Origin of the sequence: Nostoc sp. JL33, assembly GCF_017114985.1 — a bacterium.
Classification (GTDB): Bacteria; Cyanobacteriota; Cyanobacteriia; order Cyanobacteriales; family Nostocaceae; genus Nostoc.
Window position 1 is genome coordinate 1 of record NZ_JABXKP010000077.1, and the last position, 57,671, is coordinate 57,671.

Below are 57,671 nucleotides of genomic sequence, written 5' to 3' on the forward strand. Positions count from 1 at the left end.
TCCCTCCTTATGGATTTAGGCTGAACGAATCGCACTCCCCACCTTCAATGTACTCATAAGGTGGGGATTGTGAGCGGGGGGTGTTCGCGAACAGCGTCACGAAGTGAGGATTGCATCCAGTATTGTTTTTTTTGCTTCAGCAAAAACAAATACTGGATGCATGACGAAGCACCAAAATTTTCTGGTAGAATTATTGGGTCTTGACCCTGCGGGTTCAAAATCGCTCTTTGAGGGAAACCCTCAAGACCGCGTTTTTCACCATCAATGCCATAAGCGAAAACCAAGCTAATAGGTATATGTTGCAGGAAGAAGATTTGGGTCTTGGGAACCAGGACTCCTGCCCTTGGAGGGAATGTCAGACTTTCTAGTACTACGGAGTTCTGGAGGCTGTTCCCGATGAATTGGGAAGCCCCGTCCGTCTTACGGCGGGGTAGTTCACCAGCCTTGTCTTGAATAAAATGGTGTGACATAATTGCATAGATTGCATCAGTCGTAAATTATGGGCAAACGTAATCCATTGCAGTCGTGTGATCAAAGCCTGACAGCAAAAAGACCACAGCTGCATATCCGATTAACCCTACAAGGTTGATCAGATATCTAGACAATGTGCAATTAGCGCCCGCTGTTATTCCTCTAGGGTTTTGCGAGTCTAGGGGATAGCGTGCGGGATAGCCTCAGTCTCAAGATAAGTAACCTCGAACGCTAAAAAGCTAGCTTTGGGTAGGCTACAGTAACTAGAAGACTATAAAGCACATCACAATTTTCGGAGATTTTACTAATCAAGCAAAACTCCACTTAAACAAATATTGCTTAAGTTTACTTGGAAGATTCCAGAGCGAATTCTTTTCCTGCCGTGTCTAGTACCTTTAAGGGAAGATATAGCAATAGCAAGTCATTTAACGTTTGGATTATACCTCCTCTAGTGTAGGAAATGCAAGTGATGAGAATAGATTTGCCAACATGATACTTACATGTTTAGCTTACCCTGAGCAAGTTGAAATTTAAATACTTTAGGGCTTTGTTAATCTAAATGTTCGGAAAAATCACCTAATAGGTGACTTTTCGCAAAAAAAATATATTTAAAACCCATTTATACATTAAATCTTTAAACAGCTAGGACAGCTAGCGTAGTATGAAGCGATTGATAACGGCGGGTATTGTTTGCTTAAAGCTGATACTAAGTTGTTTGAATTAGCAGTGAGGTTAAACACGTTAATATTGTGATCAAGGACACATGCTAGTAAATGACAAAAAAAGCTCAGTACGCTCGCTTTGGCATTTTTGGGCATTGACTTAATCAAGCTTAAGCAATAAAGCCTAATTAATGTATAAACTAACCTTAGCATTCCACACATTTTAGATAAAATTTATCGGTTCTATTAACTTCCCTTAAGTAGATTTTCTATTTATTTACTATAAATAAATACCTTTATTTCTGAATGAATAAACGGTGAAATAGCACACGCTTATCTATCACCGAATGCTGGCTGGTAATGTCGGAGGTTGTCGAATATAGTACTGTTGTTCACCCAAAGGCGGCGGGGAGTGAATTGACTGCTCGATAAAAGGATATCAGTATAGATTAGCGATCGCTGTTATTACTTGTTTTTATGTAACTCATCCCTAAGGAAGTAGTTTTTTCCGATATTTTTAGATATCTCTTGTTAGGAATTCTATATTTTTGGAAGTATTTGCAAAATTAAAAATCCCTAAACAGTCAATACTGAATTTGGTTTTGACCAAAATAAGTAATCACAGCGCCTAAATACACCGAGGAAAAAGCGATGTCTGCCTTGCCGCTCAATAGTCAGAATCTACCGTACCCTGACCCTCTGCACCCGATCATCGTTCACTTTGTGATTGCGATGGTGTTTTTTTCTTTCTTCTGCGATGTTGTCGGCTATTTTACCCGCAACGTGCGTTTATTTGAGGTAAGTTTCTGGAATATGTTTGTTGCGGCGATCGCCATTTTTCTAGCAGTGATATTTGGTCAGTTTGAAGCGGGTTTAGCAAACATTTACGGTTCTGTACAGCTAACGCTGAATTATCATACTATTTTGGGTTGGTCACTTGCGGCTATTGTGGTGGCGATCGCCGCTTGGCGTTTTGTGATTCGCAACCGCAGCCCACACAAAGTCCCACCAGCTTATCTGGGTGCCACAACGTTTTTAATTTGTCTGGTATTCTTGCAAGTGTATTTGGGGAGCAAGCTATTTTGGGTATACGGGCTGCATGTCGAGCCAGTCGTTGAAGCGATGAAGAAGGGAGTATCGCTATGAACTCGCAGCTCATTGAGCAGTTGGGATTGAAGTTGGGTGCTAACGGGCTACCCTACGAAATCCCAATGCATCCGCAACTGGTGCATCTGACACTGGGTTTATTCATCATTGCCGTCCTCTTTGATATAGCAGGCACATTCTTTCCTATAGAAAAACGGATTTTCAAATTTTTAGGTCTTCCTGCCATCCGTGCGGGTCTTTTCGATGTCGGGTGGTACAATCTGCTGGCGGCGGCAACGGTCACTTTTTTTACCGTTGCAGTGGGATTTTTTGAGCTACTGCTAGCAAACCCACCAGTCAATGAAAAAAGTGCTTGGGGTTTGAGCGCCCCTTTAACAATGCTTTTGCATGGTTTGGGTGGCGTGTTCCTGTTGGGGAGCATCGTCGCAATGGCTGTGTGGAGAGGCTTACAGCGCTATCGCTGGCGCAAAGATTCATCAAGGCAGGTGCAGTGGAGTTATTTATTACTAGGCATTGTGATACTAGGCATTTTATATGTCCACGGAACATTGGGAGCGCAATTGGGAGAAGAGTTTGGAATTCACGTTACTGCTGCAAAATTGCTCCAACAGGGCACAAATCCTGATTTGCTGCTTAAATAATCAAACCAGAAGCACTAAGCAATTCAAAATTCCAAATTCCAAATGTTCGCGTAGCGTCTGGTAGAGAAGAAATAGAATTGTAGCTATTAACCGGATGTAAATTAAAAGTGCAACACATGTTGAGTGCATATTGGACTTTGGACAAAAATTGCTATGTTTAGATTTTTAGAATATTTACTAATAGCTGGTTATATTGCAGTCCTGCTCGTTATCAGCCATTGGATTGGACAGCAAGCCGAATCCTGGATGCCTCTTCAAGCCACCGCAGAAGCAAAAAAAGTAGATGATTTATTTAGCTTCTTAGTTTCAATAGGAGCTTTCATCTTGCTTGGGCTGGTTGGCATGATGCTGTATTCGGTACTTTTCTTTCGTGCATCCAAGGATGACTACAGCGAAGGACACCCCTCTAGAGGCGATGTGAGGCTAGAAATTCTCTGGACAGCAACCCCGACTCTGCTGGTGTTGTGGATTGCTTTTCAAAGCTTCAATATTTATCAGCAATTAGACATCTTGGGTTTAGCACAAATCGTGCATTTGCATATGCCCTTAGAATCAGAACCAGCTGACGCCGCACTAGTTAGCGACGTTCCCAAACCGGCTTCTGAAACTATTGATGTTTTCGCTAAACAGTGGGAGTGGTCTTTCCGCTATCCAAATAATGTTACCAGTAACGAATTACACCTAAAAGTAGATCGTAGCACCCGCTTGAATCTGCACGCACAAGATGTAATCCACGGTTTCTACGTCCCTGAGTTCCGCTTAAAACAGGATATTATCCCCAAACGCGACATTGATATTGTGCTAACGCCTACTCGCACAGGAAAATATAAGCTGAAAGATTCTCAATTTAGTGGTACTTACTTTGCTTTGATGGAGGCAGATATATACGTTGAATCCCTGAAAGCGTATAACCAGTGGCTCGTCCAAGTGGCTAGCGAACCAACGACTGTTGTAAAAAATCAGGCAGTTGCCGAACATATCCAAGCACCAAAGACATTATTTAAAAGCGGCTGGTACACTGTCGCACCCACTCCAAGAGCCGTAGCGAATAAAAGGAAAGTAAGTAATGACACATGAATTCAGTGAAGCGATCGCCGAGGATAAACAGCCTATTGATGGCTGGCGGCAATATTTCAGCTTCAGCACCGACCATAAGGTTATCGGTGTTCAGTACATGGTGATGACGTTTATTTTCTTCCTGATTGGCGGGCTGTTGGCGATGATCATTCGTGCCGAACTGCTCACCCCGGAATCAAATCTGGTTGATCGCCCCCTTTACAACGGCTTGTTCACCATGCACGGGACAATCATGATTTTCCTGTGGATTATCCCCTTCAATGCCGGACTTTCTAACTACTTAGTGCCGTTAATGATTGGAGCGCGGGACATGGCGTTTCCTTTACTTAATGCGATCTCGTTTTGGATTCTGCCACCAGCAGGTATTTTGCTAATATCGAGCTTTTTGCTACCCAATGGGACTGCACAGACCGGTTGGTGGTCTTATCCACCAGTCAGCCTGCAATTTCCGCCCGGTCAACTAATTAACGGTGAATTCATTTGGATCGTCAGTCTAATATTGATTGGCATCTCCTCGATCATGGGGGCTGTGAATTTTGTGACTACCATCTTTTGGATGCGATCGCCAGGGATGACGTTTTTCCGAATGCCCGTATTTGTTTGGTCGGTTCTCAGCGCTCAGTTGTTGCAGCTAATTAACTTACCAGCCTTGACAGGTGCATTGATCCTGCTGTTGTTTGACCTCGCTTTCGGTACACAATTCTTCAAACCTGAAGAAGGTGGCGATCCCATCATTTACCAACATTTATTCTGGTTCTATTCTCACCCGGCAGTTTATATCATGGCACTACCAGCCTTCGGTATTATTGCGGAGATTCTGCCAGCCTTTTCCCGGAATCCCCTGTTTGGCTACCGGTCAGTTGCGATCGCCTCATTAGGTATCGCTGTTGTCAGCATCTTTGTTTGGGTGCATCACATGTTCACCAGTGCTACCCCTGGCTGGATGCGGATGACTTTTATGTTTACATCGATGCTGGTTTCCATACCGACTGGTGTGAAAGCATTTGCTTGGACTGCCACTATCTGGAAAAGCAAGCTGCATTTAGAAACACCAATGCTATTTGCGATGGGAGCAGCAGCGATGTTTATTTTCGGTGGCGTTACTGGTGTAATGCTGGCTGCAACGCCCTTTGATATTCACGTCAACAACACCTATTTTGTAGTAGGTCACTTCCATTACATCGTCTTCAACACCATCACGATGGCAATCTTCGCAGCCATTTATTTCTGGTTTCCCAAAATAACTGGAAGGATGTACGCTGAAGGTTGGGGCAAGCTGCATTTTTGGCTGACCTTTATCCCTGCCAATATTACCTTCTTCTCCATGCACCCGTTAGGTTTGCAAGGGATGTTGCGCCGAGTCTCTTCCTACGATCCACGGTATCAAGGATGGAATGTCATCGCTAGTCTAGCGGCATTCTTGCTGGGAGTATCTACTCTGCCCTTTATTGCCAATATTGTCGGTTCTTGGCTATACGGCCCAAGGGCGGTTGATAATCCTTGGCACGCTACTGGATTGGAATGGACAACCACTTCACCACCTTTGCGAGAGAACTTTGCAGAGATTCCAATTGTCACAAGACCCCCTTACGACTACGGCGATCCAAAATACTCAGTAATAGCAAATTCTGATAACGGTGAGTAAGGAGTTAGACCAATTTTAATTACGAATTACGAATTACGAATTACGAGTTACGAGTTATGCAACGTCGCCCCATTCATTTAGATGAAAGTCCGATCCGTTTTGAACAGTGGCGGCGACGCCTACCAAATTGGTTGCAGCGCTTCCTGCCAAGTGGCGGTGGGAGTCATGAAGATCATCATGGTAAAGGGATGTTCGGGTTTACCGTGTTCCTGCTGTCAGAGAGCATCATCTTCTTGAGTTTTATCCTTACATATGTTGCTCTGCGATTAACGGCATCTAACTGGCTACCATCTGGTGTTTCCGGGCCGAAATTGTCTACTTTTGTGATTATTAACACGGTGGTGCTGCTTTCCAGTAGCTTAGTAATTCAACCAGCAGAAAATGCCCTCAGACGTAATCAACTCAGTAAATTTCGCTGGCTGTGGCTGCTCACGATCGCAATGGGAACCTACTTCTTGATAGGTCTATTAATTGAGTGGAAAAATCTCGATTTCAAGTTGACTACAGGATTAGTTGGTTCCACATTTTATTTGCTAACAGGTTTCCACGGTCTACACGTTCTGGCTGGTGTTGTGCTTCAGATAATTATGCTGATTCGCTCATTCATTCCAGGCAATTATAATCAGACTCACTTCGGTACAAGTGCGACTACTCTATTTTGGCACTTTGTTGATCTAGTTTGGGTCTTCCTTTTCTCGCTTCTCTATCTTTGGCGGGCATAAAACTGTTCAGTTAACCAAGTATTTTCAGGAGTAACTTTATGAATTTATTCATCCAAGAAATACCAGCGTCAGAACGCGCCCCAAAAGCAGTTCAAGAAACTCCATCACCAGGTAAAGACCCACTAATTGCTCATAGTTTACAAAAAGAGCAATATATTGGCATTATTGGGCTAGCGATCGCCTTGGTTGCTGCTGTGGGATTTTTTAGTCAGAGAGTTGAATACGCTATTGGATTGGCTGTGATCCTCAGCGTTAGTTTGATTGCTTTGTTTTTATTCCTATAGTTCAGCTTTGATTAATTGAACATCCTGTCACAATATTTGGAAGTGATTTTATGAACAGCCCAGTTTATCAAACTGTAATTGTCGGTGGTGGCTTTGCAGGGCTATTTACAGCCTTGCACTTAGCTCACAAAAATTATCCTCGCTCTGTGATCTTGATTGATAAAGACGAACGCTTTTGCTTTAAGCCGTTACTCTATGAATATTTCGATGGCGAGATGGATGCCTTTCAAGTAGTACCACGTTTTTCAGAATTACTTAAAGGTAGTGGTGTCATCTTTGTTCAAGATACAGTGCAGTCGATAGACTTGCATCAAAAGGCAGTCAAATTAGCTTCAGGAAGCTCCTACAATTACAGTAACTTAGTATTAGCTTTGGGCAGCGTTACTGGCTATCATCAAGTTGAGGGAGCCAAAGAAAATGCCTTTCCTTTCTGGACGCAAGCAGATGCGATCGCTCTGGAGCGGCATTTACGTGATTGTTTACAACGAGCAGTGCAAACTGAAGATTTAGAACAACGCCGCAAACTGTTAACAGTAGTCGTAGTTGGTGGTGGTGCTTCTGGTGTAGAGATGGCAGCAACTTTAGCTGATTTTCTGCCACATTGGTATAGCGCTTTAGGAGGCAATCAAAGTGAAATTCGCGTGGTACTGCTCAATCACGGTAAACAAATCCTCAACGGTGATCTGAATGACCCATTACGTGAAATTGCCGAAAGGGAATTGAAAAAACGCGCTGTGCCAATTGAAATACTCACGGGAGCAGAAGCTACTGCTATTCATCCGAACGCAATTGAATATAAGCGCAATGATCAAATCGAGACATTAGCAACACATACTACAATCTGGACAGGTGGGACTTCCGCTCATCCAGTGATTAAAGATTTACCAATTCCCAAAGAACATCGGGATCATGGCGATCGCCTCCTAGTTACTCCTACCATGCAATTGCTCGACTTTCCAGAAGTTTTTGCAGGTGGTGACTGTGTGGCAGCTCAGGATAATTCGCTACCACCTACAGCTCAAGTCGCTTATCAGCAGGGAGCTAATATTGCCAGTAATTTGAAAGCATTAGCGTTGGGAGAAGACCCCAAACCTGCTAAGGTTAACATCCGTGGAACTCTCTTGAAATTGGGGATAAATGAGGCTGCTGCTAACTTATTCAATGTTTTTGAAGTTGCAGGCGAACCCGGACATTTAATTCGTCACGGCACTTATTTAACGCTATTGCCAACAGCAATTCATGATTTCAAAGCGACAACTGAATGGGTGGATGAGGAAATTTTTCATCACCACCTCGACCCTCAAGATGTAGGTAAAAAAGTGGTGCAAGCGGTGGAATTAGTTGGTGCTGGAGTTGTGGGCGTTTTAGTTGCCAGAAAATTATTGAAAATGTTAGGTGATGAACAGAAAAGGGACTAGTACCGCAGGGCGTAAGTCAAAAATCAAAAATCAAAAGTCAAAAGTATTATGGAATGGGCTTTTTAGTAATTTTAAATGGTTGCTCTATTTACGCCGTGGCGTACTAGTACCGCAGGGCGTAATTCAAAATTCTTGCATTCAAACAGGTATACAGCGATGGGATGTTGCTAATTACAGAAGTATTTTAGCAATCAAGAGTAAGGCATTGTGCGACACAATTCTAAATGAATTAGTCATGCTTTCGTCACAATTTTGCCATAGCTCTGTCAATATAACGTGTGATGCTAAAGCTCTGGGTTAAAAAATAGGCTCGCTCTATACTAAACCCACACATCAGAGTCTACCGAGAAGAATCACTATAAGGTACTAACCCTTATGAGGATGACTCTTCTAATCCAAATTGTAAGAATTCTCATAGTTAGAAGGAACAAAAAGATGAATTGGAAAATACTTGCTTTGCTCCCTGCCTTGACTTTAGCTACTGCTGTGCCTGCTTACTCTTTAACCAATAATAAAAGCCACAATCCGACTACTGCTTCCTACGTTGCTCAAAATACCCAGCCTGGCAACACTATGAAAAAGCCTAATGCTGTCCAAAAAGTTCATGCCAAGCATAGGTCTAATGGTACGGCAAACCATAGTAACGTACTGAGAGTAGGTAGCAGAGGAGAAGCAGTCAAAACTGTTCAAAATTCTTTAAAGCAGCAAGGATTCTATACTGCAAATGTGAATGGAGTCTTTGATAATAAGACACGTTCAGCCGTGATCAAATATCAGAAGTCTAAAGGGTTAAGAGCAGACGGAATAATTGGACACCGGACTTTGGCATCTATGAAATAAATCAGGAGTCAGAATACAGAATTCAGAATTGGTGAATACTCTATTCATAAAGGGATAGAGTTTTAATCAGGAGGAATATTTAATAGTAGTTTCGCCTACCAGGAGCGAAAGGGCGTAGCGGAATGAAGTACGGTTTTAACCAATATTCACACGCTCCAGATGAGCTAACGTTGCGCTATCATCCACTCGTACAGAATTCATACTGAATTCTGGCTCCTGAGTTCTGAATTCTGATTATAAAAATGACACAGATTAAGCCTGAAGTAAAGCGCACAGAAGAATTGCGCCAGTTATTGCAACAAGCCAGCTATGCTTATTACGTTTTAGATGCTCCAATTATGGAGGATGCAGTCTATGACCAGCTATATCGAGAATTGCAACAACTGGAAATTCAATATCCAGAATTGACGGCATCCGATAGTCCGACTCAGCGCGTAGGTGAGCTTAAGCATACGCAGTTTACCTCAGTGCGGCATAATATCCCCTTGTACAGTCTGGAGAATGCCTTTAATATCGATGAGTTGCAAGGGTGGGATCAGCGTTGGCGGCGACAAGTAGCTAAAATAGACTCAGTGGAATATGTCACTGAACTCAAAATTGATGGTTCTGCTTTGGCTCTTACCTATCAAGATGGCATTCTAGTTAGGGGGACAACTAGAGGTGATGGGGTGATGGGTGAAGATATCACCCAAAATGTGCGGACAATTCGCTCAATTCCCTTGCGTTTGAATTTTGAAGGGTTAGAAATTCTGGAAAGGGTGGAAGTGCGAGGCGAGGGGTTTTTGCCGTTGGAAGTATTTAAACAAATCAACGAGGAAAGGCAAAAAGCAGGTGAGCAATTATTTGCCAATCCCCGTAATGCCGCAGCTGGTACACTCAGACAACTAGACTCCCGCATTGTCGCTAAACGGCGGTTAGATTTTTTTGGCTACACTTTGCACATTCCTGGTAGAGATGACACCAGTATTGCCAATACCCAATGGGAAGCATTGGAGTTGTTAAAAAAGATGGGTTTTCGAGTCAACCCCAACCATAAACTCTGTACCTCGATCGCAGAAGTGGCAGAATATTATCAATACTGGGATACGGAACGGCTGAATTTACCCTACATGACTGATGGGGTAGTAGTGAAGCTGAATTCTTTTAAACTTCAGGAACAGCTAGGGTTTACACAAAAATTTCCTCGCTGGGCGATCGCTTTGAAATACGCAGCCGAAGAAGCACCTACCCGTGTGGAAAATATTGCCGTGAATGTGGGACGAACCGGGGCGTTAACACCGTTAGCCGAGATGCGCCCTGTGCAACTGGCGGGAACAACAGTTTCCCGCGCAACTTTACATAATAGCGATCGCATTGCTCAATTAGACATCCGCATTGGTGATACTGTCATTGTCCGCAAAGCTGGGGAAATTATCCCAGAAGTGGTGAGGGTATTAAAAGAACTCCGTCCCACTGACACCGAACCTTTTGTTATGCCCACCGATTGCCCAGTTTGTGGTCAACCTGTGGTGCGAGAATCAGGTGAGGCGGTGACTCGTTGCGTCAATGCTTCCTGTGCCGCGATTCTTAAAGGTTCCATTGAACATTGGGTAAGTCGTGATGCCTTGGATATTAAAGGCGTTGGGGAAAAATTGGTGTATCAACTCGTTGATAAAGGTTTGGTACATTCCGTTGCCGATTTATATGAGTTGACAGCAGAGAAATTATCTGCACTGGAAAGAATGGGGAAAAAGTCGGCAGAGAAATTGATCGATGCGATCGCTCAATCAAAAAATCAACCTTGGTCAAGGGTATTGTATGGTTTAGGCATCCGTCACGTTGGCAGTGTGAATGCCCAATTGTTGACTCAGAAATATTTCACTGTAGACCAGTTAGCTACAGCAAAGCAATCAGATATTGAAGGAATTTACGGTATCGGTGCTGAAATTGCCCAATCTGTCTATCAGTGGTTTCGGATTGATGCCAACCAAACTTTGATAGAACGCTTGCAAGCAGAAGGATTGCAATTAGCTGCCACAGAGTCAACAAAAACAGTTGGTGATGCTAATCAAAAGTTTGCAGGTAAAACTTTTGTAATTACCGGAACATTGCCAACCTTAAAGCGAGATGAGGCGAAGGCTTTGATTCAAAAAGCTGGGGGAAAAGTGACTGATTCAGTGAGTAAAAAAACAGATTATTTGGTGGTAGGAGAAGATGCAGGTTCCAAGTTAGAAAAAGCGCTCTCCTTGGGTATTACGCAGTTAAGCGAGGTGCAATTGTTGGAGATGGTTGAAGATTGAAACAAGTTAACAATTCACGCATTCACGCATTCTTGCATTAAAGACATTTTGCCTACGGCAGGCTCTACGCGAATGGGTCGGATGTAGGGCTTCTTTTTGTTTAGCTAAACCGACCGTTGTTTGGGCAGTCTAAAATATGGCAATTTTATACTACTGCAAATCTATCGATTTATCGTATAATACTTTTCAGATGCGATCGCTTCCTTTGGTATGTTGGTTGCACTTAATCGCTACATACCAAAGGAAACGGACGAGTGCGAACACCGCCCTATGGAGAATTCAGATGAGCAACAAACACATTGAAGTCAAACAGGTAGCCGGTTTCATCGGTGCCGAAATCAGCGGCGTAGACCTGTCGCGTCCTTTGCACGATGATGCAGTCAAAGAAATTCGTCAAGCACTATTGAAGTGGAAAGTCGTGTTCTTTCGCGGTCAGAACATCGATCATGCTGCACAGGTAGCGTTCACGGCTCGTTTCGGCGAAGTGACCTACGCACATCCGCACGAAGATGAGCCGATAGAAGGCTTCTCAGAAATCCTGCCGATTGACCGCAGCCGTTACGAGCGGCGCAATGGTCTACGGCGTTCCAGCTACGAGAGTCGCTGGCACACCGATGTGACAGCAGTTGTCAACCCGCCTGCGGCGTCGATTTTGCGTGCGGTTAACGTCCCCAGCATTGGTGGTGACACACAGTGGACTAATCTAGTCGCAGCCTACGAGGGTTTGTCTGCACCACTGAAAGCGCTGGCAGACACATTGAAAGCCGAACATCGCTTCAATGCGCGTTTGAATTTCCCCAGCAACAGCAAGATCGCCCAGCGCATCGCAGCCAATCCACTAGTTTCTCACCACCCAGTAGTCAGGGTTCATCCTGAGACAGGTGAACGCGCATTGTACGTGAACCCTGGCTTCACCTCGCACATTCTTGACGTGTCACGACAAGAGAGCGACCTTCTGCTTGAGTTGTTCTTCAACCAGATCACCAAGCCCGCCTACACCACCCGCTTCCGTTGGAACAACGGTGACATTGCCTTCTGGGACAACCGTGCCACCGCGCATTTGGCCCCTCAGGATCTGGATCATTTGGAAGTCGAGCGCGTCCTCTATCGCACCACCATTACGGGTGATGTTCCAGTCGGGGTTGATGGTTTCCGATCGCAAGTGGTTGAAGGTGAGGCGTTCAGTAGCGAATTACCAACCATCTTGAAGAACAAAGCCGAGAAATTGGAAGCAGAACCAGTGCTTTCCTAAACTACAGAGTGCTAGGCAATCCTAAATCATTTGTGAGACAGTAAAAGTCTGAAAAGCTTATAACTGCGTACTTTTAATCTCCGTATTTTCTCACAATTCAATTCGGATTGCTATAGGTAAGAGTTGCGGAATATGTTCTTAGCCCGTTTACCGCTATATTCATACTTCCATTGGTATCAGCATTTATGATTTTGCCAGTGGAAGTTTTGTTTTGTATATACCGTGCTTGATGTCTACAAGCCGCACAATCGTGACTTATAGTCATGAGTTAGGCGCTCTATATTAAGTGTGACTTTGTGTTAAAATTGATATTCAACACATTTAAGAAGTGATCTGATGTGCAGAAAGTTTATCAATGTCTGAACAAAAGCCCCTAAGTCCCTGGAATTACAAACCTTGGTGGTGTCAGCCCTGGTCTATAGTTCTCACAGGTGTAACACTGATTGGTGGTAGCTGGTTACTATTTAAAACTATCTGGCTAACAGTTCTCGTCTCCATCCCTGTAGTGACGTGGATGGGATTTTTTGTGTTGTTTTGGCCGCAACTAATGATTCGCAGTGGGATTTTGGAGTCATATAAAGACTAATTCGAGCCTGATCTGATACTGGAAATTGCTCCCGGTAGAGAAAATTATTCCACCGTGTTAATAGATTTAGCGTGCTGCGATCGCTCAAGCAGACGGTCACACAATGCAAGAATTAAAGAATTGAAGAAAAGAAAAGAGCAATCAAGTCATTAGCTCTGTTATTTAATTTTAGATTTTGGATTTTAAATTTATTCTCGCGTTTAAATTCGCTTGCTCTGGAACCTTTTTAAATTTTGGACTTTCCTGCGGAACGCCTACGCGTAGCTTGCTTCTCCGTTCGCGGAGCGTCTCGTAGAGAAGGAGTACGGCGTGAGCGCTCAGTCGAACGCTTTTGAATCTTCTCTTCTTAGGCTCCGCCAACAATTCCATTATCCAAAATTTAAAATTCGGTGAGAAGAAGCTAGCCTCTGGTAGAGAACATAGGGGAAGGAGAAGTTCCGAGGGTTGGAAGCCGGCACTCGGAACTTCTGTGCATCTATAGAAAATAGCGGTATCAGAAATCAATACAGTTCAGTTAAGCATTTTTTCCTTCTCTCTGTGTTCTCTGCGCCTCTGTGGTAGCCTGCGGCAAGCCCTTCTCCTGTCGGAGACGCTACGCGAACGGGTGACGCTCCTACGTCGCTAACGCTTCGCTAACAGCAGTCGCTCATGGGGGAAACCCCCTTCTCTACGAGACGCTCCGCGAACGCGGAGCGTTCCGTTGGCGCAGCCTCTCGCAGAGAAGGAAAGGCGCTAGCCTCTCCCTTTGGGAGAAGACCGCGCTGCTTCACCGCTCCGCGTCTACGTTAAAAAAATTGACTTTCACAAGGAGTTTTAGCCTTAACACCAAGCGTATTCTATCAGAAATGTCAAGTTGTGACGAAGAACTCTGACAGTATAATAAGCTTTGATAATTTTTCGCATATACTGATCATTTGCAACCTGACTTTGGGCAAAAGAGCTTGTAAGCATCTATATACTTAGGTAATTTGTACAGTGAAAGTTAGGGTGATATGAGCAACAGAGCAAACCAAAGGCATGAAGAAGATCATGCAATAGAATATTTCTGTTTATTCAACCGAATGTTCATTTTTGTTGCACAGATGTTTAGATCACGCAGCCTTGATGCTGAAAAGGTAGTCCAGTGGTTGTTGCGGTGGTTGTTGCAAAATTTCCAGCATACCAGACTTTCCTGGCTAAAGCTCAGACACTCATCTGTGAAAACGCAAGCTGTTCCTCTACCTGAAAATGAAGCAGAAAGGCTCAAAGCATTGGCGGACTACAATATTCTGGATACCCTACCCGAACAAGCATTTGATGACCTAACTGCTCTTGCTGCCTACATTTGTAAGACTCCAATTGCTTTAATTAGCTTAGTAGATACCGATCGCCAATGGTTTAAATCTCAGGTTGGACTAGAAGGTAGGGAAACACCCAGAGAGTTCGGTTTTTGTGCCCATACTATTCTTCAACCAGACGATATATTAGTGGTTCCCAACGCGCTCAAGGACGATCGCTTTAATAACAATCCCCTAGTCCAAGGTAATCCCAAAATTCGTTTTTATGCTGGTGCCCCACTAATTACACCCAATGGTTTTGCCATCGGAGCGTTGTGTGTGATCGATACCATTCCTCGTTTCCTAAGTTCCCAGCAGTTGGATGCACTGCGCCGCCTTACTCGGCAGGTGATCGCTCAGATGGAACTGATTCAGGAAGTTCGCAACCGCAAACAAGCAGAGATGGAAGTAAGGCACTTATCGCTGACCGATGAACTAACAGGTTTGCATAACCGACGTGGCTTCTTTTTGTTGGCTGAACAACAGTTAAAAATTATTCACTCCATGAAAGTTTTCTGCTGGGTGATCTTCATTGATTTAGATGGGCTAAAACTGATTAACGACACCCTTGGTCACGATATGGGAGATGCCTTGATTGTTGATGCTGCTCAATTACTCAAGCAAAGTTTTCCGAAGCCGGATATTGTTGCCCGCTTAGGTGGAGATGAGTTCATTGTTTTCATCTCCAGCTACTTTCAGGACGCTGATAGCATCCAAGGGTGTCTGCAAGCAAATATCGCCAACTTTAATCAACAGCAAAACCATAGTTATGAACTTTCGATGAGTATAGGGATAGAGCGTTACTCACCAGAAAGCAATATGTCACTAGAAGAACTAATCGCCAGGTCTGACGAATTAATGTACGCTCATAAGCGTCTCAAGCGGCAATCTATTGCATAAAGGGAGCGGGGAAACTCGGTTTGAAAACTCCAATCGGATGGGAAGAGAGTTGAAATTAAATAATAAATAAATCTCGAAGATGCCTGGCATTGCTGGATTTAAGCGACTTGTTTATAACTTTGGTCTAGATTTATAAAAAAGCTTTCTGGTGGCAATCCACATATTGCTGAAGTTCTTGTCGCCAAGAGACATCATTAGATGAAATCGGATTCAGAAACTTTGTCATCAGCTGACGAGCAACATCAATGCGTCCGGCTTTTGCATAAAGTCGCACAATTGGCAAAAGAAGGCTGACGTTAGGTTTCTTTTGGTTATTGAGAACATTTACAGCCCGTTCGAGCATTTTTATAAGAAGAATTCAGAACTCAGGAGTCAGAATGAGCGTATGAATTCTGTACGAGTGGGTGATAGCGGAGCGATAGCGAGTCTGCAAGCGTCTGAATATTGGTTAAAACCTCGCCCGAAGTCAAGCGAAAAAAATTAAAATATTCTCGCCTTAAAACTCTATCCCTTTATGGGATAGAGTATTCTGAATTCTGAATTCTGACTCCTGGTTTATTGCTTCTTCAGGGCGATCGCCTGGTTGAGAAGTAGAGCAGCCCGGTCATTGCCCTGTAACTGTTGGTAATAGCCTGCTAGTTTGCCAGTCATTTCTGCCCGTAAATTCAACGATGGCAACTTTTCAATCCGATTTGCTAATTGGTCGAAAATCGCAGTGAGTTGAGGTTTCTGACTGTTGGGTAGTGCTTTGAGCAATGCATCCATTCGGGCCAAAGAACCTGCCTCAGCCCCTGCTGGATCTGGCTTCTCGATCAACCATTGTCCTAACTCCCTCTGTATGGTTAAATCTAAGGAACTGGGTGATACTGCGATCGCTTGGAGTTCATCAAGTTGACGTGCCACTGCATCTGTAGCAACAGTTTCGGGCAATGGCTTTACCGGATACCAGTTGACAATTACCCAGTACCATAACCGCCTACTTATCAGTGAATGACGAGAAGCACGTATGGCACTGGTGGTCACAACTAAATAAACAAATCAAACGTTCGGGTAAAGTTAATCGCAGACACGATTATTTTACTCTCCCTAACTGGGATTTTCTAGCCAACCCCAATTTTGGGGAAGCCTAAGCACTAGAAAAGGAGGTTTAAAACTTATACCGTAGAGTTAATCTAGATTTGCATAGATTTTTAGAAGCGGTCTGAATTGGCATAAATGGCTCAACAGTAAAAAGCTGACGATGTGGCGATGGGCGATCGCACATATTAAATCTCTTTTATGCCATGCCTGCAAAGTGCTAATTTACAACTTGGCTGCCATGACTGCGGGGATCATCTTCACTAGCCGTTGGTGCTACTGGGGCTGAGAATTTGGAAACTTTTCCGCTAGCTTGAGCGTAGGGGAGAGACGAACCAGTAACCAAAGCTTCTAAGTTGCTAGCCATAATCGTCCGGGGTTGATCGCCGATCGCTTGGGCTATGGTTTCCCCTTGCTGACTCAAAAATACAAAATGGGGAATCCCATCCACCCGATATTTCAGCATTTCCGGTAGCCACTTGGTATTATCCACATTCAGCATGACAAAATTCATCTTGTCAGCATACTCTGTTTCCAGTTGAGTGATATCTGGTGCCATTTTCTGGCAGACAGTACACCAATCAGCATAAAATTCCACTAGAGATGGTTTGCCGTTGCTGACGGCTACTTCTAGCGGTGTGGAGCTATCGCTTAACTTCGCAAGGGAAGCCGAGGTTGTTTCAGTTCGCAATCCCAAAAAGAGGGCAACGCTAAGGGCGATCGCTACCATTACAATTAAGAAGTTTCTCAAACGCTTCCCGAATGTGGATTCAGACTTATCGGGAGAATTAACAGGTGAATCAGTACTCATAACAGAATTAATGAACTACCCCATCTTACTTCGTTGAAGATGGGGTTTCTACATCCCCATCAGTAAGTTGAGATTTTTGACGTTTCACACGACCCATTTGCTTCATACTTCCCGCAAGCTTTGGCTTACGAGTGCCTAAAGTAGAGATGGAATCATCCACGTCGAAGAAGTTAGTTCCTAACTCCTGTAAATTATTTGAATGCCAAAGCAACATAACTTCGGCAGCAGCAATGTCACGCTGCTGGCTATATCCGCAGTTATCGCAAACGTGTTGACGCTGCCCGAAGTATCATTAATTCGAGAGAACAAGAATGCATCATAAGCAGCAGCAAAAATGTGTTCATACGGACAATAACTACTAATTGCAATTAAAATTCGCCGTGCGCTTACAGTACTTACCTGTACTCAGGAAGTGTAGGTACGTCACTACGAATAGTTCCGACTTGAGCGTTTTCTAATTCCGTCTTGACTGTTCAAATCTGAACTGATTTGGTATCGATGCCTGCGGCGGGCTTTGCCTACGCGTTGCGGGTTGAGCCATACTTTGAAATTGCTCGAATCCTTACCATCTATACATTTAAGCAATTTTTACCTCCGTATTTTCCGAGTTTGTGAGAAATCCAGGTAAACTACGGCACTTAAATGAGAAAAAAAGCTCGTCTTTAACATAATTTATACTTATTCTTCTAAAAGGATTAAGGACAACAACTTAGAGTAACGCTGAAATACTCGCTACCGCTACATTATTGGCGCGACTGAATAAAAAATACTAACTAGTAATATTACTGATTTTTCCTAGAAATATTTAAGTTACATATAGTATCTGCTACGTATTTACTTATACTTTCCAGGTATTAAGGATTCAATCTGTAATTTATTTAATTACAAATTAATGATTAGAAAAACCTTAGTTAGAAATCAGACAGAGGTTGGCAAGTTCGTGGGCAAACTGAGGATTTTTGCTGGATTTACAACACTCAGCTTTGTGATAGCAATATTATGCAACTATCAGGATGCGCTCGCCCAAACTCCTAATCCTCAGACATTACCACCTGGTCGATTAGAAGAGATTCCTGTCACTCCCTTACCTTCGGATGTGCTACCGAAGCTACCAGACAAGAATCAATTGCTTCCATCCCCAAAAGTACCGAATCAGCCAATTCCAGGACAGGATGACCCTAATGGCAGATTTCGGGTTGATCGTATTGAAGTCGTTGGTAGTACAGTTTTCAAAGCAGAACAGTTTGCCACTGTCACCGCTCCCTTTGTAGGGCGGGAACTGACGTTTGCAGAGTTGTTGCAAGTTAAAGATGCGATCACGAAGCTCTACACTGATAACGGCTATGTAACCACGGGGGCGTTGATCATACCGCAGACAGTAGAAGTTGGGGTGATCAAAATTCAGGTGATCGAGGGTAGTGTACAAGAAATCAAGATTATCGGTAATCGGCGATTGAGCAGCAAATATATTCGCGATCGCATCCAACTTGGTGCTGGCAAACCTCTAAATATACCACGCTTACTGGAAAAGCTACAACTACTCCGTCTCGATCCGCGAATTCAAAACCTGTCAGCCGAGTTGCAAACAGGCGTGCGTCCGGGAAGCAATCTGTTGCAAGTTGAAGTTGAAGAAGCTGATACCTTTAAGCTGACAGCAATCCTGGATAATGGGCGATCGCCGAGTGTCGGCAGTTTTCGCCGGGGAGTGGATCTGCAAGAAGCCAATTTATTGGGTTTGGGCGACACCCTGAGCGTGGGATATGCCAATACCGATGGCAGTAATACAATCAATGCCAATTACACGCTGCCAATTAATGCCCACAATGGCACTGTATTCTTTGGTTTTAGCCAAGGATGGAACCACGTTATTGAAAAACCATTCAACGTCCTTGATATTCAGTCAAATACCCAGTATTACGAATTAGGCTATCGGCAACCACTGGTGCAAAAACCAACCCAAGAGTTAGCGATCGGGCTGTCATTCACGCGCCAGTCAAGCCAAACTGAGTTGGGTATTGATAACATTGGGCCGTTTCAACTCTCACCCGGTGCAGATGCGAACGGAAAAACCAATATTTCAGCCCTGCGCTTTTTTCAAGAATATACGCAGCGAAGCAACCAGTATGTATTTGCGGCGCGATCGCAATTGAGCTTTGGCGTAGATTGGTTCGATGCAAATGTCAGTAATAATAATGAACCAGATAGTCGCTTTTTTGCGTGGCGCGGACAGGCGCAGTGGGTGCGGCAATTAGCACCCGACACTCTATTTTTAGTCAGGGGCGATTTGCAATTGGCGGCAGATTCCTTAGTGCCTTTGGAGCAATTTGGTCTGGGTGGACAGCTAAGTGTACGCGGCTATCGCCAAGACGCATTACTCACAGATAATGGGCTGTTATTTTCCGCAGAACTTCGAGTCCCCATTGTCCGGGCTGCCAAGATTGGCGGGGTGCTGCAACTGACACCCTTTATTGATGTTGGCAAAGGCTGGAATGTTAAGGGCGAAAATCCGTCACCGAGTACGCTTTTTAGCACTGGGTTGGGGCTGTTGTGGAAACAGGGTGATGACTTCTTGGTTCGCCTAGATTGGGGCATTCCCCTGATCTCAGTGGACGGTGAAAGGCGATCGCTCCAAGAAAATGGGCTGTATTTCTCGGTGCGCTATTCGCCGTTTTGATCGAGGCGATCGGTTCAAGACAATATCGTTTTGGGCATCCTAAATGCAACGTCTAAATCAAGGCTTGGCGATGACAACGATCTCTACTTGGTTGGTTCTGTGCGGTGGAATAGTGCCGTTGATGTTAATGCCACTTTGGTGCGGCTTTGCCAACGCCCAGGTAACTCCCGATCGCACATTGAATACTAATGTCTCTCAAACTGGCAATAACTTTACCATCACCAACGGTAATCGAGTTGGCAACAACCTGTTCCACAGCTTCAGCCAATTCTCAGTTCCTACCAACGGCTCTGCTTTCTTTAACAACGCCTCAGATGTGCAAAATATCTTCAGCCGCGTCACTGGAGGCAGTGTTTCCCAAATTGATGGTTTAATACGGGCGAATGGTAGCGCTAATCTGTTTCTGCTCAATCCCAGTGGGATTATTTTCGGCGCAAATGCTCAATTGAATATTGGCGGATCGTTTATTGGTACAACTGCCAACAGTATTAAATTTGCCGATGGTATTGAGTTTAGTGCGATTAATTCCCAAGCTACCCCACTGTTGAGCATCAATGTTCCCCTTGGTCTGCAAATGGGTAGCAATCCCGCACCGATCAACGTTCAAGGCACAGGACACTCCTTGAGCAATCCCAGTGGACTGATTCTGGCTCCCCTGACTCGAACTCCCAGCTCTACAGAACTGCGGGTACAGCCGGGAAACACCATAGCTTTGGTGGGTGGCGACCTACATCTAAATGGGGCAACCCTGATCGCCGAAGGAGGGCGAGTTGAATTGGGTAGTGTGAGCGGTGCAGGATTGGTCAACCTGATGCCAACCGCACGTGGTTCTACATTGGAATATAGTGATGTACAAAGCTTTGGCGATATTCAGCTAGCAGGGCGATCGCTATTAGATGTCAGCGGGGTGAATGCAGGTTCCGTTCAAATTCAAGGTAGGCAAATTCAATTCACCGATGGCTCTCTGGTGCTGGCGCAAAACTTCGGTAATCTCCCCGGTGGTGACATTCGCCTTCAGGCGACGGAGGCCATTGATCTGGTTGCCACAACAGCTGATGCCGCAATTGCGAGCGGGGTGCGTAGTGAAGCTCTGGGTATCGGAGCTAGTGGGAACATCAGCGTCATTACTCCCAGACTGACCCTCAAGCAGGGAGCGGGGTTGAATAGCACAACTCTTGGAGCAGCTCCGGGTGGCAATATCCACATCGATGCAACCGCGATCGATCTGTCTGGCTTCTCACGCAGTAATCCTGCTAACATTACCACTATTAATACTGCCACACTAGGCACTGGGAATGCTGGTGATATTTTCGTAAATGGCAATAGTCTACTAATATCAAGCGGTGGCTCACTATCTTCAGTTACATTTGGTAGTGGCTCCAGCGGTAAAGTGACGATTCACAACACCAACACCACGGTGATGGGAGAAAGCCCCTTCGGACTTTACAGCAACATTAGCTCAACTACATTTGCCACCGGAAGTGCCAAAACCTTGATGCTGGATACTGCCAAATTGCAAATTCTGGATGGGGGAGCAATTGCCGCTACCGCATTTTTTGTAGGTAATGGGGGAGATTTGAGCATCAACGCTACCGAATCGATCGCAATCAGTGGTCAAGGTCGGGCAAATAATAGCAGCATTAACGCCTCCACCCTCCGACCTGATCCGTCATTGCGGGAAAAATTTGGTCTGCCAGATATACTAACGGCGAATGCGGGTACTGTGAGCATTAACACGCCGAACCTAACGGTGACAGATGGCGGGACAGTCAGTGTCACCAGTCAAGGTAGCGGCAATGGTGGCAGTCTCAATATCACAGCCAATACCATCCGATTAGACCGTATTGGAAGCATCCAGGCAAAAACAGAATCAGGTAATGGAGGTAATATCGCCTTAGAAGTTGGGAAGTTGTTGGTGTTGCGTGACAATAGCGCGATCGCCGCAACAGCAGGCGGTAATGGTAATGGAGGTAATATAAACATTAATGCACCCATCATTGTTGGATTAGAAAACAGTGACATTATTGCTAATGCTTTTAATGGTGATGGCGGTAACATCAACATTACCACTCAAGGCATCTTTGGGCTGAAGTTGGGCGATCGCCTCACCCCAGAAAGCGACATCACCGCCAGTTCCCAATTTGGGGTTAACGGTACAGTTCAAGTTAATACTATCGGCGTTGATCCAAATTCCGGCTTAGTCGAACTACCAGCAAATGTCACCGATCCATCCCAGCAAATAGCTACAGGCTGCGCGGGTGGTGAAGGCAGCAGCTTTGTGGCAACGGGACGGGGTGGAATACCGCAAAATCCTCTTCCGAGCGATGTCTACGACGGGCTACGCCTACGCACTTGGTCTGATATCCGCGATATCTCTGCGTATCGCCAAACTGGTGAGGTGACAGGCCAAATTCGCCCATCCTCAGAGATGCTTGTCCAAGCTACTTCCTGGCATCGTAATGCCCAAGGCAAAATCGAGTTAATTGCAGATAAACCTTCTACTCAGGTGCAACAACCATTAAGCTGTGCTGCTGTTGGCAAAATTTAATCATGTTATTAATCATGCCCGAAAAGGGAACTCTAACTTGAAATCAGTTAAAGGAAGTTTTGGTGATGAGAGCGATGTCTACGATGGTAACAGAGCTTGCCTGCCCTGAGCCTGCGCCGAAGGGTCGTTGTGCGGGCTACGCCGGAGCTTTTCTATCTACACTTACAATCGGCTTCTTGAGTTCCGCTCTGATACTACCAGCGATACTCCTTTGGAGTCGCTGCGCGATCGCACAGGTGACATCTGATGGTACAACCAACACCAGTGTTAACCAAAGTGGTAATAATTTCACAATTCTTAACGGAATTGCCAAAGGTAATAATTTATTTCATAGTTTCAGTAATTTCTCTGTGCCTACAGGTGGTTCTGCCAACTTTAATTTAATCAACACGCCAAATATTACAACCATATTTAGTCGAGTTACAGGTGGAAATGTTTCCAATATTGATGGCTTAATTCAAACTCTCAATGGTAATAATGCTGTAAGTTTGTTTTTGATGAATCCTCATGGGATTGTGTTTGGAAAAAATGCCTCGTTGAATATTGGCGGCTCCTTTGTGGGAACAACGGCGAATAGCATTAAGTTTGCTGATGGAATAGAGTTTAGTGCGACTAATCCCGATGCTAAACCGTTGTTGACGATGAGTGTGCCCATCGGGTTGCAAATGGGGCAAAATCCGGGAGATATTACCGTCCAAAACACCGGACACCGTTTAATTAGTATTGGTAATGCTATAGTTTCTCCTCTGGATCGAAGTAACAACCCTGTAGGATTAAGCGTTACCTCTGGTAATAACTTGGCATTGATAGGGGGAGAAGTAGCCTTAGATGGTGGAGTGTTAAATGCACCTTCTGGACATATTGAACTCGGTAGCGCCAGTAATGGCACAGTTAATCTCAACACCTCTTCTCCGCATTGGAATTTTGATTATGGCAATATAAAGCAATTTGGGAATATTCATCTGTCCCATCAATCCCTTGCCGATGCCAGTGGCACCTCTGCGGGTTCTATTCATTTCCAGGGTCGAAATATTAGCTTGCAAGATGGGTCTGCTGCTTTATTAGTTAATCAAGGAAGCAATAATTCAGGCGACATTAGGGTTAATGCTAGTGAGTCATTCCAACTGGGGGGAGTTGGCACCAATGGATTTCCCCAAAGTCGATTGCGTGCTGATAATTTTGGCGATGGTGCTGGGGGTAATATTTTGGTTTCTGCCTCCCAAGCATTCCTCTACGATGGTGGTACTGTTAATGGATTCAATTTTGGTAAAGGTTCAGGAAGCAATATTTCTCTGGAAATTGGAGATTTGCTTCAAATGGTGGGATTATCACCTATTAGTGGATTGACCAGTTCACTGATTACTAACACCACCAACTCGGGGAAAAGTGGTGATATTCGAGTAGTTACCAAAAAATTGCAGATTTTAGATGGTGCTGAGATCGACAATGTTAGCGTGGCAAATGGTATGGGAGGTAATACCACGATTAATGCTGCTGATTTCATCGAAGTGATGGGGCAAAATTTGCATGATAGCCTCATAGTGGTTAGCACATTCAGCCAAGCAAATGCAGGCCAATTAACTATTAATACTGCCAAACTGAGAGTACGGGATGGAGGAGGTATCGTTGCCTCTACCGTAAATAGCGGCAATGGAGGGGATTTGCTAATCAATGCTTCAGATAGCGTTGAAGTCAGTGGAGTGAGTAGTATTTCTCGTCTCCCAAGTCGAATTGGTGCTAGGGCCGAATTACTTGCACCACCTATTCGGCGACTACTTGGATTACCAGATGTGATCACAGGTAACACGGGAAAATTCACTCTCAACACCCAGCGCTTGCAGATTACAGATGGGGCAATTGTAGGCGTTGACCATCAGGGTATTGGCGATGCTGGAAAACTGGAAATTAATGCAGGTTCAATCCGTCTTGACAATAGTGGTAAAATTACTGCCGCTACTGTTCAGGGTAAAGGCGGTAACATTTCTGTCCAGGCAAATGACTTAATCATGGGTCGTGGTAGTTCAATTGTTACTAATGCAGGTGGTATTGGCAATGGGGGCAACATCACCATTAACTCTCCCATCATCGTCGGCTGGGAAAATAGCGATATCATCGCCAACGCATTCCAAGGTAATGGGGGCAACATTCAAATCAACACCCAAGGCATATTCGGGCTAAAATACCGTAACGAACTCACAAGAGAAAACGACATCACCGCCAGTTCCAAATTTGGGGTTAACGGTACGGTAGATATCAATAATTTTGGAGTTGACCCCAGTTCTGGTTTAGTCGAATTACCTGTAAACTTAACAGACTCATCACAACAAATTGCTACAGGTTGTTCTAATAATACTGGCAGCAGCTTTGTGGCAACGGGACGGGGTGGAATACCGCAAAATCCCCTTCAACAAGTGATGAGCGAGCGCACTTGGTCTGATGTCCGCGATATCTCTGCATATCGCAAAACCGGGGAAGTCACGGCACAAATACCCGAATCTCCAGAGGTTCTTATCCAAGCTACTTCTTGGCATCGTAATGCCCAAGGCAAAATCGAGTTAGTTGCAGATAAATCTCCTACTCAGGTGCAACAACCATTAACCTGTGCTGCTCTTGGCAAAAGTTAATGATGTTATCAATCATGCCCTAAAGGGGAACTATAACTAGAAATCAGTTAAAGGAAGTTTTTGGTATGAGAGCGATGTCTACGACGGGCTACGCCGGAGCTTTTCTATCTACACTCACAATCGGGTTCTTGAGTTCCGTACTACCAGCGATACTCCTTTGGAGTCGCTGCGCGATCGCACAGGTAACATCTGATGGTACAACCAACACCAGTGTTAACCAAAGTGGTAATAATTTCACAATTCTTAATGGGATTGAAAAAGGTAATAATTTATTTCACAGCTTCAGTAATTTCTCTGTGCCTACGGGTGGTTCAGCCAGATTTGATTTAATTAACACACCAAATATTACAACCATATTTAGCCGGGTTACAGGTGGAAATGTTTCCAATATTGATGGGTTAATTCGCACGCTTAATAGTAATAACCCGGTGAGTTTGTTTTTGATGAATCCTGCGGGGATTGTGTTTGGAAAAAATGCCTCGTTGAATATTGGCGGCTCCTTTGTGGGAACGACGGCAAATAGTATTAACTTTGCCGATGGTACGGAATTTAGTGCTGTGAATGCTTCGGCTACTCCTTTGCTGACTATAAGTGTACCTGTGGGTTTGCAACTTGGGGCAAATGCTGGAGCGATACAAGTTCAAGGGGCAGACTTGCGAGTTAAAACCGGGCAAACACTAGGGTTAGTTGGTAGTCAAATCGACATGACCGGGGCAAAACTGACGGCACCAAATGGGCATATCGAACTGTGGGCTTTGCAAAATGCTGGGATTCAAATAGAAAATCAAGCTCAATGGCAACTGACGAGTCCTGTGGCTACGACAAATTGGGGCACAATTACGTTACAAAAAGCTTCATTGGTTGATGCAAGTGGAATTAACGGGGGTGCAATCAACATCCGTGGACGTGGGTTGACGGTGCAGGATGGGTCGAATATTAGTTCCACTACCTTTGCTGGGCAAGGTAAGGGAATTACTGTCAACACCACAGACTTTGTTGATCTGCTGGGTGTTTCTCTCCCAGGACAAATTAATCCTGGCATTGGAACTTCTTTAGGTATCTTTTTTGGGCCTCCAGCAACTGGACGAGCTGGAGATGTAACAGTAGAGACAGGACGCTTAAAGTTAGCAAATGGAGCTTGGCTTCAGTCCTTTTCTAATGGCAACAATTCTCGATCGGGAGATGTAACTGTTCGGGCTTCAGATGTAGAGGTGGTAGGTTCTAATCCATTTCTTGAAATCCCCACCTCGATTACCACCACTCTCTTTGGTGGCAAGAACAATGAGAGTGGAAATATTTCCATCGAAACAAATCGAATGCGGCTGCAAGATGGTGGAATCGTCAGTACATCTTTGATACCCTTTAACGGTATCTCTCCTCCCACGGGCAAGGCTGGAAATATCTCAATCCGAGCAACTGAGAGCCTTGATATCTCAGGATACACACCCTCTCTACTACTGTCTGGAGTGGGTACGAGAATTGGTCAAACAGAAGGAGACGCGGGAAATATCTCAATCGATGTTGGACGTTTGCATCTCTTTAATGGCGGGTCTATCCGCAGTACTTTATCAGGAAAAGGGAAAGCGGGAAATATCACCATTCACGCGCAAGAGGTAGCAGTTAGCGATCCAGTAATTGATGTTATCAGCAAATTACCTGGTGGCATTACTGTTTCCGCGGGTAATAATTCAGTAGGTTCAGGTGGAAATATCGCCTTAACTGCTGACAACCTACGGCTCTTTAATGGAGGACAGATCACCTCTTCCAGCCAGGGTCAGGCAAATGCGGGGAATATTAACTTACAGGTTAAAAACATTGATATCCAGGGTATGTCTCAACCTTTAACTAACGGTGAAATTCTGCCCAGTGCGATCGCAGCATCTTCAACAACTAATTTTAACGCCGGAACAATAAAAATTACATCTGATACAGTTAAAATACGTAATAGTGCGGAAGTTACCGTGAGCAATATAGGAGGCGGAGATGCAGGTAATTTGAATATTACAGCTAATAATATTTTCCTCGACAATAAAGCCAGTCTGCGATCGGAAGCCAAAGGAGGTAGTCAAGGTAACATTCACCTCCAAGCAAATGATGTTTTGCTGTTACGTCGTGGCAGTAATATTACAACTAATGCCACTGGTACTTCTACCGGAGGTAACATTGATATTACTGCTGGAGCTATTATTGCCCTTCCTGACGAAGATAGCGATATCGTTGCCAATGCGGTACTCGGAAGCGGTGGAAATATTCAAATCACCACCCAAGGCATCTTTGGGCTGAAGTACCACGACCAACTCACCCCAGAAAGCGACATCACCGCCAGTTCCCAATTTGGGGTGAGTGGCACTGTTCAAGTTAATACTATCGGTATCGATCCAAATTCCGGCTTAGTCGAACTACCAGTAAATGTCACCGATCCATCGCAGCAAATTGCTACAGGCTGCGCGGGTAGTCAAGGCAGCAGTTTTGTGGCAACGGGACGGGGTGGAATACCGCAAAGTCCCCTTCCGAGCAATGTCTACGACGGGCTACACCTACGCACTTGGGCTGACATCCGCAACATCTCTGAATACCGCAAAACCGGCGAAGTCACGGCACAAATACCAGCACCCCCAGAAGTTCTTGTCCAAGCCACAGGTTGGCGACGAAACGCACAGGGGAAAATTGAGTTATTTGCAGATAAATCTCCTACTCAGATGCAACAAGTATTAACCTGTGCTGCGGTTACTAGATAATATATAGGAATCATAAACGAAAATAATAGTTGCCACTTCACTATGCCCGCCAAGGATTTTTATCATGATACTGTTGTTGAAGCTCTAATTAATGATGGCTGGGATATTACTGATGACCCCTTGCTTTTATCCTATGGTGGTAGAGAACTTTATATTGATTTGGGAGCAGAAAGAACAACAATAGCAGCTCAAAAAGATAATCTTAAAATAGCAGTTGAAATTAAAAGTTTTTTGAAGCCTTCGCCAGTTCGGGATTTAGAAGAAGCTGCTGGACAATATGGTGTTTATCAAAGCATTCTTGCGGAAATAGCATCGGAACGAATACTTTACTTAGCTGTTCCCAAGCGTTCCTACGAAAGTATTTTTACAGAAAAATTAGGGCAATTAATCCTCAAGCGCTTACAAATTAAACTTTTGGTTTTTGATGAGCAAAAAAGGAGTATTGTGCAATGGATACCTTAAATCACTATCGCCAAATAGTCCGTGCGTTAATCTATGAGTATGCCAAGTATAAACCTTCTAACGGTCAAATTGAAACGGAGGCAATTGTTGACCCAGAAACAGACCATTATGAAGTAATGCATATAGGTTGGGATGGGCAACGTCGGGTACATGGTTGTGTCATACATATCGATATTATTCAAGGGAAAATTTGGATTCAACACGATGGTACAAATCGTCCGGTTGCTGAGGAATTGTTAGAAGCTGGGGTTCCCAAAGAGGATATTATTTTGGGTTTTCATCCACCTCAAGTACGTCAATATACTGATTTTGGTGTAGCTTAATATCCTTGGTTTATAAAATTTAACCCTGTTTTGTCACTCTCGGAAAACAATAATCTCAGGCTGATTCTGAGACTTTGATTTCATCAAGGTTTGAGGCTTTATTTTCTAACATAAACTAAAATTTATAGACAAAACGTGGAAATTAAAGCCCTGTAACCGTTTGGGCGATTAGATTCTCCCAATCTGACAAAAGAGGGTTAATCATGTTATAAATCATGCCCAAAAAGGGAACTCTAACTTGAAATCAGTTAAAGGAAGTTTTTGATGATGAAAGCGATGTCTACGACGGGCTACGCCTACGCTTTTCTATCTACACTTACAATCGGCTTCTTGAGTTCCGTGGTACTACCAGCGATACTCCTTTGGAGTCGCTGCGCGATCGCACAGGTGACATCTGATGGTACAACTAACACCATTGTTAATTCAAATGCTAATAATTTTACAATTCTTAATGGTATTGAAAAAGGTAATAATTTATTTCACAGCTTCAGTAATTTCTCTGTACCTACGGGCGCTTGGGCCAGATTTGATTTAATTAACACACCAAATATTACAACCATATTTAGCCGGGTTACAGGTGGAAATGTTTCCAATATTGATGGGTTAATTCGCACACTTAATAGTAGTAACCCGGTGAGTTTGTTTTTGATGAATCCTGCGGGGATTGTGTTTGGGGCAAATGCCCGCTTGAATATTGGCGGCTCCTTTGTAGGAACGACGGCGAATAGTATTAACTTTGCCGATGGTATTGAGTTTAGCGCGATTAATTCCCAAGCTACCCCACTGTTGAGCATCAATGTTCCTATTGGTCTGCAATTGGGCAGCAATCCTGCATCAATCACCGTTCAAGGCACAGGACACTCTTTGACCAATCCCGGTGGACTGGCTCTTGTCACTCAAAATCCGAGTGCGACAGAATTGCGGGTACAGCCGGGAAAAACCCTAGCTTTGGTGGGTGGCAATCTGGGGTTGAAGGGGGCAACTCTGACCGCCAAGCAAGGACAAATAGAATTAGGCAGTGTGAGTGGTGCAGGATTGGTTAGTTTGCTCCCAACTGCACGTGGCTATACTTTGGGATATGAAAATGGGCAAAGCTTTGATGATATTCAGCTAGCAAAGCGATCGCTATTAGATATAAGCGGGGTGAATGCAGGTTCGGTTCAAATTCGGGGGCGACACATTCAATTCAGCGATGGCTCTCTGGTGCTGACGCGAAATTTTGGCAATCTCCCCGGCGGCGACATTCGCCTTCAGGCTACAGAGGCGATTGATTTGATTGGCAGAACAGCTGATACCACAATTCCGAGTGGGGTGCGTACTGAAGCTGTGGGTGTCGGAGCTAGTGGGAACATCAGTGTAATTACTCCCCGTCTTACCCTTCAGGTGGGAGGGGGGTTGAATAGCATTTCAGTTGGAGTGGCTCCCAGTGGCAATATCCACATTGATGCAACAGCGATTGAACTGTCTGGCTTCTCACCAATCAATCCAAATAGCGTTAGTAGTCTTTCTACTTCTGGCTTTGGTTCTGGGAACACTGGCGATATCTCCGTCAATGCCAATAGTTTACTGGTGTCAAATGGTGCCTCACTGATTTCAGCTACATTTGGCAGTGGCTCCAGTGGTAAAGTGGCAATTCGCACCAATCACACCACTGTCATGGGACAAAGCCCCTCTGGACTATATAGCAACATTAGCTCAATCACTTTTGCGACCGGAAACGCCAAAACTTTGACCCTAGATACCGCCAAGTTGCAAATTCTGGATGGGGGAGCAGTTGGGGCAACCACATTTTTTGCAGGTAATGGGGGAGATATAAGCATTAACGCCACGGAATCCATCGATATCAGTGGTCGCAGTCCGAGCAATAACAGCAGTATCAACTCATCTACCACTCGACTATCTCCAATACTGCGGCAAAAATTCCATCTACCGGATCAACTCACGGCGAATGCGGGTAATGTGAGCATTACCACGCCGAACCTGACGGTGACAAATGGCGGGATGGTCAGTGTCACTAGTCAGGGTAGCGGCAATGGTGGCAGTCTCAACATCACAGCCAATACTATCCGATTAGACCGTATTGGAAGCATCCAGGCACAAACAGAATCAGGTAATGGAGGTAATATCGCCTTACAAGTTGGGAAGTTGTTGGTGCTGCGTCACAATAGCGCGATCGCAGCAACAGCAGGCGGTAATGGTGATGGAGGTAATATAAACATTAATGCACCCATCATTGTTGGATTAGAAAACAGTGACATTATTGCTAATGCTTTTAATGGTAATGGCGGTAACATCAACATTACCATTAAAAGCATCTTTGGGCTGAAGTTCCACGACCAACTCACGTCAGAAAGTGACATCAGTGCCAGTTCCCAATTTGGGGTGAGTGGCACTGTTCAAGTTAATACTATCGGTATCGATCCAAATTCCGGCTTAGTCGAACTACCAGCAAATGTCACCGATCCATCCCAGCAAATTGCTACAGGTTGTTCTAATAATACTGGCAGCAGTTTTGTGGCAACGGGACGGGGTGGTGTGCCACCAAATCCCGTTCAACAAGTGACAAGCGATGTCTACGACGGGCTACGCCTACGCACTTGGTCTGACATCCGCGACATCTCTGCATTCCGCCAAACTGGGGAAGTCACGGCACAAATACCCGAATCTCCAGAGGTTCTTATCCAAGCTACTTCTTGGCATCGTAATGCCCAAGGCAAAATCGAGTTAGTTGCAGATAAATCTCCTACTCAGGTGCAACAACCATTAACCTGTGCTGCTGTTGGCAAAATTTAATCATGTTATTAATCATGCCCGAAAAGGGAACTCTAACTTGAAATCAGTTAAAGGAAGTTTTGGTGATGAGAGCGATGTCTAACGACAAGCCGCAAAGCGTCTACGCTTTTCTATCTGCACTTACAACTGGGTTCTTGAGTTCCGCTCTGATACTACCAGCGATACTGCTTTGGAGTCGCTGCGCGATCGCTCAGGTGACATCCGATGGTACAACCAACACCAGTGTTAACCAAAGTGGTAATAATTTCACAATTCTTAATGGGATTGAAAAAGGTAATAATTTATTTCACAGCTTCAGTAATTTCTCTGTGCCTACGGGTGGTTCAGCCAGATTTGATTTAATTAACACACCAAATATTACAACCATATTTAGCCGGGTTACAGGTGGAAATGTTTCCAATATTGATGGGTTAATTCGCACACTTAATAGTAGTAACCCGGTGAGTTTGTTTTTGATGAATCCTGCGGGGATTGTGTTTGGGGCAAATGCCCGCTTGAATATTGGCGGCTCCTTTGTGGGAACCACGGCGAATAGTATTAAGTTTAGTGATGGGACAGAATTTAGTGCGACTAATCCTGGTGCTACACCGTTGTTGACGATAAGTGTGCCCATCGGCTTACAGTTGGGTCAAAATCCAGGGGGAATTACCGTGCAAGGCAGTGGACATCACCTGACCGGCGGAAATTTTACCCCCACAGATCGCAGCAATAATCCCATCGGGTTACAAGTTGGGGCAGGTAATACACTGGTGTTTGTAGGCGGTGAGGTTAACTTGTCCGGTGGCATTGCAGCCATTGCTGGTGGCGGCCATCTGGAAATAGGCAGTGTCAGCGATGGGCTAGTCAGACTCAATCCCACAGAGCAGGGCTGGGTCGGGGATTACTCATCGGTGCGGCAATTCAACGATATCCATCTCGCCCAGCAATCGCTTCTCGATGCAAGCGGTAGCAGAGACTCCATCCAATTACAAGGACGGAATATCAACTTCACCGAGGGTTCTGTTGCCTTGATCCAAAACTTTGGTACACAACCGTCCGGGGGAATTACAGTCCATGCCACTGAGTCCATTAACCTCACGGGGAATACACCCGATGGTAGACTGGGGAGCCTGATCCAAATCGAGAACTTAGGAACGGGTCAGACGGGGGATATTAGCGTCTTTGCAGCGCAGCTATCCATCCAAAATGGAGGAGGAATCGGTACTCGGACGTTTACTCAAACACTTGGTGGCAATATAACAGTCAATGTTGCAGGGTTGATCGATATCGATGGCTTTGCCGCCGCCAACCCAGCCAATCCGTCCTCGATTGCAACATTCACATCTAACTCCGCCAACGCAGGCAACCTTACAGTCTCAACCGGCAACCTGAGAATTCTGAATGGTGGCAGTTTGTTCTCTATAACCAGAGGCTCTGGACAGGCTGGAACCTTACGAATTAATGCAGAAGACTTAATCGAAATCGCTGGACAAAACCCCATTATATTGTCACCAAGTCAGTTGCTTTCAGCGACTGTCAGATCTGGAAATGCCAATAACGTGTTTGTCAATACGTCCAGATTAGTGATTCGAGACGGTGGATTCCTAGGGTCTGACACCGTTGGTACGGGTTCAGCAGCTAGCGTGACGATTAATGCTTTAAAGTCCGTAGATATCCACGGTAGAAGTGCCGGATCGATCGTACCTAGCCGCATCATTTCAACCGCCCAAATTATCGTTCCACCCACTCAAGCTGGCTTTGGACTGCCTCTCATTCCCAGTGGTAACGCTGGTTCCCTAACCATTAACACACCTTCGTTACACATCACAGATGGGGCATTTATCAGCGTCAAAAATGATGGTCCAGGCAACGCCGGAGATTTGCAAGTTAACGCCAACTCTATTTTCCTTGACAACCAAGGCGCTATCACCGCATCAACCGCCTCTGGAAACGGAGGTAATGTCAGATTAAACTTACAAGAGGATCTGCTGATGCGTCACAATAGCCTGATTTCCGCCACTGCTGCGGGCAACGGGAATGGTGGTAACTTGTCAATTAACGCACCGGTGATTGTTGGGTTAGAAAACAGCGATATCATTGCCAATGCAGTCCAAGGTCAGGGCGGTAACATTAACATTAGTACTCAAGGTTTATTTGGGCTGAAGTTGGGCGATCGCCTCACCAGAGAAAGCGACATCACCGCCAGTTCCGAATTTGGCATTAACGGTACAGTTGATATTAACAATTTTGGAGTTGACCCCAATTCCGGTTTAGTAGAATTACCAACAAATGTCACCGATCCATCCCAGCAAATTGCTACAGGTTGCGCGAGTAATCAAGGCAGTCGTTTTGTGGCCACGGGGCGGGGTGGTATACCGCAAAATCCAACGCAGGAAATTGGCAGCGATGTCTACGACGGGCTACGCCGGAGCACTTGGTCTGATATCCGCGACATCTCTGCATACCGCAAAACTAGCGAAGTGACAGTACAAATACCAGCACCCTCAGAAACTCTTATCCAAGCTACTTCTTGGCATCGCAACGCCCAAGGCAAAATTGAGTTAGTTGCAGATAAATCTCCTACTCAGGTGCAACAACCATTAAACTGTGCTACTCTTCCCAGGAGTTAATTTTTGAGGCTAACGGTCTAATTCCCCAAAGCGATCGCGATACTGCTGGAGCAGTGCTTGCATATCCTGCAATTCTTGCTCGGCTTGCTCTGCTCGTTGACGTTCCTGTTCTGCCCGTTGACGTTCCTGCTCTGCCCGTTGACGTTCCTGTTCTGCCCGTTGCTCCAACTCTACCGGACTCAAAAATTGCCGCCCATCTGGACGGTAAATTACCAGTTCATGGTTGCCCACTGCGAACCGAATCCCCAATAGAGGACTCGTCCACCCATCCATCTGAGCAATTGGTAGCAATTGTTCATCTTGTCGTCGCCAACCTTTGAGTTCGTAGCGGTCTGGATCATACTGATAATATTCTTCCACCCCATAAGTTTGGTAAAACTCTAGCTTGCGTTCCATCTCCTCTGCATTGTTGCTGGGTGAGAGAATTTCGTATACCACTTGTGGAGCAATGTTGTCTTCCTGCCACTGTTTGTAAGATCCCCGCCGTCCCTTAGGTCTACCAAACACCACCATTGTATCCGGTGCAACTGGTGAGATTAAGCGCGATTTCACCGGGAACCATAGCAAATCTCCCGCCACAAACACGTTAGGTTGATCAGCAAACAGAATTTCCAGATTTTCCTTAATTAGGACGATCCAACGAAACTGTTCGGTATTGTCAGCCATTCGTTTGCCGTCGCTGTCGGGAAAATGTAAATCTGCATCCGTGCGAAAGAAGGTGGTCATAGGTTAACCCGGAATGACACAGTGTTTTAATTGTATGCGATCGCCTGCGACGTGATAGATCCGATTATGAATTGGGCAATATAACTCTGTTGATATCTCAAATACTTTTACTGTGAGTGTTCAAAATAAAATCTTGGTAATTTTTTATGGCTTTCGGAATTAAACAAACTCGTTGGCTATATATGAGCCTCAGTATTTTAAGTTTGTGTTTAGCATTTACCATTACACCTGTAAAAGCATCTCCACCAGTAATAACCCCAGTTCTCTCTTCTTCCCTAGCAACCAACGGGCTAGAACAAGGACGAAATCTCTACCAATCGGGGCGCTTTGCAGAAGCAATCACAGCTTGGCAAACGGCATCACAACAGTACCATACCCAAGGCGATCGCCTTAACGAAGCTCTCAGCTTAAGTTACCTTTCACTGGCACAACAGGAACTTAATCAATGGCAAGCAGCCCAAGAGTCTATTGAGCAAAGTCTGAAACTGTTGCAAACAAATAAACCCTCTGGTGATGCAATTCTTTGGGCACAAGCACTCAATACCCAAGCAAATTTGCAATTACACATTGGCAAACCCGAAACCGCCCTCGAAAGTTGGCAAAAAGCTGAAAAGTTTTATGAACAAGCCGGCGACAAAATGGGCAGCCTGGGTAGTCAAATCAACCAGGCACAAGCTTTACAAAGTTTAGGATTTTACCGCCGTTCTAAACAACAGTTGGAGGTGCTGACTCAAAAACTCCAAGGGATGCCGGATAATGAAATCAAAGTTAGTGGATTGCGATCGCTTGCTTCAGCCTTGCAAATGATTGGCGATGGCAACACTCAACAGCTTTTAGAGCAAAGTTTAGCGATCGCTAACAAAATTGCAGCCAAACCCCAATTGAGTTCTATCCTGATCAGCTTGGGGCAAACTGCCGTTGACTTGCAAGATCCAGAAGCAGCGTTGGATTACTTTGAACAGGCTCAACTCTTAGCCACCAACCCAAGTGATCAGTTGCAAGCGCGTTTAGCTCAGTTTAAACTTTTCCTCGATTACGACAAACCTGAGTTGGCTACCCCACTTGCACCTCAACTACTCCAACAACTTCGGGAACTGCCCCCCAGTCACACCTCCCTCTACGCAGCGATCAATTTTGTTGGCACCGTCACCCTGAATCGCCAGTCAAATCCTGTCCAAATCCTACCGCTCAAAGATTTGGCGCAACTGATGGCAGTCACAGTCAAGTCTGCACAGCAGATCCAAGATGCTCAAGCAGAAGCTTATGCACTACATCAGTGGGCAAAACTCTATCGTCGTACACAGCAAATATCTCAAGCACAGGAATTAGCTGAGAAATCTCTCAATATTGCCCGTAAACTCCAAGCTAACGATATCATTGCTCAATCTGCCTGGCAGGTGGGACAGTTGTATAAGCAACAAGGCGATCGCTCCAAAGCAATTACTACGTATACGGAAGCGGTCAATGCCTTAAAAGCACTGCGGGGGGATTTGGTGGCTATCAACCCTGATGTCCAGTTCTCTTTTCGCAGCAGTGTGGAGCCTGTCTACCGGGAACTGGTTGATTTACTTCTAGAGAATCAACCGAGTCAAGCAGAACTGATGCAAGCTCGTGAATTGATTGAGGCACTCCAAATTGCGGAACTCGATAACTTTTTTCGGGAAGCCTGTTTAGATAGAACTCAACAGATTGATCAGGTTGATCCGACTGCAACCGTCATTTATCCGATCATCCTGCCAGATCGTTTAACAATAATCCTCTCGAAAGCAGGGCAACCACTCCGTTCCTATGTTACTCAGAAATCTCAAGCTGAAATTGAGCAGACTTTAGACAACTTTTTGGTTGCTCTTAACCCCGTCTCGGATTCCCAAGACCGCGATCGAGTGTCCCAACAGATTTATGATTGGTTGATTCGTCCAGCCGAAGGAGATAAAGCATTTATTGATACCAAGACATTGGTGTTTGTTTTGGATGGTCGGTTGCGGAACATTCCCATAGCAGCTCTATATGACGGTAAGCAATATCTAATCGAGAAATATGCTGTGGCGCTCTCACCAGGATTGCAACTAATGGCTACGCGATCGCTTCATCAAAATCATCTGAGTGCGATCGTGGGTGGCATTAGCCAAGCTCGCGCTGGCTTTAGTGCTTTGCCCGCAGTGGAATCAGAAGTGAAACAAATCTCCAAGGCGGTGTCGTCTTCTGTGTTGCTAAACCAGCAATTCACCAGTCAAGCCCTGGCTGAACGCGTGAAATCCAGTAGCGCTAGTATTGTCCACCTAGCAACCCACGGACAGTTTAGTTCTCGGCTCGAAGATACCTTCTTGCTCACTTGGGATGGACAAATGAACGTTAAAGAGTTATCTGAACTCCTGAAAAATCGGGGTAGCGATCCATCGAAAGCCATCGAGTTGCTGGTACTAAGTGCCTGCGATACAGCAGCAGGAGACGATCGCGCCGTCCTTGGACTAGCGGGCTTGGCTGTCAAATCTGGCGCTCGCTCAACTATTGCCACCCTATGGCCTGTCAAAGATCAGGCAGCCGCGCTCCTCATGACTCGCTTCTATGACCAACTGCGACAACCCAAAATCACTAAAGCTGAAGCACTAAGACAAGCACAAATTAGCTTAATTCGCCAAACTGATTTTCACGATCCGTTCTTTTGGTCTGGCTTTGTTTTGATTGGCAACTGGACTTAAGTACGTAAAAATACAGTACTAATTACAAATGAATTATGCTGTTTTTTTACAGATTGTCCGCTAAATGCCGCCTATAATACTAGTATAAGTTTCCTGATTTGACTGTTGCTTGGACTTATTCTCTGAGCTTCTCTCCAGAGTCAAAGGAAACTTCTTTTGTATCAGATTTCAATTAGATTAGGTCAGACATTATGAAACGCCGATATTTAGCAGCTACATTTAGCATCATCGCTCTGGTCACTAGCAGTGCCTGGGCTAGTGCCGATGCTGTTACATTTACCCCACCCACCAATAGCGGCTCTCCTAGTCAAGCAACGGGAGGAGCTTCTCGCGGTAGTATGTTTACACCTAGCGCCGGGAAAGGTGCGCCCAGACAAGCAACGGGAGGAGCTTCTCGCGGTAGTATGTTTACACCTAGAGCCGGGAAAGGTGCGCCCAGACAAGCAACAGGAGGAGCTTCTCGCGGCAACCTCTTTACTCCTACTGCCGGGAAGGGTACGCCCAGACAAGCAACGGGAGGAGCTTCTCGCGGCAACCTCTTTACACCTGCAGCTGGGAAGGGTACGCCTAGACAAGCAACAGGAGGAGCTTCTCGTGGCGACCTCTTTACACCTGCTGCCGGGAAGGGTACGCCTCAACAAGCAAGTGGGGGAGCTTCTCGCGTGGGTACTTACTACTTGAATCCATCGAGTGTAAGTACAACAGAACCAGCAGCACTAATCGCCCTCTTACCCCAAAACTTCTATGGCACAACAGTGTCTGAACGTCCCACAATTCTGGTGTATCTCCCGGCTTCCAATGCCCAAGAAGCCGTGTTCAGCCTCAAGGATGAAGCTGGCAATATGCAACATCAGATGAAAATCCCAGTTGCAGGGAAAACTGGGGTAATCGCAATCAAGTTACCAGCCAATGCACCCGCTTTAACAGTTGGCAAAAACTATCAATGGTTCCTAGCACTCAAAGTAGATGGAGAACTCAGCCCCAGTACGCCTTACGTCGATGGTTGGGTTAAGCGTATCCAGCTGGGCGCTGAGTTAGCAACAGCAATGCAAGAGCAAGATGCTTTGAAGCGGGCTACTGCTTTGGGTAAAAACGGTGTTTGGTATGACTGTGTGGCAACACTTGCAACGGTATATAGCGCCCAACCTAGCAATCCAACCCTCCGTAAACAATGGGAAGAACTTCTGTCCTCAGTGAGTTTGAAGGAGATTGTAACAGCGAACTTATTAGCATCTACTAACTAATGTCAGGTTAATCCTAGTCAACGTTGACCGAGATAACTGTATGGCACAAATATGTAGGTGGCGGAGATTCCAGACTTTTATTCAACGCACTCGTAGCGTTTTGATTATTACTCCCAGCGTTGCCTTGACGGTTATGGTTGGGCAATCGTTGGGACTTTTCAATTTACCGGAATGGAAAGTTCGTGACGAATGGGTTCGTCAGCGATCATCAGGGGCGATCGCTGATGAAATTGTGATTGTCACAATCGATGAACGCGATATCCAATCGGTGCGTAAATGGCCAATTCCAGACTCGGCGTTGGCACAATTACTAGAAAAAATCCGGGCGCAGCAGCCTAGAGCGATCGGATTGGATCTCTATCGAGATTTACCGGAAGGAAACGGACATGAGCAACTTGTTCAAGTCTTCCGCAACACTCCCAATTTAATCGGAGTTGAGAAAATTACCGGTGAACGCGTCAATCCCCCACCGGAATTGAAAAAAAAGGATCAGGTAGGATTAGCAGATTTAGTCTTGGATGGCGATCGCTTTGTACGTCGTGCGCTGCTGACAGCTGAAGATGCCAAAGAGAAAAACACCATTAAAGCCGGACTGGCAACCCTTGTAGCTCTTAAGTACCTAGAAACTGAAGGAATTAGTTTAGAAAGCATTGACCCCCAAAAGCAAAAGTTTCAGTTGGGTAAGGAAATTTACCTGCCATTGCAAAATCAAGAAGCAGGTTATACCGATGCCGATTTAGGAGGCTATCAAATCCTACTCAACTGGTATGGAACGGAGGCGGCATTTCGGACAGTTGCGATGCGCGATGTCTTAGCAGGCAGAATTCCGGCAGATTTGATGCGCGATCGCATGGTATTTATTGGCTCAGTCGCCTCCAGTACCAATGATTTCTTCAGCACACCCTTCTCTTCCTGGGTATCTGCTCAAAAACCAACTCCAGGTGTGGTTGTTCATGCCAATATTGCTCATCAACTAGTACGAGGGGCAAAAACCGGAAAATCCAGCCTGCACGGCGTTTCTGGCATTTCTCTATCACTCTTGATTGTTTTTTGGTCTGTGATCGGTTCTACGGGCAGTTGGTGGTTAGCTAGTGCGCGTACCGGGCGACGGATTCCCGGCGGCAAAATTCTTTGGGCAACTGTAGGTATCACTGGAGCCTGCATCGGGGGCGGCTATGGGATGTTTTTGCATGGTGTTTTAATTCCGGTAACACCCGCCTTAGCGGCGTTTATCGCTAGTGTGATTGCGACAACGAATGCCTATAAACAGCAGAAGTTAGAAGAAACAAATCGCCAACTGGAAATTGCCAACAATCAACTATTAGATTATTCCAAAACCTTGGAGACAAAAGTCGAAGAACGAACTTATGAATTGGTTCAAGCAAAGCAAGCTGCCGATGCTGCCAATCAAGCCAAAAGTGAGTTTCTCGCCAATATGAGCCACGAACTACGCACACCTTTGAATGGCATCCTTGGTTTTGCCCAAGTACTAGAAGGATCGCCAAACATGACAGCTAAAAACCTGGAAGGAGTCGGCATTATCTACCAATGCGGATCACACCTGTTGATGCTGATCAATGACATTCTCGATCTCTCGAAGATAGAAGCAAGGAAATTGGATTTGGTTGTCACCAGTGTGCATCTACCCAATTTTTTACATGGTGTAACTGAGATTTGTGGTATCCGCGCTGAACAGAAAGGAATTACATTTAATATTTTAATTAGCGATCGCCTGCCACTTGTGATTGAAATCGATGAAAAACGGCTACGGCAAGTGTTGATTAACTTGCTGGGCAACGCGATCAAATTTACAGATAACGGTAGCGTAACGTTTAAAGTGGAAGTCATTGATCAAGAGTCTAAACAAATGACTAATGACAATGAACAAGTCACATATCAAAAGATTCGTTTTCAGATTGAAGATACGGGTATTGGGATGTCACCAGACTATCTCGAAAAAATCTTTTTGCCCTTTGAGCAAGTGGGTGAACCAGGGCAGCGATCTGAAGGTACTGGCTTGGGATTGGCGATTAGCCATAGAATTGCGGCATTGATGGAGAGCCAAATTCAGGTACAGAGTCACCTGGGCGAAGGAAGTCTGTTTTGGCTAGATTTGACAGTAGCAGTCCCACTTGTTCATGATTGGTATGGAGGAGCAATCGCCCCAACTCCCCAGAAAATTACCGGGATTCGGGGTAGTGCGCCTCAGATTCTCATTGTCGATGACGATCGCAACCACCGTTCCATGTTGACCAGTCTGCTGGAAGAAATTGGCTGTCGAACCCTGGAAGCGATCGATGGCAAACATGGGCTACAGGTGGCAACTGAACACAATCCAGATGTGATTATGCTCGATTTAGCCATGCCCAATATGGATGGTTTTGAGCTAATAGGTCACTTGCAAGGGAATCCGCAAACCCTTTCTATTCCGATTATCGTCTCTAGTGCCAACGTCTCTGAGTCAAATCGCCAGCAAAGTTTAGAGGCAGGGGCAACAGCATTCCTGCCCAAACCCCTCCAGATCGAGGAACTACTCAATAAAATGCGATCGCTCTTGAAAGTGGAGTGGATCTATGCCGAATCTTCGTCTGGGCAGTCGTCTGCCAAAGGTGAGCAAACTAGTAGTGAATGGGTTCTACCATCCCAGGATGTTTTGCAACAACTTTATCATCTGGCAATGATGGGGGATATCTCGGCGATCGAGGGAATGTTAGGAGAGCTAATTGAGCAAAACAGTCAGCTAGCTCCCTTCGGGGCAGAGTTGAGCAAACTCACTGCCAGTTTCCAAACCGCAAAAATCCGTAAGTTCCTCAACTCATTTGTCACAAGGGAGTTAAATCCATGATCACTGTTCCTCTCTCGAAACCCATATATATTTTGTTGGTGGATGACAATCCTAATAATCTTAAGGTGCTATATGAAGCGATTCAGGGGTGTGGCTGGAAAGCGCTCATGGCAACAGATGGAGAGTCCGCGATCGAACAAACAGAATATGCCCGTCCCGATCTGATTCTCTTGGATGTGATGATGGCAGGTATTGATGGATTTGAAACTTGTCGCCGGCTGAAAACTAATCCCATCACTCAGAATATTCCGGTAATTTTCATGACTGCCCTCTCCGATTCTACAGACAAGGTGGCAGGATTGGAAATAGGTGCAGTTGACTACATTACCAAACCTTTCCAACAGGAAGAAGTCATTGCCCGTTTAAAGTTACACCTGAAAATTTCCCTTCTCACGCGCACATTAGAAGAACGTGTGCAAGAGCGCACCGCAGAATTAACTCAGTCTCTACAGCAGTTACAACAAACCCAATTACAACTGATCCAGAGTGAGAAAATGTCCACTATCGGGCAGATGGTTGCAGGTATTGGTCATGAGATTAATAATCCGGTTGGTTTTGTGGGCGGGAATTTATCCTATATTGAGGAATATGTAAATAATTTGCTTCGCCTGGTGAGCCTGCAACAGCAGAAGCTACCGCAGTCAGACGCGGAAATTGAAGAGCTTCTTGAAGAAATCGACTTGGAGTATCTGGTAGAGGATCTGCCGAAACTAATGGCATCAATGCACCAGGGAATTACCCGTCTTAAAGATATCAGCCTCTCTCTGAGAACTTTTGCTCGCACAGATATTGCATCTCAGGTAGAGTTTCAGATTCACGAAGGAATCGATAGCACTTTAATGCTGTTGAAACATCGACTCAAAGGCAATGGCGATCGCCCTAAAATCGAGGTTGTAACACAATACGGTAATTTACCTGCAATCAGTTGCTATCCCGGACAACTGAACCAGGTGTTCATGAATATCATCGCCAATGCCATTGATGAATTTGATGAACTCAATCAAAACCACTCTGATCAAAAGATTGCTGTTTACCCGAATATCATCACCATTACGACATCAGTTGAATCTCAGCAACAAACCGTCACAATTTGTATTCAAGATAACGGCCCCGGTATGCTTAGTGAGGTGCAAGCTCGAATTTTTGAGCCATCTTTCACAACCAAGGCCGTAGGCAAGGGAACCGGGCTGGGATTAGCTATAAGCTACCAAATTATTGTCGATAAACACAATGGACAAGTCAACTGCTTGTCAATACCTGGTGAGGGGACAAAGTTTATTATTACTCTGCCCATGTAATATCACGTCCGGCTGATTAGTAGTGCAGCAAAATTATATTTCCAAATGTTGAGGTTTATTTAGTATTAGAGATTTTTTTGGCTGGCTGGGAATGCTAAAGATAGCACTTCATTGTCCTTTTATTTGACAGTGCTGCATACCGCTCATTAGCTTTATGCCCAGTTCACCCTACCACTCAGTGCTAGAAAATGATACCTGTCCTTCCCGGTTACAACTTTATTGAAACACTGCATGAAGGTGTCAATACCGTTATTTATCGCGCTTGTAAGCAGTTAGATCAAACCCTTGCGATCGTTAAAGCCCTTAAAGCCGAGTATCCCAGCCTCGAAGAACTAACCCGACTCAGACATGAATATAAAATATCACAGGCTTTAGTACATATAGAAGGAATTGTCAAGTCCCTAGCTTTAGAAAATCATCATAACGGTCTAGCTCTAATTTTGGCAGACTTTGGTGCAGAATCTCTGAAAAAGTATATTAGCGATCGCCAATTGTCATTAACCGAATTTCTCACAATAGCCATTCAGCTAGCATCGACTCTGACTCAACTGCATCAAGCCAAGATTATTCATAAAGATATTAAACCTGACAATATTGTTATTAACCCAGAAACCGCGCAAGTTAAAATTATCGACTTCAGCATTGCATCGCGTTTAGAAAAAGAAAATCAAAGTATCAGCAATCCCAATTTATTAGAAGGCACTCTCGCCTATATGTCACCAGAGCAAACTGGACGAATGAATCGGTCAATTGACTACCGTACCGACTTCTATTCTTTAGGCGTTACCTTTTATGAAATGCTAACAGGTTCGCTGCCCTTTAATGCCTCTGACCCTCTAGAATTTGTTCATTGCCATATTGCCAAAACACCAATACCGCTTCAAGAGATAAATTCAAAAATTCCCCCAGTAGTTTCTGACATTGTAATGAAATTGTTAGCTAAAACTGCTGAAGATAGATATCAAAGCTCTCTCGGACTAAAAGCCGATTTAGAAACCTGTCTGACTCAGTTGCAGACGGATGGCGAGATTTCCCACTTTCTTGTTGGTCAGCTAGATTCATACAGCCAATTTTCCATCCCGCAAAAACTTTACGGGCGGGAAATAGAAGTTGCTACTTTATTAGCAGCATTTGATCGCGTCAGTTCTGGGACTACGGAAATGATGCTAGTTTCTGGTTACTCAGGCATCGGTAAATCGTGTTTAGTTCACGAAGTTCACAAACCGATTGTGCGTCAGCGAGGTTATTTTATCTCCGGTAAATTTGACCAGTTCAAGCGGAATATTCCTTTTGCTTCCTTAATTCAAGCATTCCAAGATTTGATGCGCCAGATGCTAACGGAAACCGATGAGCAAATAGCTGTTTGGAAATCAAAACTCATAGATGCCCTTGGCTCTAATGGTCAAGTGATTATAGACGTTATTCCCGAATTAGAACGGATTATTGACTCGCAGCCAGCAGTTCCTCAATTAGGGTCATCTGAATCACAAAACCGGTTTAATCGGGTGTTTCAACAATTCATTCATGTATTTAGTCAACCTGAACACCCACTAGTTTTGTTTTTGGATGATTTACAGTGGGCGGATTCAGCTTCCCTCAAGCTTATCCAGTTAATTATCACCGACCCAGATAGCCAATATCTATTGCTAATTGGCGCGTATCGAGATAATGAAGTAAGTGCGACTCATCCCTTGATTCAGACCTTGGAAGAGATTCAAAAGACTGGTGCGATCGTAAATAATATTATTCTTCAGCTTTTGGATATCGCTCATGTCAACCAGTTAGTGGCCGATACTCTTCGCACTGAAATTTTAAAGGCAAAGCCACTGGCTGAGTTAGTTTTTACAAAAACCCAAGGCAACCCTTTTTTCTTAACTCAGTTACTCAAATCTCTTTATCAGGATAATTTATTATCGTTTGACTTTGAACGCGGTTTTTGGCAATGGGATATTCAGGTGATAGAAGGAGTTAATATAACTGATAATGTTGTTGAGTTGATGGTCGCTCAAATTCAAAAGCTATCTGCAAAAGCCCAGAATGTCTTAAAGTTTGCCGCCTGCATTGGAGACAAATTTAGTTTAGATATGTTGGCGATTATTAATAAAACATCTCAGTCAGAAACAGCAGCAGATTTGTGGGAAGCTCTGCAATCAGGTTTAGTTTTCCCCCTAAACAATTCATACAAAACACCGCTCGTTTTTGACTCAGAACAAATGGAAACTGAGAACAGGCGATCGCCCATTACCCATCACGCATCACCCATCACCTATAAGTTTTTACACGACCGGGTGCAACAAGCATCTTATTCTCTGATCCCAGATGACGAGAAAAAACAGACTCACCTAAAAATCGGTGAACTGCTATTAAAACATACCTCAGAAACGGACATTGAAGAAAACATCTTTGAGATTGTCAACCAATTGAATATTGGTGCTGAATTCATCACTCAGCAGCCTCAAAAAGATAGACTGGCTCAACTCAATCTCATCGCTGGACAGAAAGCGAAAGCAGCAACAGCCTATGAATCAGCAGTTAAGTATTTAAATGTAGGTTTAGAACTCCTGATAACAGATAGTTGGGAGTGTGACTACGACCTAACACTCAATCTCTATGTAGAAACAGCAGCAGTAGAATTTCTCAACACCAACTTCGAGCGAGCAGAAATGCTTTCTGATGTAGTTTTGTCCCAGGCAAAAACCCTACTTGATCGAGTCCAGGTGTACGAGACGAAAATGCAGTTTTATATTGCTAAAAACCAAATGCAAGCCGCGTTAAATACCGGACTGCAAGTGCTGAAAATGCTAGGGTTGCCCTTATCTGCTAAACCCCCAACCAGACTGACTAGATTGAATTTAGGAGGGAAGCGGATTGAAGATTTAACAGAATTGCCAGAAATGACTGATCCTTATAAACTAGCCGCATTGCGCGTTTTGATCAATCTGATTCCTCCGGTTTATATTGCGGCTCCCGAACTTTATCCACAGGTCGTTTTTAAAATGACCAATCTCTGTCTCAAATATGGGAACTCTCCTCTGTCAGCTTATACGTATGTACTTTATGGAATGTTCCTGTGTGGCGCTTTTGAAGACATGGATTCTGGCTATCAATTCGGTCAGCTAGGCTTAAAGCTGTTGAATCAATTCAATGCTAAGGAAATGACGGCGAAAATCTATGAAACATTTAATTATTTTATCAGGCACTGGAAAGAACCAGCTATTAATACTATAGAACCGTTACTTGAGGGTGTCCAAAAAGGGCTGGAAACAGGAGATTTAGAATATGCTTCTTATTCGGCTTGTTTTTATTGTACGCACTTATTTTTTATTGGTGGAAATCTAGAAATAGTTATCCAGAAACAGGCACACTATATTGCTTTAATGCAAAGAACTAAACAGGAATTTCAAATAATTTATGCTAATATAGTTCGACAAACAGGTTTGAATTTAATTAAGAAAATAGCCGAGCCTTATCGATTAATCGGCGAAAGTTTTAATGAAAATGAAATGTTGCCAATTTTGATAAATAGCAATAATTATATGGCTATTTATCCTATCTATGTTTCTAAACTGATTCTAGGTTATTTATTTAAAAATTACGATCGCGCTGCTGAGGATGCCTTGCTGGCAGAAAAATACGAACAAGGTGGACGAGGGTTGATGTACAAAGCCGAACATAAGTTTTACTCCTCTCTGACTCTTTTAGCTTTGTATCCCAGTGCATCAAAAAGCGATGCCTACGGCGGCAAGCTACGCCAACAATATTTCAGCCAAGTGGTAGCACATCAGAAAAAAATGAAACAGTGGGCGTTGCATTCTCCTGCTAACTATCAGCATAAATACGATTTAGTGGAAGCAGAGAAGGCGCGAGTATTAAAGCAAGATGTCAAAGCGATCGCCTTTTATGACCGAGCGATAAATGGAGCTAGAGAACATGGATATATTCAAGAAGAAGCCCTAGCCTCGGAACTGGCAGCAGAGTTTTATTTTGCGTGTGGTAGAGAGAAAGTTGCTAATACCTATCTTAACGATGCTTACTATGGATATGGTTGCTGGGGAGCGAAGGCAAAAGTAAAAGACTTAGAAAAAACATACCCTCAACTATTTCGGATATCAAAGCGAGAAACCGTCAGTACGGACGTAACTCGGATAATTAGCTCTATGTCTGAAAATGCTTCAGACTCGCTGGATTTAGCCACAGTTATGAAAGCATCTCAAGCCCTTTCTGGAGAAATAGTTTTGGGCAAGTTGCTAGCTAAATTAATGACAATTGTGCTAGAGAATGCTGGCGCTCAAATAGGCTACCTAATTTTAGAAAAATCAGGAGAGTTGCTGATAGAAGCATCAGGAGCAGTAGATAAAAACGATGTAACTGTCCTACAAGGAATCCCAGTATCAACTAGTCAGCAGCTACCAATTTCCTTGATTAACTATGTAGCCCGAACTAAAGAAAATGTTGTACTAAGCGATGCGACTTGTGAAGGAAAATTTACCACAGATACATACATACTTACTCATCAACCAAAATCGGTTTTATGTACACCGCTCATCCATCAAGGAAAACTTAGCGGCATCCTTTATTTAGAAAATAATCTCACTATTGGCGCATTTACATCAGATCGGTTAGAAGTATTACAACTGTTATCCTCTCAAGCGGCGATTTCGATTGATAATGCTCGTCTTTATAAAGACTTAAAATTAGCCAACACTGGCTTAGAAGCCAAAGTACAAGAGCGAACTCTAGAGTTACAGGAAAAAAATGTGCATCTGCAAAAAGCGGAAAAAACTGCACAATCTGCCAACCGCGCTAAAAGCGATTTCCTCGCTAACATGAGCCATGAACTGAGAACACCACTTAATGGCATTTTGGGTTATGCCCAAATCCTCAAACGAGACAAAAGTTTAGCCAACTCACAAAAAGATGGTGTGAATATTATTTATCAGTGTGGCGACCATCTCTTGAATCTAATCAATGACATTTTAGACCTCTCTAAAATTGAAGCGAGAAAAATGGAACTCCACCCAACAGATTTTCATTTTCCAGAATTTCTAAAAGGCATTGTGGAAATCTGCCGTATCCGTGCCGAACAAAAAAGTATTTACTTAATTTTTGAACAGATTACTCAACTTCCTATAGGTGTCAAAGCTGATGAAAAACGGTTGCGACAAGCTTTGATTAACTTACTGGGTAATGCTGTTAAGTTTACTGAAACTGGAGGTGTGGCTTTCAAAGTCGGCTATGAGGAAGGTAAAATTCGGTTTCAGGTGGAAGATACAGGAATTGGCATGGCATCAGAGCAATTAGAAGAGATATTTTTGCCGTTCCACCAGGTAGGAGAGCACGATCGCAAAGCGGAAGGAACAGGATTGGGACTGGCAATTACCCGCCAATTAGTTCAGATGATGGGTGGCGAAATCCGGGTGAAGAGTACTTTAGGGAAAGGCAGCGTTTTCTTCTTTGATTTAGATTTGCCTGAAGTTTCTCAATACGCTGATATTGTCAAAGAAGAGCAACGAAATATCCAAGGTTTTAAAGGCTATAAACGGAAAGTTATCGTGGCAGATGACAGACCAGAAAATCGTTCAATTTTGGTCAAGATGCTGTCACCTTTAGGATTTGAAATTATCGAAGCAATAGATGGCCAGGATTGTCTCAATAAAGCATCTGAATCGAATCCCGATTGTATCTTAATGGACTTGTTGATGCCTCAAATGAATGGCTTTGAAACTACCCGTCGCATCAGGCGATCGCCGGAACTAAAGAATGTGATAATAATTGGTACTTCTGCCAGCGTTTTTGATTTCGATCTCAACAAAAGTAAAGAGGCAGGTTGCAATGATTTTCTACCTAAGCCAATCCGGCTAACAGAGCTTTTAGAAAAGTTACGGCTTCACTTAGACCTGGAATGGATTTATGAAGAGGGTGAAACTGAAGTATGTAAAAGTAAGAAAGAAGAAAATTCTCAGCAATCATTGGTAGTCCCTGCGGCAGAAGAAATTGCATCTCTGTTGAATTTAGCAATGAAAGGCGATCTCAAAGCTATTGTGGAGCGAGTTACTCAGTTGGAAGAATTGGATGTTAAATATGCACCTTTTTCTTTAGAGTTACGTCAATTAGCTAAAGGTTTTCAAGTTAAAAAAATTCGCGAAATTCTGAAAAAGGTAGGAGTAAATTAATGAATATTTCAAACATTGAAAATGGCGTTATCTTAATCGTTGATGATAACCCAACAAATTTAGGAGTGTTATTCGATTTCTTAGTTGATTCTGGCTTTCAAGTGTTGGTGGCACAGGATGGTGAGGATGCAATTGAGCAGGTCGAATATGCGCTTCCCGATCTAATTTTGCTAGATGTACTCATGCCCGGTATGGACGGGTTTGAAACTTGCCAGTACTTGAAAGCTAAAGAATCAACTAAAGACATCCCCGTGATTTTTATGACGGCGCTTTCTGAGACGGTGGATAAGGTCAGAGGGTTGAATCTTGGGGCGGTGGATTACATCACAAAGCCGCTTCAGCATGAAGAGGTTTTAGCCCGTGTCAAAATCCATTTAAGCATCCGAAATCTGAGTAAGAGACTGCAAGAGCAAAATGTGCATTTGCAGCAGGAGATTCAAGAGCGGACTAAGGCAGAGAACGCACTCTTAAAACTCACATCTGAGTTAGAAGAACGGGTGAAAGAAAGGACGGCTGCACTTTTTCAATCTAATCAGCAGCTGCAAGGGGAAATCCAAGAACGCATTTTTACAGAGCAAGCATTGCAAGAATCAGAAGCCCGCTATCGAGAACAAGCCAATCAGCTTGAAGTTGCCTTTCGCCAACTTCAAGAAACTCAAAGCCAACTGGTTCATAGTGAAAAAATGTCCAGTCTGGGGCAATTGGTGGCGGGTGTCGCCTATGAAATTAACAATCCGATCAACTTCATCTATGGTAATCTGACTCACGCCTATCAATATACCCAAGACTTGCTCGACCTCTTGAACCTCTATGCCAAGTCCACTCCCTCGCCGCTATCTGAAATTCAGAAGCTAACTGAGGCCATAGATTTAGAATTTCTCAGTCAAGACTTGCCCAAATTGCTGAGTTCGATGAAGGTTGGGGCTGACCGCATCCGCGAAATTATTCAGTCATTACGGATTTTTTCCCGCGTCGATGAAGCCCAAATGAAACCAGTAAACCTGCACGCTGGGTTAGATAGCACACTGCTGATTTTGCACAATCGGTTTAAAGTCAGCTCTAACCAACTGGGTATTCAACTCGTTAAAGAGTATGGCGACCTACCGCTTGTGGAGTGTTATGCCGGACAACTCAACCAAGTGTTTATGAATTTATTGGCGAATGCAATTGATGCTTTGGAGGAGTATGATAAGGAGCGATCGCCCCAGGAAATTTACTTTTGCCGCAGCACGATTTGGATTCGCACCGAAGTAACTGACAATGAGTTTGTGACTATTTGGATTAGCGATACTGGCCCCGGTATGACACAGGAAATACACGATCGCTTATTCGACCCTTTCTTTACGACAAAACCCGTAGGTAGAGGCACAGGTTTAGGCTTGTCGATTAGCCAGGAAATTGTTGTCTCCAAACATGGTGGTCAGATCATCTGCCTTTCAGCACCTGGGCAGGGAACAGAGTTTATGATTAAAATTCCGATGCGATCGCACCCTCTAGAATTGGCTTTGGCGACACCGTAACATTTTGGTTGCGATTAGTTTAGCTATGAACTTGTGAAATGATGTACATAGTTAAGCCCAATAGTTCGGGGTGCTTGGCAAGTATTAAACTACTTGCTAGTACTGCCAAAGCATGTTGTATGTCTAAATCTGCAATCACCGTTACCGTTAAACTGTTCGCTGCTTATCAAGAAGCCTTTAGGGTTTCGGAACTGGTGCTGGAATTTCCCAATAGTATGCCAGTCAAAGCAGTATGCGATCGCCTCATAGCTGAACACCCCGAACTCTCACAATGGCGTGACATCACCCGTTTTGGAATTAATTTAATATTTGTCGAACCAGATACTTTACTACAAGATGGGGATGAAGTCGTGCTGATTCCACCAGTTAGTGGCGGTTAGGAGTTTGGAGAGACGCGATTAATCGCGTCTGTACAGGAGTTATGAGTTAAAGATTTATAGCTTTAGGAATTAGCAGTTAGCTTTACTAGGTGATCTAACTCTTGCTGCATCTGACTAACAACTAATTCATAACATTCATTGATATAGTGGCGATCGCTGGCTGCTTCAGGGCCGTAGCGTTGAAATACAATTGGCGGACAAACCCGCGTGTATATGGGCATAGGTAATGGAATGTTGGGCAACGGGCCCATTGCTAATCCCCAAGGCAGTCCGAGATAGATCGGAAAAACTTCTGGATCAATCCCAAGCAGCCAAGGCATCCCCCACTCATGGAGTTGCTGCACAATTTTGTAGCAGTCAGCGATCACAATCAGCGTATCGTGAGCACCCCAGGAAATTACAGGCACAATCGGTACATTTTCCCGCAATGCTAACTTGATAAATCCTTGCCGCCTCACAAAGTAGATTTTGTTACGTAAATAATGCGGTCGGAAGACATCTTCGGCTCCACCTGGATAAACTAGCACACTAGCTCCAGAGCGCAAGGCAGTGTAAGCCATTTTCGGATGAGCTATGATTGCTCCAGCCTTGGCGGCTAGTTGCGCTAGTGGCGGGCTAACCTGCCAAGCCTTGGGATGCATCAAACCATAGACGGGTTGCTCTACACCAAATCGTCGGAACCAGTCGTACATCATCATTCCCATATCGGGAGCTGCGAGTCCCCCATTGTGCGAACCGACAAATAGGACTTTTTCTTGGGGTGGAATATTATCCCAGCCACTAGTTTGAACTCGGAAATAGTAGTGATAGAAAAAGCCCAACAGGGGCATGAGAGATTCTATGAACTTTGGATCTCGCTCATCCAAAGACCAACCGGGTTTTTTGTTTATGAGATGTTGCTTTTTTGACATCGATGCATTTTAACAGGATTGGCAAAGGTCAAACAATCTTTTTTATACCATTTTGGATTTGAGATTTGAGATTTTGGATTGTAAAACTGTCGCAATCATTTTTCAAATTGGTAAGCTGTTCCACATTTAACTTGCTCCCATTATTAGGGCGGGCTTTCCGGCCCACCCCACAAGAGTTAGGTTTAATTAGGTTATGCAATTTAGATGTTTTTCAGCTTATTAGTATAGTTTTGCGTAAAAACGTAGCGTTTTTAATGCAGGGGAATACATTAAGATTCCAAGGGAATGCCTTAACAATGCAAGCCAATGCATTAACAATGCAAGCCGACGCATTAACAATGCAAGCCAACGCATTAACAATGCAAGCCAATGCATTAACAATGCAAGCCAACGCATTAACAATGCAAAGGTATTGCCAAATTAAACAAATCCTGGGGGTTTAAGTCAAGAGCTTCTAACAAGCGGCAGTATGTTAGGCTCTTGTCTTTATCCCCCTTACAAAACTTAATTACTGTCTTCGTAGGGCGAAGGAGTCCGCGTAGAGAGCCTCATTACGAATTATTTTAATTTGCTACGAATTAATGAAATGCTGTACTTAGCTTTGATTGCTGTTTTGCTTCTGGTTGACTAGCCAAACAGAAAGCAGAGCGATCGCTACACCAGCCACAATAAAACAATAAATGTAGCCGAAGTTATCCACAATCCTACCGAATACTGCTGCGCCGATTCCCTGCCCAACAAACAGGTTGAAGACGAACAGCGAAACAGCAGTACCTCGTGCTTCCGGGGAAAGCTCAGTGGCTTGGGTCTGGAGGGTGCTGTGCATCATATAAAAGCCCAATCCGATTAAAATACTCAAGGGGATAAAAAGTATCCAGTTCTGGAACAATGCGATCGCTAAGAAGCCCATAGACATCAAGGCTCCTCCCACACCCATTAAACCAATTTCACCCAGTCGCTTAACTAACCATTTAACTGAGCGACTGTAAATCAGTCCACCCAATCCAAAACTACTGAGCATAAACCCGATCGCTACGTAAGTTAGACTATAGCGATCGCGCAGAAATGCGCCGACGTAAGCAAAAGCCCCAAACACGCAAAAGCCTTCCACAAACACCGCTATAATCACAGTTCGAGCGATCGGTTGGGTCAATAGTTCAAAATAAGGTCGAAATGTTATCATCCCACCTACGCGATGGGGACGTTGACTATCGCTAAGGTGGCGCGTTCCCCGCGATAAAAGTCCAGCAATGGCAAGGGAGACGATCCCAAATACCAGAAAGATGTCACGCCAGCCGATATATTCTCCAAAGATGCCGCCCAGACTACCGCCGAGGATTTGACCCAACACTAGCGCACTTAAATACTTGCCGATCGCAGCTTGGCGTTTTTCATAAGGAAAGTTGTCACCAATATAAGCAAGGGTGACGGGAATCACCCCAGCAGCAACCATCCCGGTGAGAAACCGCAGCAAGGTAAGTATGACGATATTTGACACAAAGGCACAAACCGCCGTACCGACAGCAAATGCTGCCAGTGCTACTGTAATTACCTTAATTTTGCCGATGCGATCGCTTAGTGGGCCATAGACTAGCTGAAATAGCCCGTAGGGAATCGTGTATGCGGAGATAATCACCGCAGCACTGCCAACGCCCACTTTAAACTCGTCAGCAATAATGTGCAGTAGGGGGTCAATCACCCGTGCATCGGCAACTACCATAAAGGCAGCAGCGCCCAACAGTCCTAATGAGACAGGTGTTTTGCTTGGTATATCTGTTGCTAACCTACCCACGCAATTCTCCTATTTTTTTATGCCCACAACGCTCAAGGCTGAATAGTCTTCGCCGACTGGTTAAATAATAAATCTCGTAACTTATCTTGATCAGGCGCTTGAGTTTTGAATGCTTCTGCTTTCTCATAGGCGCGAATTGTTGCCGGACGAGCCTTAATTGTCTCAAACCAGCGCTTGAGGTGAGGAAAATCCTCTAGATTCTGACTTTGGAGTTCATGGGGCACAATCCAGGGATAAGCAGCAATATCGGCGATGGAATAATCAAAAGCGACAAATTCTTTATCTGCTAGTTGCTTATTCAGCACTGCATATAAGCGTCCCGTCTCATTCACATAGCGGTTAATGGCATATTCAAGCTTTTCGGGAGCATAGACGCTAAAGTGATGATTTTGTCCTGCCATTGGCCCCAGTCCTGCCACTTGCCAGAACAACCATTCTAAAACTTGAGTGCGATTACGTAAATCTTGGGGGATTAATTTCCCGGTTTTTTCTGCTAAATATAGCAAGATTGCACCAGACTCAAATACCGAAATCGGCGCACCTCCACCGGCTGGTTCGTGGTCAACGATCGCGGGCATCCGATTGTTAGGAGAAATCTTCAGAAATTCCGGCTTAAATTGATCCCCAGCCGCAATATTGACAGGAATTATCGTATATGGTAAGCCGACTTCTTCCAAGAAAATTGTGATTTTATGACCGTTTGGGGTTGCCCAATAGTAAAGTTCAATCATGGTTATTTTTCCTTATATTGAGGGTTGAAATTTAAACGCAAAGAACGCAGAAGTTTGGCTACGATTACGAATTCCGTTAGCGTTCGCGTAGCGTCTCGTAGAGAAGCGGTAGCGAGTCATCGTACTCCTGCGGAGGACAAGCTACGCTTTTAGCGTCTCGTAGAGAGCGTCATTACGAATTCCGAATTCCGAATTAGATTGCGGTGATTTTGCGATCGCTGCCCAAACTCTGTGGTGAACTTGAAGAATTGGTGTGGGATATTTTGCTTCGAGTAATGTCGCCAATTCTTGGTCAAATATTTCTACTTTTTCTGGTGTCAAACTGGCCCCCACGCCAGCACTAGCACGAATTCGTCCCCGCCAATCTTCGTGCGTATAAGACACAAATACATCGTAAGAAAATGTGCGGATTTCTCGGAATCCGCCTTCGCCAATGTCTTGTAACCACAGGGGATACAATCCATTACCGCCGTCCAGATTCCACGCTGGATTATGAGCTTTGATCAGTTGTTCTGTTGCTTCAACGACATTACCTTTTAAGGGTATCCAATCAAAATGAGCGATCGCAAGCAAGCCATTTCTTCTCAATATCCGACTAATTTCCTGGACGGCACGCGGACGGTCAAACCAATGCCAACACTGTCCTGCTGTCACCACATCTGCACTTGCATCTGGTAACTCGGTATTCTCGGCAGTTGCGACTCGATAATCTACTTTGATTTGGGTAGATTCGCTTAACAGTCTCGCTTGTTCTAAAAGTGAGGCTGATGGGTCTATACCAATTACATAAGCACCTCTATCCGCAAACCCCCGCGCTAGTGTTCCTGTTCCTGTGCCAAGATCAACAATGTTCTGCCCTGGTAAACCTATACCATATTCAGACAGCTTGTTAAATAATGAACTCGGAAAGCCAGCGCGGTGTTTTGCATAATCACTAGCAGTTGCACCAAAATCAATTTTCATACCTGCAAAAATCTTCTTGTAACAATTGTCTAGGCTAGAAGTTCTCTACCCACGGACGTAGTTCTATTTCCCATGTCCAAGCACTGCGAGGTTGGCGGAGAATACTAAGGTAAGTTTGAGCGATCGCATCCGGGTCAAGAGTACTATCAGGATTATCTGCTGGATCTTGGCGGTCTGTGGAGCGGATTGCACCATCAATCACGAAATGTGCCACATGGATATTCTTTGGTGCTAATTCCCTTGCAATACTCTGAGCCAAACCGCGCAGTGCAAATTTACCCATTGCAAAGGGAGCAGACAGAGGATAACCCTTGACACTCGCTGAGGCTCCAGTAAAGAATATAGCACCGCCCCCAAGTTGCAAAAACCTTTTAGTAGCAGCTTGGGCTACGAGAAAGCCACCATAGGCAGTTACATCTAAGGTTTTTGCCACCTCACCAGGGTCTAGATCAACAAGAGGCCCCCGCACCCGGAAACTGGGATTGTAAACGACAATATTCGGGGAACCGACTTTATTTTCAACATCAATAAATAACTGTTCTACTTCATTTGGCTTTGAGACATCAGCAGCGAAACTAACCGCCCCAATTTCACTGCTCAATTGAGTGAGTTTTTCAATTTGGCGAGCCGCTAAAGCTACGGTGAATCCTTCTTTGGCAAATAGGCGGGCTAAAGAAGCGCTCAGTCCACTACCTGCACCGACAATTAAAGCTGTTGTTGCCATAAATTTAATTCTCCTTGTTAGGATAAACAGTTAAGGCATTTACTTTGACCTCTCTCCAAACCTCTCTCCTAAGAGGAGAGAGGCTTTGAATCTTACTCCCCTTCCCTCTCTACGAGACGCTGCGCGAATGTAGGGAAGGGGCTGGGGTTTAGGTCTGTAAATACATTAAGAATTGAGCGTGACTGAAGATAACTGTGAATTCCCCTTAGTGGGACTTTGACCAATTTGCAGTACACAAACTGCGGCAATCAGACAGAGAACGCCTGATAAAATAAACGCTTGTAAATAACTACCCGTCCAAGTTCTCAACACTCCGGCTCCGAATGCTGCTGTGGCTGCACCAACCTGGTGTCCTGCGACAATCCAACCGAACATCACGCCGACATTTTCTTTACCGAAGATGTTGGCAACAAGGCGTACTGTAGGTGGTACAGTGGCAATCCAATCAAGTCCATAGAAGACGGCAAAAATGGAAAGTCCATAGAAGGAAAAGTTGAAACTGAAGGGCAAGAAAATCAAAGATAAACCCCGCAGCCCGTAGTACCAAAATAATAAGTAGCGATTGTTCCATCGGTCAGATAGCCAACCGGACATAGTAGTTCCAAAAAAATCGAATAGTCCCATGATTGCCAAAAGACCCGCAGCTTTGACTTCAGGGATACCGTGGTCAATACAAGCAGGAATCAGATGAGTTCCAATTAACCCATTTGTGCTGGCGCCACAGATAAAAAAGCTACCAAATAGCAGCCAGAAGTCGCGATTACGCATTCCCAGCCAGAGGGCGTTGAGGGTGGAGGCGATGGAATTCACTTTCGGCTTGAAAACTTCCACAGTTTCGCTGTTGTCGCCAAAGGGTCGCAAACCGACATCCGCCGGGCGATCGCGCATAAAGGCTGCGATCGCTGGAATAATTAGAAGTGCTGCACCACTAAGACCTAGAGCCGCAGTTCGCCACCCAAAGCGATCGGTTACTGAGGCCAGCATCGGCAGAAACACTAATTGTCCCGTAGCTGTACTGGCAGTTAAGATGCCCAGAACTAGACCCCGCTTTTCCAAAAACCAGCGATTGACAACAATAGCACCCAAAACCAGGGCGATAACTCCGCTACCAGAACCGACAACTACACCCCACAGCAAGACTAGCTGCCAGGAAGCTGACATCAAAGTGGTTAAACCGACACCGAGAGCAATGACAGCAAGTGAGAACACCATCATCCGGCGAATGCCGATCCGCTCCATAACTGTGGCGGCAAAAGGGCCAATCAGCCCGTAAAGTACTAAGTTAATGGAGATTGCCAACGATATAGTCGCTCTACTCCAGCCGAACTCCTGTTCGAGAGGCACTATAAAAACTCCAGGAGCAGAGCGAATTCCGGCTGCCACCAACAAGGCTAGGAATGTTAAGCCTGCGACGAGCCAAGCATAGTGGAACGAACGACGCGCTAGGAAGGAGGCTAAGGACATGATCAGTGGGGAGTGGCTTTCAAGAATACTAACTTGCCACAAAGTGGCGACAGCGATCGCCAATGTTAGAAATTCTAACCTCAGTCAGAGATAATCACCAGATTGAACCGATCCTTAACTGCACGGTATTGGGCTAAAATTGTGCTGCATCTACGCCCGTCGTAGACATCGCTTTTTCAGTCAGAAAGAAAAAGTCCGCTACCAAAAATTAGAGTTGAGAGCGAAAAGTCGATCTATGAAAAAAGATATTATCGAGATCACTGGTTTTCACGCTCATGTTTACTTCGATACCGCAAGTCGGGATGTAGCTGCGCGTGTACGTGAAGGATTGGGCGCTAGGTT

Annotated in this window: 41 protein-coding genes (1 of these 41 running past the window's edge); 29 read left to right on the forward strand and 12 right to left on the reverse strand. The window is 44.6% G+C overall.

Annotated features, from left to right (window positions below; genetic code table 11):
- Positions 1 to 53: 53 nt before the first annotated feature.
- Positions 54 to 470: a hypothetical protein gene (locus tag HWQ23_RS22195; protein ID WP_292832884.1), complete on the reverse strand. Its 417-nt coding sequence runs from the start codon at positions 468 to 470 to the stop codon at positions 54 to 56.
- A 1,314-nt stretch (positions 471 to 1,784) separates the two neighbouring features.
- Here HWQ23_RS22195 and HWQ23_RS22200 point away from each other — a divergent pair.
- The 12 genes from HWQ23_RS22200 (at position 1,785) to HWQ23_RS33475 (ending at position 15,200) form a co-directional block, all read left to right on the forward strand.
- Positions 1,785 to 2,279 carry a DUF2231 domain-containing protein gene (locus tag HWQ23_RS22200; RefSeq protein ID WP_292832887.1) on the forward strand — a complete coding sequence of 165 codons (495 nt, stop codon included), beginning with the start codon at positions 1,785 to 1,787 and terminating at the stop codon, positions 2,277 to 2,279.
- Positions 2,276 to 2,881 carry a DUF2231 domain-containing protein gene (locus HWQ23_RS22205; RefSeq protein WP_292832890.1) on the forward strand — a complete coding sequence of 202 codons (606 nt, stop codon included), beginning with the start codon at positions 2,276 to 2,278 and terminating at the stop codon, positions 2,879 to 2,881. Before HWQ23_RS22200 ends, HWQ23_RS22205 begins: the two co-directional genes overlap by 4 nt.
- Before the next feature lie 153 nt (positions 2,882 to 3,034).
- Complete coding sequence (locus HWQ23_RS22210; protein ID WP_292832893.1) at positions 3,035 to 3,958, forward strand: cytochrome c oxidase subunit II; 924 nt, start codon at positions 3,035 to 3,037, stop codon at positions 3,956 to 3,958.
- On the forward strand, positions 3,948 to 5,603 hold the full coding sequence (locus tag HWQ23_RS22215) for a cytochrome c oxidase subunit I (protein WP_292832896.1): 1,656 nt from the start codon (positions 3,948 to 3,950) through the stop codon (positions 5,601 to 5,603). The genes HWQ23_RS22210 and HWQ23_RS22215 overlap by 11 nt, the downstream gene beginning before the upstream one ends.
- Before the next feature lie 56 nt (positions 5,604 to 5,659).
- The gene (locus HWQ23_RS22220; RefSeq protein WP_292832898.1) at positions 5,660 to 6,325 is read left to right on the forward strand and encodes a cytochrome c oxidase subunit 3; all 666 of its coding nucleotides are present in this window, start codon (positions 5,660 to 5,662) and stop codon (positions 6,323 to 6,325) included.
- A 38-nt stretch (positions 6,326 to 6,363) separates the two neighbouring features.
- Positions 6,364 to 6,609, forward strand: a complete 246-nt coding sequence (locus HWQ23_RS22225; protein ID WP_292832901.1) for a hypothetical protein — start codon at positions 6,364 to 6,366, stop codon at positions 6,607 to 6,609.
- Between the two features lie 50 nt (positions 6,610 to 6,659).
- Positions 6,660 to 8,027, forward strand: a complete 1,368-nt coding sequence (locus HWQ23_RS22230; protein ID WP_292832904.1) for an NAD(P)/FAD-dependent oxidoreductase — start codon at positions 6,660 to 6,662, stop codon at positions 8,025 to 8,027.
- A 435-nt stretch (positions 8,028 to 8,462) separates the two neighbouring features.
- Positions 8,463 to 8,867, forward strand: coding sequence for a peptidoglycan-binding domain-containing protein (locus tag HWQ23_RS22235; RefSeq protein ID WP_292832907.1), 405 nt, complete (start codon positions 8,463 to 8,465; stop codon positions 8,865 to 8,867).
- A 242-nt stretch (positions 8,868 to 9,109) separates the two neighbouring features.
- The gene (ligA, locus tag HWQ23_RS22240) at positions 9,110 to 11,146 is read left to right on the forward strand and encodes an NAD-dependent DNA ligase LigA (RefSeq protein WP_292832910.1); all 2,037 of its coding nucleotides are present in this window, start codon (positions 9,110 to 9,112) and stop codon (positions 11,144 to 11,146) included.
- Between the two features lie 283 nt (positions 11,147 to 11,429).
- The gene (locus HWQ23_RS22245) at positions 11,430 to 12,398 is read left to right on the forward strand and encodes a TauD/TfdA dioxygenase family protein (protein ID WP_292832913.1); all 969 of its coding nucleotides are present in this window, start codon (positions 11,430 to 11,432) and stop codon (positions 12,396 to 12,398) included.
- A gap of 355 nt (positions 12,399 to 12,753) precedes the next feature.
- Positions 12,754 to 12,984 (forward strand): DUF6737 family protein, encoded by a 231-nt coding sequence (locus tag HWQ23_RS22250; protein WP_292832916.1) that lies wholly within the window; start codon positions 12,754 to 12,756, stop codon positions 12,982 to 12,984.
- A 992-nt stretch (positions 12,985 to 13,976) separates the two neighbouring features.
- A complete protein-coding gene (locus HWQ23_RS33475; protein WP_365742309.1) occupies positions 13,977 to 15,200 on the forward strand; it encodes a sensor domain-containing diguanylate cyclase in 1,224 nt (407 codons plus the stop codon).
- 130 nt (positions 15,201 to 15,330) lie between these two features.
- Here the strand turns inward: HWQ23_RS33475 and HWQ23_RS22265 are convergent, their stop codons facing one another.
- From HWQ23_RS22265 to HWQ23_RS22280, 4 genes are all read right to left on the reverse strand, one after another.
- Entirely contained in the window at positions 15,331 to 15,543 is a 213-nt protein-coding gene (locus tag HWQ23_RS22265; RefSeq protein ID WP_292832919.1) for a hypothetical protein, read from the reverse strand.
- A gap of 212 nt (positions 15,544 to 15,755) precedes the next feature.
- Entirely contained in the window at positions 15,756 to 16,223 is a 468-nt protein-coding gene (locus HWQ23_RS22270) for a hypothetical protein (protein ID WP_292832922.1), read from the reverse strand.
- Between the two features lie 274 nt (positions 16,224 to 16,497).
- Positions 16,498 to 17,088 (reverse strand): thioredoxin family protein, encoded by a 591-nt coding sequence (locus HWQ23_RS22275; protein ID WP_292832925.1) that lies wholly within the window; start codon positions 17,086 to 17,088, stop codon positions 16,498 to 16,500.
- Between the two features lie 25 nt (positions 17,089 to 17,113).
- Positions 17,114 to 17,302 carry a hypothetical protein gene (locus tag HWQ23_RS22280; protein WP_292832928.1) on the reverse strand — a complete coding sequence of 63 codons (189 nt, stop codon included), beginning with the start codon at positions 17,300 to 17,302 and terminating at the stop codon, positions 17,114 to 17,116.
- Between the two features lie 678 nt (positions 17,303 to 17,980).
- On the opposite strand from HWQ23_RS22280, the gene HWQ23_RS22285 reads away from it, so the two are divergent.
- From HWQ23_RS22285 to HWQ23_RS22320, 8 genes are all read left to right on the forward strand, one after another.
- Positions 17,981 to 19,762, forward strand: a complete 1,782-nt coding sequence (locus tag HWQ23_RS22285; protein ID WP_292832931.1) for a ShlB/FhaC/HecB family hemolysin secretion/activation protein — start codon at positions 17,981 to 17,983, stop codon at positions 19,760 to 19,762.
- 70 nt (positions 19,763 to 19,832) lie between these two features.
- Positions 19,833 to 22,310, forward strand: a complete 2,478-nt coding sequence (locus HWQ23_RS22290; RefSeq protein WP_472850413.1) for a two-partner secretion domain-containing protein — start codon at positions 19,833 to 19,835, stop codon at positions 22,308 to 22,310.
- A gap of 65 nt (positions 22,311 to 22,375) precedes the next feature.
- On the forward strand, positions 22,376 to 24,934 hold the full coding sequence (locus HWQ23_RS22295; protein ID WP_292832934.1) for a beta strand repeat-containing protein: 2,559 nt from the start codon (positions 22,376 to 22,378) through the stop codon (positions 24,932 to 24,934).
- Positions 24,935 to 24,999: 65 nt separating this feature from the next.
- The gene (locus HWQ23_RS22300; RefSeq protein ID WP_292832937.1) at positions 25,000 to 27,672 is read left to right on the forward strand and encodes an S-layer family protein; all 2,673 of its coding nucleotides are present in this window, start codon (positions 25,000 to 25,002) and stop codon (positions 27,670 to 27,672) included.
- Positions 27,673 to 27,714: 42 nt separating this feature from the next.
- A complete protein-coding gene (locus tag HWQ23_RS22305; protein ID WP_292832940.1) occupies positions 27,715 to 28,134 on the forward strand; it encodes an element excision factor XisH family protein in 420 nt (139 codons plus the stop codon).
- A complete protein-coding gene (locus HWQ23_RS22310) occupies positions 28,122 to 28,457 on the forward strand; it encodes a XisI protein (RefSeq protein WP_292832942.1) in 336 nt (111 codons plus the stop codon). The genes HWQ23_RS22305 and HWQ23_RS22310 overlap by 13 nt, the downstream gene beginning before the upstream one ends.
- Positions 28,458 to 28,724: 267 nt before the next feature.
- Positions 28,725 to 31,250, forward strand: coding sequence for a beta strand repeat-containing protein (locus tag HWQ23_RS22315; RefSeq protein WP_292833160.1), 2,526 nt, complete (start codon positions 28,725 to 28,727; stop codon positions 31,248 to 31,250).
- Positions 31,251 to 31,324: 74 nt separating this feature from the next.
- Positions 31,325 to 33,859 carry an S-layer family protein gene (locus tag HWQ23_RS22320; protein WP_365742316.1) on the forward strand — a complete coding sequence of 845 codons (2,535 nt, stop codon included), beginning with the start codon at positions 31,325 to 31,327 and terminating at the stop codon, positions 33,857 to 33,859.
- A 9-nt stretch (positions 33,860 to 33,868) separates the two neighbouring features.
- On the opposite strand, the gene HWQ23_RS22325 is transcribed toward HWQ23_RS22320, so the two are convergent.
- On the reverse strand, positions 33,869 to 34,585 hold the full coding sequence (locus tag HWQ23_RS22325) for a Uma2 family endonuclease (protein WP_292832949.1): 717 nt from the start codon (positions 34,583 to 34,585) through the stop codon (positions 33,869 to 33,871).
- 146 nt (positions 34,586 to 34,731) lie between these two features.
- Between HWQ23_RS22325 and HWQ23_RS22330 the strand changes: the two genes are divergently transcribed.
- The 7 genes from HWQ23_RS22330 (at position 34,732) to HWQ23_RS22360 (ending at position 50,744) form a co-directional block, all read left to right on the forward strand.
- Complete coding sequence (locus HWQ23_RS22330) at positions 34,732 to 37,284, forward strand: CHAT domain-containing protein (RefSeq protein ID WP_292832952.1); 2,553 nt, start codon at positions 34,732 to 34,734, stop codon at positions 37,282 to 37,284.
- A gap of 191 nt (positions 37,285 to 37,475) precedes the next feature.
- Positions 37,476 to 38,528, forward strand: coding sequence for a DUF928 domain-containing protein (locus HWQ23_RS22335; protein ID WP_292832955.1), 1,053 nt, complete (start codon positions 37,476 to 37,478; stop codon positions 38,526 to 38,528).
- 40 nt (positions 38,529 to 38,568) lie between these two features.
- Positions 38,569 to 41,373, forward strand: coding sequence for a CHASE2 domain-containing protein (locus HWQ23_RS22340; RefSeq protein ID WP_292832958.1), 2,805 nt, complete (start codon positions 38,569 to 38,571; stop codon positions 41,371 to 41,373).
- The gene (locus HWQ23_RS22345) at positions 41,370 to 42,671 is read left to right on the forward strand and encodes a hybrid sensor histidine kinase/response regulator (RefSeq protein WP_292832961.1); all 1,302 of its coding nucleotides are present in this window, start codon (positions 41,370 to 41,372) and stop codon (positions 42,669 to 42,671) included. Before HWQ23_RS22340 ends, HWQ23_RS22345 begins: the two co-directional genes overlap by 4 nt.
- Before the next feature lie 188 nt (positions 42,672 to 42,859).
- Complete coding sequence (locus HWQ23_RS22350; protein WP_292832964.1) at positions 42,860 to 48,844, forward strand: hybrid sensor histidine kinase/response regulator; 5,985 nt, start codon at positions 42,860 to 42,862, stop codon at positions 48,842 to 48,844.
- A complete protein-coding gene (locus HWQ23_RS22355) occupies positions 48,844 to 50,364 on the forward strand; it encodes a hybrid sensor histidine kinase/response regulator (protein WP_292832966.1) in 1,521 nt (506 codons plus the stop codon). Before HWQ23_RS22350 ends, HWQ23_RS22355 begins: the two co-directional genes overlap by 1 nt.
- A 119-nt stretch (positions 50,365 to 50,483) precedes the next feature.
- Positions 50,484 to 50,744: a MoaD/ThiS family protein gene (locus tag HWQ23_RS22360; protein ID WP_229483813.1), complete on the forward strand. Its 261-nt coding sequence runs from the start codon at positions 50,484 to 50,486 to the stop codon at positions 50,742 to 50,744.
- 62 nt (positions 50,745 to 50,806) lie between these two features.
- Here the strand turns inward: HWQ23_RS22360 and HWQ23_RS22365 are convergent, their stop codons facing one another.
- Entirely contained in the window at positions 50,807 to 51,655 is an 849-nt protein-coding gene (locus tag HWQ23_RS22365) for a lysophospholipid acyltransferase family protein (RefSeq protein WP_292832969.1), read from the reverse strand.
- 296 nt (positions 51,656 to 51,951) lie between these two features.
- On the opposite strand from HWQ23_RS22365, the gene HWQ23_RS22370 reads away from it, so the two are divergent.
- The gene (locus tag HWQ23_RS22370; RefSeq protein ID WP_292832971.1) at positions 51,952 to 52,098 is read left to right on the forward strand and encodes a hypothetical protein; all 147 of its coding nucleotides are present in this window, start codon (positions 51,952 to 51,954) and stop codon (positions 52,096 to 52,098) included.
- 152 nt (positions 52,099 to 52,250) lie between these two features.
- Here HWQ23_RS22370 and HWQ23_RS22375 read toward each other — a convergent pair whose 3' ends face one another.
- The 5 genes from HWQ23_RS22375 to HWQ23_RS22395 all read right to left on the reverse strand — a co-directional run bounded on the left by HWQ23_RS22375 (position 52,251) and on the right by HWQ23_RS22395 (position 57,392).
- Positions 52,251 to 53,447, reverse strand: coding sequence for an MFS transporter (locus tag HWQ23_RS22375; RefSeq protein ID WP_292832973.1), 1,197 nt, complete (start codon positions 53,445 to 53,447; stop codon positions 52,251 to 52,253).
- A gap of 32 nt (positions 53,448 to 53,479) precedes the next feature.
- The gene (locus HWQ23_RS22380; protein ID WP_292832975.1) at positions 53,480 to 54,178 is read right to left on the reverse strand and encodes a glutathione binding-like protein; all 699 of its coding nucleotides are present in this window, start codon (positions 54,176 to 54,178) and stop codon (positions 53,480 to 53,482) included.
- A gap of 141 nt (positions 54,179 to 54,319) precedes the next feature.
- Entirely contained in the window at positions 54,320 to 55,141 is an 822-nt protein-coding gene (locus HWQ23_RS22385; protein ID WP_292832977.1) for a class I SAM-dependent methyltransferase, read from the reverse strand.
- 34 nt (positions 55,142 to 55,175) lie between these two features.
- Positions 55,176 to 55,865 carry an SDR family NAD(P)-dependent oxidoreductase gene (locus HWQ23_RS22390; protein WP_292832980.1) on the reverse strand — a complete coding sequence of 230 codons (690 nt, stop codon included), beginning with the start codon at positions 55,863 to 55,865 and terminating at the stop codon, positions 55,176 to 55,178.
- A 165-nt stretch (positions 55,866 to 56,030) separates the two neighbouring features.
- On the reverse strand, positions 56,031 to 57,392 hold the full coding sequence (locus tag HWQ23_RS22395; protein ID WP_292832984.1) for an MFS transporter: 1,362 nt from the start codon (positions 57,390 to 57,392) through the stop codon (positions 56,031 to 56,033).
- 172 nt (positions 57,393 to 57,564) lie between these two features.
- Here HWQ23_RS22395 and HWQ23_RS22400 point away from each other — a divergent pair, with 172 nt between their 5' ends.
- Positions 57,565 to 57,671, forward strand: the start of a protein-coding gene (locus HWQ23_RS22400; RefSeq protein ID WP_292832987.1) for a DOPA 4,5-dioxygenase family protein. It continues 256 nt past the right edge of the window; 107 of the gene's 363 nt are visible here — the first part of the coding sequence; its start codon is at positions 57,565 to 57,567; its stop codon lies off the right edge, out of view.

Excerpts from the sequence above, each read along its gene's own strand:
- HWQ23_RS22195 (WP_292832884.1), bottom strand. The coding sequence starts at position 470 with ATGTCACACCATTTTATTCAAGACAAGGCTGGTGAACTACCCCGCCGT.
- HWQ23_RS22200 (WP_292832887.1), top strand. The coding sequence starts at position 1,785 with ATGTCTGCCTTGCCGCTCAATAGTCAGAATCTACCGTACCCTGACCCT.
- HWQ23_RS22205 (WP_292832890.1), top strand. The coding sequence starts at position 2,276 with ATGAACTCGCAGCTCATTGAGCAGTTGGGATTGAAGTTGGGTGCTAAC.
- HWQ23_RS22210 (WP_292832893.1), top strand. The coding sequence starts at position 3,035 with ATGTTTAGATTTTTAGAATATTTACTAATAGCTGGTTATATTGCAGTC.
- HWQ23_RS22215 (WP_292832896.1), top strand. The coding sequence starts at position 3,948 with ATGACACATGAATTCAGTGAAGCGATCGCCGAGGATAAACAGCCTATT.
- HWQ23_RS22220 (WP_292832898.1), top strand. The coding sequence starts at position 5,660 with ATGCAACGTCGCCCCATTCATTTAGATGAAAGTCCGATCCGTTTTGAA.
- HWQ23_RS22225 (WP_292832901.1), top strand. The coding sequence starts at position 6,364 with ATGAATTTATTCATCCAAGAAATACCAGCGTCAGAACGCGCCCCAAAA.
- HWQ23_RS22230 (WP_292832904.1), top strand. The coding sequence starts at position 6,660 with ATGAACAGCCCAGTTTATCAAACTGTAATTGTCGGTGGTGGCTTTGCA.
- HWQ23_RS22235 (WP_292832907.1), top strand. The coding sequence starts at position 8,463 with ATGAATTGGAAAATACTTGCTTTGCTCCCTGCCTTGACTTTAGCTACT.
- ligA (WP_292832910.1), top strand. The coding sequence starts at position 9,110 with ATGACACAGATTAAGCCTGAAGTAAAGCGCACAGAAGAATTGCGCCAG.
- HWQ23_RS22245 (WP_292832913.1), top strand. The coding sequence starts at position 11,430 with ATGAGCAACAAACACATTGAAGTCAAACAGGTAGCCGGTTTCATCGGT.
- HWQ23_RS22250 (WP_292832916.1), top strand. The coding sequence starts at position 12,754 with ATGTCTGAACAAAAGCCCCTAAGTCCCTGGAATTACAAACCTTGGTGG.
- HWQ23_RS33475 (WP_365742309.1), top strand. The coding sequence starts at position 13,977 with ATGAGCAACAGAGCAAACCAAAGGCATGAAGAAGATCATGCAATAGAA.
- HWQ23_RS22265 (WP_292832919.1), bottom strand. The coding sequence starts at position 15,543 with ATGCTCGAACGGGCTGTAAATGTTCTCAATAACCAAAAGAAACCTAAC.
- HWQ23_RS22275 (WP_292832925.1), bottom strand. The coding sequence starts at position 17,088 with ATGAGTACTGATTCACCTGTTAATTCTCCCGATAAGTCTGAATCCACA.
- HWQ23_RS22280 (WP_292832928.1), bottom strand. The coding sequence starts at position 17,302 with ATGTTGCTTTGGCATTCAAATAATTTACAGGAGTTAGGAACTAACTTC.
- HWQ23_RS22285 (WP_292832931.1), top strand. The coding sequence starts at position 17,981 with ATGATTAGAAAAACCTTAGTTAGAAATCAGACAGAGGTTGGCAAGTTC.
- HWQ23_RS22290 (WP_472850413.1), top strand. The coding sequence starts at position 19,833 with ATGACAACGATCTCTACTTGGTTGGTTCTGTGCGGTGGAATAGTGCCG.
- HWQ23_RS22295 (WP_292832934.1), top strand. The coding sequence starts at position 22,376 with ATGAGAGCGATGTCTACGATGGTAACAGAGCTTGCCTGCCCTGAGCCT.
- HWQ23_RS22300 (WP_292832937.1), top strand. The coding sequence starts at position 25,000 with ATGAGAGCGATGTCTACGACGGGCTACGCCGGAGCTTTTCTATCTACA.
- HWQ23_RS22305 (WP_292832940.1), top strand. The coding sequence starts at position 27,715 with ATGCCCGCCAAGGATTTTTATCATGATACTGTTGTTGAAGCTCTAATT.
- HWQ23_RS22310 (WP_292832942.1), top strand. The coding sequence starts at position 28,122 with ATGGATACCTTAAATCACTATCGCCAAATAGTCCGTGCGTTAATCTAT.
- HWQ23_RS22315 (WP_292833160.1), top strand. The coding sequence starts at position 28,725 with ATGAAAGCGATGTCTACGACGGGCTACGCCTACGCTTTTCTATCTACA.
- HWQ23_RS22320 (WP_365742316.1), top strand. The coding sequence starts at position 31,325 with ATGTCTAACGACAAGCCGCAAAGCGTCTACGCTTTTCTATCTGCACTT.
- HWQ23_RS22325 (WP_292832949.1), bottom strand. The coding sequence starts at position 34,585 with ATGACCACCTTCTTTCGCACGGATGCAGATTTACATTTTCCCGACAGC.
- HWQ23_RS22330 (WP_292832952.1), top strand. The coding sequence starts at position 34,732 with ATGGCTTTCGGAATTAAACAAACTCGTTGGCTATATATGAGCCTCAGT.
- HWQ23_RS22335 (WP_292832955.1), top strand. The coding sequence starts at position 37,476 with ATGAAACGCCGATATTTAGCAGCTACATTTAGCATCATCGCTCTGGTC.
- HWQ23_RS22340 (WP_292832958.1), top strand. The coding sequence starts at position 38,569 with ATGGCACAAATATGTAGGTGGCGGAGATTCCAGACTTTTATTCAACGC.
- HWQ23_RS22345 (WP_292832961.1), top strand. The coding sequence starts at position 41,370 with ATGATCACTGTTCCTCTCTCGAAACCCATATATATTTTGTTGGTGGAT.
- HWQ23_RS22350 (WP_292832964.1), top strand. The coding sequence starts at position 42,860 with ATGATACCTGTCCTTCCCGGTTACAACTTTATTGAAACACTGCATGAA.
- HWQ23_RS22355 (WP_292832966.1), top strand. The coding sequence starts at position 48,844 with ATGAATATTTCAAACATTGAAAATGGCGTTATCTTAATCGTTGATGAT.
- HWQ23_RS22360 (WP_229483813.1), top strand. The coding sequence starts at position 50,484 with ATGTCTAAATCTGCAATCACCGTTACCGTTAAACTGTTCGCTGCTTAT.
- HWQ23_RS22365 (WP_292832969.1), bottom strand. The coding sequence starts at position 51,655 with ATGTCAAAAAAGCAACATCTCATAAACAAAAAACCCGGTTGGTCTTTG.
- HWQ23_RS22370 (WP_292832971.1), top strand. The coding sequence starts at position 51,952 with ATGCAAGCCAATGCATTAACAATGCAAGCCGACGCATTAACAATGCAA.
- HWQ23_RS22380 (WP_292832975.1), bottom strand. The coding sequence starts at position 54,178 with ATGATTGAACTTTACTATTGGGCAACCCCAAACGGTCATAAAATCACA.
- HWQ23_RS22385 (WP_292832977.1), bottom strand. The coding sequence starts at position 55,141 with ATGAAAATTGATTTTGGTGCAACTGCTAGTGATTATGCAAAACACCGC.
- HWQ23_RS22390 (WP_292832980.1), bottom strand. The coding sequence starts at position 55,865 with ATGGCAACAACAGCTTTAATTGTCGGTGCAGGTAGTGGACTGAGCGCT.